The sequence below is a fragment of the Photorhabdus machadonis genome (genome assembly GCF_052657765.1).
Window position 1 is genome coordinate 3,690,978 of the sequence record NZ_CP199761.1, and the last position, 56,406, is coordinate 3,747,383.

At 43.7% G+C, this 56,406-nt stretch carries 66 protein-coding genes, 2 tRNA genes and 2 pseudogenes (2 of these 70 running past the window's edge); 14 read left to right on the forward strand and 56 right to left on the reverse strand.

The genetic code is table 11. From position 1 onward, the window contains the following. A protein-coding gene (locus ACUN2T_RS17490; protein ID WP_445494271.1) for a pyridoxal phosphatase crosses the window boundary here: on the forward strand, positions 1-307 show its end. The gene continues 512 nt to the left of window position 1, outside the view; the window shows 307 of its 819 coding nt (coding positions 513-819); the start codon falls outside the window, past its left edge; the stop codon is at positions 305-307. A 126-nt stretch (positions 308-433) separates the two neighbouring features. Here ACUN2T_RS17490 and modC read toward each other — a convergent pair whose 3' ends face one another. The 4 genes from modC to ACUN2T_RS17510 all read right to left on the reverse strand — a co-directional run bounded on the left by modC (position 434) and on the right by ACUN2T_RS17510 (position 3,356). Then, the gene (modC, locus tag ACUN2T_RS17495; RefSeq protein WP_445497909.1) at positions 434-1,498 is read right to left on the reverse strand and encodes a molybdenum ABC transporter ATP-binding protein ModC; all 1,065 of its coding nucleotides are present in this window, start codon (positions 1,496-1,498) and stop codon (positions 434-436) included. Further along, a complete protein-coding gene (gene modB, locus ACUN2T_RS17500) occupies positions 1,492-2,184 on the reverse strand; it encodes a molybdate ABC transporter permease subunit (protein WP_445497910.1) in 693 nt (230 codons plus the stop codon). Before modB ends, modC begins: the two co-directional genes overlap by 7 nt. 16 nt (positions 2,185-2,200) lie before the next feature. Then, complete coding sequence (gene modA / locus ACUN2T_RS17505) at positions 2,201-2,971, reverse strand: molybdate ABC transporter substrate-binding protein (RefSeq protein ID WP_445494273.1); 771 nt, start codon at positions 2,969-2,971, stop codon at positions 2,201-2,203. 250 nt (positions 2,972-3,221) lie between these two features. Continuing rightward, complete coding sequence (locus ACUN2T_RS17510; protein ID WP_071993025.1) at positions 3,222-3,356, reverse strand: AcrZ family multidrug efflux pump-associated protein; 135 nt, start codon at positions 3,354-3,356, stop codon at positions 3,222-3,224. A 183-nt stretch (positions 3,357-3,539) separates the two neighbouring features. Here ACUN2T_RS17510 and modE point away from each other — a divergent pair, with 183 nt between their 5' ends. From modE to gpmA, 4 genes are all read left to right on the forward strand, one after another. After that, positions 3,540-4,331 (forward strand): molybdenum-dependent transcriptional regulator, encoded by a 792-nt coding sequence (gene modE, locus ACUN2T_RS17515; protein ID WP_445494274.1) that lies wholly within the window; start codon positions 3,540-3,542, stop codon positions 4,329-4,331. A 176-nt stretch (positions 4,332-4,507) separates the two neighbouring features. Then, entirely contained in the window at positions 4,508-5,998 is a 1,491-nt protein-coding gene (gene modF / locus ACUN2T_RS17520; RefSeq protein ID WP_445494275.1) for a molybdate ABC transporter ATP-binding protein ModF, read from the forward strand. 251 nt (positions 5,999-6,249) lie between these two features. Continuing rightward, positions 6,250-7,074, forward strand: coding sequence for a lysostaphin resistance A-like protein (locus ACUN2T_RS17525; protein ID WP_445497911.1), 825 nt, complete (start codon positions 6,250-6,252; stop codon positions 7,072-7,074). A gap of 285 nt (positions 7,075-7,359) precedes the next feature. Beyond that, positions 7,360-8,112 (forward strand): 2,3-diphosphoglycerate-dependent phosphoglycerate mutase, encoded by a 753-nt coding sequence (gene gpmA, locus ACUN2T_RS17530; protein ID WP_445494277.1) that lies wholly within the window; start codon positions 7,360-7,362, stop codon positions 8,110-8,112. Between the two features lie 101 nt (positions 8,113-8,213). Here gpmA and aroG read toward each other — a convergent pair whose 3' ends face one another. The 6 genes and pseudogenes from aroG to ACUN2T_RS17560 form a co-directional block, all read right to left on the reverse strand. After that, the gene (gene aroG, locus ACUN2T_RS17535) at positions 8,214-9,266 is read right to left on the reverse strand and encodes a 3-deoxy-7-phosphoheptulonate synthase AroG (protein WP_445494279.1); all 1,053 of its coding nucleotides are present in this window, start codon (positions 9,264-9,266) and stop codon (positions 8,214-8,216) included. 259 nt (positions 9,267-9,525) lie between these two features. Then, entirely contained in the window at positions 9,526-10,251 is a 726-nt protein-coding gene (gene pnuC / locus ACUN2T_RS17540; RefSeq protein WP_445494281.1) for a nicotinamide riboside transporter PnuC, read from the reverse strand. A 54-nt stretch (positions 10,252-10,305) separates the two neighbouring features. After that, positions 10,306-11,346 carry a quinolinate synthase NadA gene (gene nadA, locus ACUN2T_RS17545; RefSeq protein ID WP_445494283.1) on the reverse strand — a complete coding sequence of 347 codons (1,041 nt, stop codon included), beginning with the start codon at positions 11,344-11,346 and terminating at the stop codon, positions 10,306-10,308. 272 nt (positions 11,347-11,618) lie between these two features. Then, positions 11,619-11,736 (reverse strand): annotated as a pseudogene (locus tag ACUN2T_RS17550) (IS630 family transposase); the annotation flags it as partial. Beyond that, positions 11,729-11,998 (reverse strand): hypothetical protein, encoded by a 270-nt coding sequence (locus ACUN2T_RS17555; RefSeq protein ID WP_445494284.1) that lies wholly within the window; start codon positions 11,996-11,998, stop codon positions 11,729-11,731. The gene ACUN2T_RS17555 and the pseudogene ACUN2T_RS17550, both read right to left, overlap by 8 nt. A gap of 146 nt (positions 11,999-12,144) precedes the next feature. Then, positions 12,145-12,798, reverse strand: coding sequence for an MFS transporter (locus tag ACUN2T_RS17560; RefSeq protein WP_445494286.1), 654 nt, complete (start codon positions 12,796-12,798; stop codon positions 12,145-12,147). A gap of 418 nt (positions 12,799-13,216) precedes the next feature. On the opposite strand from ACUN2T_RS17560, the gene ACUN2T_RS17565 reads away from it, so the two are divergent. After that, on the forward strand, positions 13,217-14,176 hold the full coding sequence (locus ACUN2T_RS17565) for a fucose-binding lectin II (RefSeq protein WP_445494287.1): 960 nt from the start codon (positions 13,217-13,219) through the stop codon (positions 14,174-14,176). Between the two features lie 618 nt (positions 14,177-14,794). Here ACUN2T_RS17565 and ACUN2T_RS17570 read toward each other — a convergent pair. Continuing rightward, entirely contained in the window at positions 14,795-14,914 is a 120-nt protein-coding gene (locus ACUN2T_RS17570; protein ID WP_445494289.1) for a tail fiber assembly protein, read from the reverse strand. 659 nt (positions 14,915-15,573) lie between these two features. On the opposite strand from ACUN2T_RS17570, the gene ACUN2T_RS17575 reads away from it, so the two are divergent. Then, positions 15,574-16,425, forward strand: coding sequence for an aminoglycoside 6-adenylyltransferase (locus tag ACUN2T_RS17575; protein ID WP_445494291.1), 852 nt, complete (start codon positions 15,574-15,576; stop codon positions 16,423-16,425). Between the two features lie 154 nt (positions 16,426-16,579). Here the strand turns inward: ACUN2T_RS17575 and ACUN2T_RS17580 are convergent. The 22 genes from ACUN2T_RS17580 to ACUN2T_RS17685 form a co-directional block, all read right to left on the reverse strand. After that, positions 16,580-16,655 (reverse strand) — tRNA-Lys (locus ACUN2T_RS17580). Between the two features lie 36 nt (positions 16,656-16,691). Continuing rightward, a tRNA-Lys gene (locus ACUN2T_RS17585) sits at positions 16,692-16,767 on the reverse strand. A 146-nt stretch (positions 16,768-16,913) separates the two neighbouring features. Continuing rightward, positions 16,914-17,681 (reverse strand): cell division protein CpoB, encoded by a 768-nt coding sequence (gene cpoB / locus ACUN2T_RS17590; protein ID WP_445494292.1) that lies wholly within the window; start codon positions 17,679-17,681, stop codon positions 16,914-16,916. A 9-nt stretch (positions 17,682-17,690) separates the two neighbouring features. After that, positions 17,691-18,191, reverse strand: coding sequence for a peptidoglycan-associated lipoprotein Pal (gene pal / locus ACUN2T_RS17595; protein ID WP_445494294.1), 501 nt, complete (start codon positions 18,189-18,191; stop codon positions 17,691-17,693). Positions 18,192-18,233: 42 nt separating this feature from the next. Next, the gene (tolB, locus tag ACUN2T_RS17600; RefSeq protein ID WP_445497912.1) at positions 18,234-19,526 is read right to left on the reverse strand and encodes a Tol-Pal system beta propeller repeat protein TolB; all 1,293 of its coding nucleotides are present in this window, start codon (positions 19,524-19,526) and stop codon (positions 18,234-18,236) included. A gap of 133 nt (positions 19,527-19,659) precedes the next feature. Continuing rightward, positions 19,660-20,727, reverse strand: coding sequence for a cell envelope integrity protein TolA (gene tolA, locus ACUN2T_RS17605; protein WP_445494295.1), 1,068 nt, complete (start codon positions 20,725-20,727; stop codon positions 19,660-19,662). Between the two features lie 45 nt (positions 20,728-20,772). Continuing rightward, positions 20,773-21,198: a colicin uptake protein TolR gene (tolR, locus tag ACUN2T_RS17610; protein ID WP_445494296.1), complete on the reverse strand. Its 426-nt coding sequence runs from the start codon at positions 21,196-21,198 to the stop codon at positions 20,773-20,775. A gap of 11 nt (positions 21,199-21,209) precedes the next feature. Next, a complete protein-coding gene (gene tolQ / locus ACUN2T_RS17615; protein ID WP_445494297.1) occupies positions 21,210-21,908 on the reverse strand; it encodes a Tol-Pal system protein TolQ in 699 nt (232 codons plus the stop codon). Next, positions 21,908-22,309 (reverse strand): tol-pal system-associated acyl-CoA thioesterase, encoded by a 402-nt coding sequence (gene ybgC, locus ACUN2T_RS17620; RefSeq protein ID WP_445494298.1) that lies wholly within the window; start codon positions 22,307-22,309, stop codon positions 21,908-21,910. The genes tolQ and ybgC overlap by 1 nt, the downstream gene beginning before the upstream one ends. A 116-nt stretch (positions 22,310-22,425) precedes the next feature. Continuing rightward, positions 22,426-22,713, reverse strand: coding sequence for a cyd operon protein YbgE (ybgE, locus tag ACUN2T_RS17625; protein ID WP_445494300.1), 288 nt, complete (start codon positions 22,711-22,713; stop codon positions 22,426-22,428). Then, positions 22,713-22,829, reverse strand: coding sequence for a cytochrome bd-I oxidase subunit CydX (cydX, locus tag ACUN2T_RS17630; RefSeq protein WP_021325053.1), 117 nt, complete (start codon positions 22,827-22,829; stop codon positions 22,713-22,715). The genes ybgE and cydX overlap by 1 nt, the downstream gene beginning before the upstream one ends. Positions 22,830-22,841: 12 nt before the next feature. Beyond that, positions 22,842-23,981 (reverse strand): cytochrome d ubiquinol oxidase subunit II, encoded by a 1,140-nt coding sequence (gene cydB, locus ACUN2T_RS17635; protein WP_445494301.1) that lies wholly within the window; start codon positions 23,979-23,981, stop codon positions 22,842-22,844. Between the two features lie 17 nt (positions 23,982-23,998). Next, positions 23,999-25,567, reverse strand: coding sequence for a cytochrome ubiquinol oxidase subunit I (gene cydA, locus ACUN2T_RS17640; RefSeq protein WP_445494302.1), 1,569 nt, complete (start codon positions 25,565-25,567; stop codon positions 23,999-24,001). A 657-nt stretch (positions 25,568-26,224) separates the two neighbouring features. Next, positions 26,225-27,100, reverse strand: a complete 876-nt coding sequence (gene sucD, locus ACUN2T_RS17645) for a succinate--CoA ligase subunit alpha (protein WP_445494303.1) — start codon at positions 27,098-27,100, stop codon at positions 26,225-26,227. Continuing rightward, complete coding sequence (gene sucC, locus ACUN2T_RS17650; protein ID WP_445494304.1) at positions 27,100-28,266, reverse strand: ADP-forming succinate--CoA ligase subunit beta; 1,167 nt, start codon at positions 28,264-28,266, stop codon at positions 27,100-27,102. The genes sucD and sucC overlap by 1 nt, the downstream gene beginning before the upstream one ends. Positions 28,267-28,418: 152 nt before the next feature. Further along, positions 28,419-29,636, reverse strand: coding sequence for a 2-oxoglutarate dehydrogenase complex dihydrolipoyllysine-residue succinyltransferase (odhB, locus tag ACUN2T_RS17655; RefSeq protein ID WP_445494305.1), 1,218 nt, complete (start codon positions 29,634-29,636; stop codon positions 28,419-28,421). A 13-nt stretch (positions 29,637-29,649) separates the two neighbouring features. Beyond that, positions 29,650-32,457 carry a 2-oxoglutarate dehydrogenase E1 component gene (gene sucA / locus ACUN2T_RS17660; protein ID WP_445494306.1) on the reverse strand — a complete coding sequence of 936 codons (2,808 nt, stop codon included), beginning with the start codon at positions 32,455-32,457 and terminating at the stop codon, positions 29,650-29,652. A gap of 266 nt (positions 32,458-32,723) precedes the next feature. Continuing rightward, positions 32,724-33,440, reverse strand: a complete 717-nt coding sequence (locus ACUN2T_RS17665) for a succinate dehydrogenase iron-sulfur subunit (protein WP_445494307.1) — start codon at positions 33,438-33,440, stop codon at positions 32,724-32,726. Positions 33,441-33,476: 36 nt separating this feature from the next. Beyond that, on the reverse strand, positions 33,477-35,243 hold the full coding sequence (gene sdhA, locus ACUN2T_RS17670) for a succinate dehydrogenase flavoprotein subunit (protein ID WP_445494308.1): 1,767 nt from the start codon (positions 35,241-35,243) through the stop codon (positions 33,477-33,479). Then, positions 35,244-35,591, reverse strand: coding sequence for a succinate dehydrogenase membrane anchor subunit (sdhD, locus tag ACUN2T_RS17675; protein WP_445494309.1), 348 nt, complete (start codon positions 35,589-35,591; stop codon positions 35,244-35,246). It lies immediately after the preceding gene. Beyond that, positions 35,585-35,974, reverse strand: coding sequence for a succinate dehydrogenase cytochrome b556 subunit (gene sdhC / locus ACUN2T_RS17680; protein ID WP_445494310.1), 390 nt, complete (start codon positions 35,972-35,974; stop codon positions 35,585-35,587). The genes sdhD and sdhC overlap by 7 nt, the downstream gene beginning before the upstream one ends. A gap of 677 nt (positions 35,975-36,651) precedes the next feature. Then, positions 36,652-36,792 (reverse strand): hypothetical protein, encoded by a 141-nt coding sequence (locus tag ACUN2T_RS17685; RefSeq protein WP_445494311.1) that lies wholly within the window; start codon positions 36,790-36,792, stop codon positions 36,652-36,654. Between the two features lie 62 nt (positions 36,793-36,854). On the opposite strand from ACUN2T_RS17685, the gene ACUN2T_RS17690 reads away from it, so the two are divergent. Further along, the gene (locus ACUN2T_RS17690; protein ID WP_166285734.1) at positions 36,855-38,138 is read left to right on the forward strand and encodes a citrate synthase; all 1,284 of its coding nucleotides are present in this window, start codon (positions 36,855-36,857) and stop codon (positions 38,136-38,138) included. 361 nt (positions 38,139-38,499) lie between these two features. Here the strand turns inward: ACUN2T_RS17690 and ACUN2T_RS17695 are convergent, their stop codons facing one another. Next, positions 38,500-39,243: a type 2 GTP cyclohydrolase I gene (locus ACUN2T_RS17695; protein ID WP_445497913.1), complete on the reverse strand. Its 744-nt coding sequence runs from the start codon at positions 39,241-39,243 to the stop codon at positions 38,500-38,502. A 182-nt stretch (positions 39,244-39,425) separates the two neighbouring features. Next, the gene (locus ACUN2T_RS17700; protein ID WP_445494312.1) at positions 39,426-39,635 is read right to left on the reverse strand and encodes a YbfA family protein; all 210 of its coding nucleotides are present in this window, start codon (positions 39,633-39,635) and stop codon (positions 39,426-39,428) included. Positions 39,636-39,884: 249 nt separating this feature from the next. Between ACUN2T_RS17700 and ACUN2T_RS17705 the strand changes: the two are divergent. Beyond that, positions 39,885-39,968: pseudogene (locus ACUN2T_RS17705) on the forward strand (hypothetical protein); the annotation flags it as partial. A gap of 69 nt (positions 39,969-40,037) precedes the next feature. Here the strand turns inward: ACUN2T_RS17705 and ACUN2T_RS17710 are convergent. Then, a complete protein-coding gene (locus ACUN2T_RS17710; RefSeq protein ID WP_445494313.1) occupies positions 40,038-40,190 on the reverse strand; it encodes a hypothetical protein in 153 nt (50 codons plus the stop codon). 15 nt (positions 40,191-40,205) lie between these two features. Continuing rightward, positions 40,206-40,565, reverse strand: a complete 360-nt coding sequence (locus tag ACUN2T_RS17715; protein WP_445494314.1) for a hypothetical protein — start codon at positions 40,563-40,565, stop codon at positions 40,206-40,208. Between the two features lie 672 nt (positions 40,566-41,237). On the opposite strand from ACUN2T_RS17715, the gene ACUN2T_RS17720 reads away from it, so the two are divergent. Next, a complete protein-coding gene (locus tag ACUN2T_RS17720) occupies positions 41,238-41,372 on the forward strand; it encodes a type II toxin-antitoxin system RelE/ParE family toxin (protein WP_445497914.1) in 135 nt (44 codons plus the stop codon). Positions 41,373-41,465: 93 nt separating this feature from the next. Continuing rightward, positions 41,466-41,804 (forward strand): helix-turn-helix domain-containing protein, encoded by a 339-nt coding sequence (locus tag ACUN2T_RS17725; protein ID WP_445494315.1) that lies wholly within the window; start codon positions 41,466-41,468, stop codon positions 41,802-41,804. Between the two features lie 68 nt (positions 41,805-41,872). On the opposite strand, the gene ACUN2T_RS17730 is transcribed toward ACUN2T_RS17725, so the two are convergent. Continuing rightward, positions 41,873-42,043 carry a hypothetical protein gene (locus ACUN2T_RS17730; protein WP_157297577.1) on the reverse strand — a complete coding sequence of 57 codons (171 nt, stop codon included), beginning with the start codon at positions 42,041-42,043 and terminating at the stop codon, positions 41,873-41,875. A gap of 271 nt (positions 42,044-42,314) precedes the next feature. Between ACUN2T_RS17730 and ACUN2T_RS17735 the strand changes: the two genes are divergently transcribed. Together ACUN2T_RS17735 and ACUN2T_RS17740 are read left to right on the forward strand one after the other, a co-directional pair. Continuing rightward, positions 42,315-42,674: a type II toxin-antitoxin system RelE/ParE family toxin gene (locus tag ACUN2T_RS17735; protein WP_445494316.1), complete on the forward strand. Its 360-nt coding sequence runs from the start codon at positions 42,315-42,317 to the stop codon at positions 42,672-42,674. Beyond that, on the forward strand, positions 42,671-43,009 hold the full coding sequence (locus ACUN2T_RS17740) for a helix-turn-helix domain-containing protein (protein WP_445494317.1): 339 nt from the start codon (positions 42,671-42,673) through the stop codon (positions 43,007-43,009). Before ACUN2T_RS17735 ends, ACUN2T_RS17740 begins: the two co-directional genes overlap by 4 nt. 79 nt (positions 43,010-43,088) lie before the next feature. On the opposite strand, the gene ACUN2T_RS17745 is transcribed toward ACUN2T_RS17740, so the two are convergent. Next, positions 43,089-43,412 (reverse strand): hypothetical protein, encoded by a 324-nt coding sequence (locus ACUN2T_RS17745; RefSeq protein WP_046975949.1) that lies wholly within the window; start codon positions 43,410-43,412, stop codon positions 43,089-43,091. A 176-nt stretch (positions 43,413-43,588) separates the two neighbouring features. On the opposite strand from ACUN2T_RS17745, the gene ACUN2T_RS17750 reads away from it, so the two are divergent. Beyond that, complete coding sequence (locus ACUN2T_RS17750; RefSeq protein WP_445494318.1) at positions 43,589-43,927, forward strand: hypothetical protein; 339 nt, start codon at positions 43,589-43,591, stop codon at positions 43,925-43,927. Between the two features lie 174 nt (positions 43,928-44,101). Here the strand turns inward: ACUN2T_RS17750 and ACUN2T_RS17755 are convergent, their stop codons facing one another. The 17 genes from ACUN2T_RS17755 to ACUN2T_RS17835 form a co-directional block, all read right to left on the reverse strand. Next, positions 44,102-44,554, reverse strand: coding sequence for a tail fiber assembly protein (locus tag ACUN2T_RS17755; protein WP_445494319.1), 453 nt, complete (start codon positions 44,552-44,554; stop codon positions 44,102-44,104). Further along, entirely contained in the window at positions 44,555-45,307 is a 753-nt protein-coding gene (locus ACUN2T_RS17760; RefSeq protein WP_445494320.1) for a hypothetical protein, read from the reverse strand. A gap of 1 nt (position 45,308) precedes the next feature. Then, complete coding sequence (locus tag ACUN2T_RS17765; RefSeq protein ID WP_445494321.1) at positions 45,309-45,884, reverse strand: phage tail protein I; 576 nt, start codon at positions 45,882-45,884, stop codon at positions 45,309-45,311. Further along, the gene (locus ACUN2T_RS17770) at positions 45,877-46,980 is read right to left on the reverse strand and encodes a baseplate assembly protein (protein WP_445494322.1); all 1,104 of its coding nucleotides are present in this window, start codon (positions 46,978-46,980) and stop codon (positions 45,877-45,879) included. The genes ACUN2T_RS17765 and ACUN2T_RS17770 overlap by 8 nt, the downstream gene beginning before the upstream one ends. Further along, a complete protein-coding gene (locus tag ACUN2T_RS17775) occupies positions 46,971-47,324 on the reverse strand; it encodes a GPW/gp25 family protein (RefSeq protein WP_445494323.1) in 354 nt (117 codons plus the stop codon). Before ACUN2T_RS17775 ends, ACUN2T_RS17770 begins: the two co-directional genes overlap by 10 nt. Positions 47,325-47,369: 45 nt before the next feature. Next, entirely contained in the window at positions 47,370-47,972 is a 603-nt protein-coding gene (locus ACUN2T_RS17780) for a phage baseplate assembly protein V (protein WP_445494324.1), read from the reverse strand. After that, positions 47,969-49,147: a phage late control D family protein gene (locus ACUN2T_RS17785; protein ID WP_445494325.1), complete on the reverse strand. Its 1,179-nt coding sequence runs from the start codon at positions 49,145-49,147 to the stop codon at positions 47,969-47,971. Before ACUN2T_RS17785 ends, ACUN2T_RS17780 begins: the two co-directional genes overlap by 4 nt. After that, a complete protein-coding gene (locus ACUN2T_RS17790; RefSeq protein ID WP_445494326.1) occupies positions 49,135-49,347 on the reverse strand; it encodes a tail protein X in 213 nt (70 codons plus the stop codon). Before ACUN2T_RS17790 ends, ACUN2T_RS17785 begins: the two co-directional genes overlap by 13 nt. Positions 49,348-49,349: 2 nt before the next feature. Further along, complete coding sequence (locus ACUN2T_RS17795) at positions 49,350-50,234, reverse strand: phage tail protein (protein WP_445494327.1); 885 nt, start codon at positions 50,232-50,234, stop codon at positions 49,350-49,352. After that, entirely contained in the window at positions 50,234-52,786 is a 2,553-nt protein-coding gene (locus ACUN2T_RS17800) for a phage tail tape measure protein (protein WP_445494328.1), read from the reverse strand. Before ACUN2T_RS17800 ends, ACUN2T_RS17795 begins: the two co-directional genes overlap by 1 nt. A gap of 3 nt (positions 52,787-52,789) precedes the next feature. Continuing rightward, on the reverse strand, positions 52,790-52,909 hold the full coding sequence (locus ACUN2T_RS17805) for a GpE family phage tail protein (protein ID WP_088776128.1): 120 nt from the start codon (positions 52,907-52,909) through the stop codon (positions 52,790-52,792). Beyond that, positions 52,869-53,195 carry a phage tail assembly protein gene (locus ACUN2T_RS17810; RefSeq protein ID WP_011147612.1) on the reverse strand — a complete coding sequence of 109 codons (327 nt, stop codon included), beginning with the start codon at positions 53,193-53,195 and terminating at the stop codon, positions 52,869-52,871. Before ACUN2T_RS17810 ends, ACUN2T_RS17805 begins: the two co-directional genes overlap by 41 nt. 257 nt (positions 53,196-53,452) lie before the next feature. Further along, entirely contained in the window at positions 53,453-53,977 is a 525-nt protein-coding gene (locus ACUN2T_RS17815) for a phage major tail tube protein (RefSeq protein WP_011147613.1), read from the reverse strand. After that, positions 53,977-55,404, reverse strand: coding sequence for a phage tail sheath subtilisin-like domain-containing protein (locus ACUN2T_RS17820; RefSeq protein ID WP_445494329.1), 1,428 nt, complete (start codon positions 55,402-55,404; stop codon positions 53,977-53,979). The genes ACUN2T_RS17815 and ACUN2T_RS17820 overlap by 1 nt, the downstream gene beginning before the upstream one ends. After that, positions 55,394-55,606 (reverse strand): hypothetical protein, encoded by a 213-nt coding sequence (locus ACUN2T_RS17825; protein ID WP_445494330.1) that lies wholly within the window; start codon positions 55,604-55,606, stop codon positions 55,394-55,396. Before ACUN2T_RS17825 ends, ACUN2T_RS17820 begins: the two co-directional genes overlap by 11 nt. After that, positions 55,603-56,070 carry a Gp37 family protein gene (locus tag ACUN2T_RS17830; RefSeq protein WP_445494331.1) on the reverse strand — a complete coding sequence of 156 codons (468 nt, stop codon included), beginning with the start codon at positions 56,068-56,070 and terminating at the stop codon, positions 55,603-55,605. Before ACUN2T_RS17830 ends, ACUN2T_RS17825 begins: the two co-directional genes overlap by 4 nt. Then, a protein-coding gene (locus ACUN2T_RS17835) for a gp436 family protein (RefSeq protein WP_041380252.1) crosses the window boundary here: on the reverse strand, positions 56,070-56,406 show its 3' portion. Its footprint extends 101 nt past the window's final position; only the last 337 of its 438 coding nucleotides appear in the window; the start codon falls outside the window, past its right edge; its stop codon occupies positions 56,070-56,072. The genes ACUN2T_RS17830 and ACUN2T_RS17835 overlap by 1 nt, the downstream gene beginning before the upstream one ends.

A 56,406-nucleotide genomic window follows, 5' to 3' on the forward strand; every position in this document is an offset into this window, starting at 1 on the left:
AACTGAACAGATCGAAAATGATATCGGTCTTACGTGTGAATGGTCATGGTTTGATCAAGTGGATATCACTAAGAAAGGCAATAGTAAAAGCATGCGTTTGAAACAATGGGTTGAATCACAGGGAATGAGTATGCAAAATGTTATCGCTTTTGGTGACAATTTTAATGACCTGAGCATGCTGGAAACCGCCGGACTCGGTGTTGCTATGGGTAACAGTGTCGATGCTGTCAAAGAACGGGCCGATTTAGTGACGTTGGATAATACTCAACCAGGTATTGCCGAAATTATTCGCCAGCATGTCCTTTAATTTCTTGTCTGATTAGCAATATCCATAAATCACACTCAGGGGCAACCCCACATGGGAACCCCTTGTTATCCCAAACAATCTTCTTTCCTCCAACTGACAACCCGTTTATTTATGAAAAACCAGACTCTACAGTTGACGATTAAGAGAAACGCTCTTTATCTGGGCATAAAGCCATTGCCCTTGCCGCAAATTAAGTTCATCCCTTGCCCACGGAGTAATTCTTGCCCATAAATAATGACCACTCAGTGCCAATTTGACATCGACCTGGTCATTATCGTCAAAAAATTCAACCACTTTTGCGGCTAAAATATTACGAATACTACTACCGCGAGGCGGTTCCAGTACTAATGAAACATCCGAAGCATCTATCCTGACACGCAAATCAGTTCCCGGTTGAGCATCAATTTTAGGCAGCCATAAGGCCTTGTCAGCAAAGGCTACCGCCGTCATTTCATAACGATTATGATGTTCGACCATTGAAACGTTCAGGATGCTGCTAAGCGTCTCTTTTTGTAACCAGGGACGCAGTACGCTGCTAGCCCAAACCTCTGCCAATTTCCCTGTCGCCCTGACTTTCCCGTTATCCATTACGATCACATTTTCAGCCAGGCGAAGAATTTCATCCAAATTATGGCTAACATACAAAATCGGGGTTTTGACATTTTGAGCAAGCCTTTCAAGATAAGGCAAGAGTTCTCGTTTACGCGGGAGATCCAACGATGCCAATGGCTCATCCATCAACAGCAATTCAGGTGCAGTCAACAAAGCGCGACCAATAGCAACCCGCTGTTTTTCACCACCGGACAGGGTAAGAGGAAAACGGGATAGCAGATGCTCAATCCCCAGTAAATTAATAATGCTGTCAAACTCCGGTTTCATTACCGGAGACATTCCATATTGAAGATTGCCTTTTACCCGGTAATGAGGAAACAGCCGGGCATCCTGAAAGACATAACCTATCCGGCGCTGCTCCGGTGGCAAGCAAATCCCTTTTTCAATATCCACCAATACACCATCATTGAGAACAACCCGCCCTTTCTGTGGGCGCAGCAAACCCGCAATCACATTTATCAGTGAAGTCTTTCCAGCACCTGAAAGGCCAAAAACAGCCGTAATTCCCTCAGAGGGTAACTGCGTGTCAACCTGTAAATGAAGATCACCAATTTGTTGTTCAAAATCCAGCTCTAACATGTTACTCCCAGACGTTTCCTTCCCCAACGGGTTAGCCATTCAGAAATCATCAATGACATCAACGCAAGAATAATGGCAATAATACATAAACGAGCGGCGGCAGTTTCTGCGCCAGGTGTCTCAATCAGGGTATACATTGCCAACGGTATTGTCCGCGTTTCACCCGGAATATTAGATACAAAGGTGATGGTTGCGCCAAATTCCCCCAATGATCGGGCAAATGCCAGAATAGTACCAACAATAATCCCGGGCAAAGAGAGCGGCAATGTAATAGTAAAAAAGACCCTGAACGGATTCGCCCCCAAGGTACGGGCAGCCTGTTCCAACCGCCGATCAACACTTTCCAGTGCCAAACGTATCGCCCTGACCATCAGCGGAAAAGCAACAACAGCAGAAGCCAATGCAGCACCACGCCAGCTGAATGCAACGCTGATCCCAAACCAGTCATATAGCCATTCACCAATGTATCCACGTCGTCCCATACTGATCAGCAGCAGATACCCCACTACCACTGGGGGTAACACCAATGGCAGATGAATAATACTGTCAAGTAATGATTTACCCGGGAACCGAAAACGAACCAGAATCCATGCCATCAAGATCCCAAATGGCAGACTGATTAACACCGCCATACCTGAAACTTTCAAACTCAGGATGATAGCTTGCCATTCGTATTCACTTAACATCTCCAAAAATCTATTCCTAAAGTGGGCGAAAACCGTAACGTTTAAAAATTGCAGCGGCTTCTGGGGTTTTCAGATAGTCATAAAAACTGAGAACTGCGGAATTATTATGATCTTTGATGATCGCCATAGGGTATTCAACAGGCTTGTGGCTCTCTGCCGGGAAAATCCCCACAACTTTGACTTTATCACTGGCAACAGCATCTGAAGCATAAACAATACCCAATGGAGCTTCAGCACGTTCCACCAGCGCCATACCACTGCGCACATTACTGGTTCGGGCCAGCAGAGGATTAATCGTCTCCCATGCCCCTAAATATTGCAGCGATTGTTTAGCGTAAATACCTACCGGAACATGATCTGGATCACCGACAGCAAGGCGACCATCAGCCAATAAAGATTTCCATTGGGTTTCTTTATTGATGTTAATTTTATTAAGTTTACTCTCTTTCGGTGCAATCAGAACCAGTTGATTTCCCAGAATGGTAAAACGTGTTTTATCAATAATCAGTTTCTTCCCGGCAACGTAATCCATCCACTGTTGGTCAGCGGAAATAAAAATATCTGCCGGTGCGCCTTGTTCAATCTGGCGAGCCAAAGTAGAGGATGATGCATAGGAAGCCACCACACTACCTTTCTTCTCTTGCTTATATTGTATCGAAATATCGTCAAGTGCATTGGTCAGTGAGGCAGCAGCGAATACGGTGACTTTCTCCGTCGCCCACGCTTGCCACGTCAAAGTAAAAGAGACGATAACTCCCGCTAACAGTTTGGTAAAACTCTTCTTCATTTGTTTTCCACCTGCTTAATTATCAATTGTATTCGCTGTATATAACAAGATATAGCGCTGAATGGAAGACTATCCCAGTATTAATCGGCAAATTGTGAGCAACTTTTACTATCTGATTTAATTTGAAGCAAAATGCTGTAATAGAAAAACAGGATAAATAAAAGAAACAGATTATGATTAATTAAGACAAATTACCCGGTGAATCACCGGGTAATCAGAATAGCATCTGGTGTACAAAGAAATATTAGTTCTACTTTTCAGAATGACCAATACGGGAAATGATATTAAACAATTCCCCAAGGCCATAAATTAAACCTAAAATTCCGACCATCACTACCGGTACCATGACCAGGGCGAAGGCCATACTTTTAATCAACTCAAACATGGTAGCCTCACATAGTGGCTCATTAAATGAGCCGGCAACATAACACATTTTCAACCATAGCGGGTAATAGCGCTATAATTAGTACCATTCTAGACAAAGACAAACAACTGTAACCGGCTAAACGTGCGTTTTTCCGGGTTAGCCAACAAAAATTCACGATTTTATTTTCTGAAAAAAACAATTATGCAAGCCGAAATTCTATTGACACTAAAATTACAGCAACGGTTATTCGCAGACCCACGGCGAATCTTATTACTGAAACAGATTAAAGCAACGGGTTCTATCAGCCAGGGGGCAAAGCTGGCTGGCATCAGTTATAAAAGCGCCTGGGATGCCATCAATGAAATGAACCAGTTAGCAGATGAAACCGTGGTGGATCGTGCTACTGGTGGTAAGGGCGGCGGCGGAACGAATCTTACCCATTATGGTGAACGTCTGTTACAACTTTATGATTTACTCGCACAAATTCAACAAAAAGCCTTTGATGTGCTGAAAGATGATCCCCTTCCCCTTGATAGCTTGCTGGCGGCGATTTCCCGTTTTTCTCTGCAAACCAGCGCCCGTAATCAATTCTTTGGCACAATTACTGACCGTGACCATCATCAGGTGCAGCAACATGTCCACATATTGCTGGCAGATGGTCAAACATCACTGAATGCAGCATTGACAGAACAGAGTGCTGACCGTCTTGGCCTGATAAAAGGTAAGGAGGTATTGGCTCTGATTAAAGCGCCTTGGATAAGATTGACTAAAGAGCAACCTCTCACCAGCCATTTCGACAATGCCCTGACAGGCCAGGTGAGTAAAATCGAAACTGGCGAAGAGAGCACAGAAGTTCTTATCGTTCTTGATGGTGGTGAAACCCTCTGTTCTACTCTGGCCAATCAAGACGCTGATAAACTGAAACTGTATCCTAAAGATAAAATCACTGCGCTTTTTAATGCTGATCAGGTGATTATTGCAACTCTTTGTTAAAAACTGGCACTATTATCACTGAATAATTCGGAATATCCGGGGATATTATGAAGTTGTGTACCTCACATATCCCCGGGTATCTGATATTAAATGTTAATTAAAAGTTAATATTGACATTCAGCATCATTCCGCTTATTTGTGAGAGGATATTTGCGTTGCTTAAAAAGGAATAAAAAATGTCTGAATTGCAAATAACGCAAGGCTGTTTCCGTTTAAGTGCTACTCAAACCTTGCAGTTACCGTCAGTAAAAATTACCTCCGGTGAAAACTGGGCTTTCGTTGGTGCTAACGGCAGTGGAAAATCATCATTGGCCCGTGCGCTATCAAATGAATTAGTGTCACTTTCCGGCGAGCGAAATTGCTCATTTCGCACATGTGCCCGCGTCTCTTTAGAACAATTACAAAAACTGACTGAGGAAGAGTGGCAACGCAATAACACTGATATGCTGAGTGACGATGAGGATGACACCGGCCGCACTGCGGCAGACATTATTCAGCTTGATCATAAAGATAATGAGCTTTGTCTGGAACTGGCAAAACAGTTCGGTATTATGGATTTACTTTCCCGTCGTTTTAAATATCTTTCTACCGGCGAAACCCGAAAAACATTGCTTTGCCAGGCATTGATGGCTGCACCTGATTTACTGATCCTTGATGAACCTTTTGATGGCCTTGATCCATTTGCCCGTGATCAACTCGCTGAACTACTGGAAACATTGTCAACAAAAGGTATCGTTTTGGTGCTTATCCTTAACCGGTTTAGTGAAATCCCAAGTTTTGTTGATCAAATTGGTGTACTGGCAGATTGCCATCTGACATTCGCTGGTATAAAAGAAAAAGTAATGGCGGATCCACTGGTTGCTCAACTGGCGCACAGTGAAAAACTTGACGGTATCCATTTACCAGAAGCGGATGAATTTCGTATTGATGATCAGCTACCTCCTGATCAACCTTTGATTCTCTTGCGTAATGGTGTGGTTCAGTATAACGAACAACCCATTTTGCACGGGCTGGATTGGCAGGTAAATCCGGGTGAACACTGGCAGATTATGGGTCAAAACGGTGCCGGAAAATCAACCCTCCTGAATCTGATTACCGGAGATCATCCCCAAGGCTACAGTAATGATTTGGTTCTGTTTGGTCGCCAACGCGGTAGCGGTGAAACGATTTGGGATATCAAACGTCATATTGGCTATATCAGTCACAGTATTCATCTGCAATACCGTGTCAGTACCCGTGTTCGTCATGTGATTCTGTCCGGCTTTTTCGATTCAATAGGTCTTTATCAGGCCGTATCAGATCGCCAGCAACAACTTGCCGATGAATGGCTGGCTTTGCTGGGATTATCTGATCAGGTTGCCAACGGCCCGTTTCACAGCCTTTCATGGGGACAACAACGGCTGGTTCTGATAGCTCGTGCTCTGGTTAAACATCCGGCTTTATTGATTCTTGATGAACCTCTGCAAGGGCTTGATCCACTTAACCGTCAGTTAATATTACGTTTTATTGATATCATGATTGCTGACGGAGATACTCAGCTCCTGTTTGTTTCTCATCATCAGGAAGATGCGCCGCAATGCATTACTCACCGGCTGATATTTATTCCTGATGGTGACATATATCGTTATAAAACAGAGCAAATGACCGAAATTAATCCAGATAGTTGAAGATGAATTCCAATCTCTATCTGAAACTGTGCTCAGATCTATGATGCATGTGAGTGATTAAGCCCGCCAATAATGCAACCTCTTCCACACAAATTTTGGTTGAAGGATAATTGTCACCAACAAGATCACTTCTCCGACCATTAAAAAAAACATCGCAATTTAATCATCTTGCGTTACTATTTTTTGACCATTTATAATAGCTATCATCAATTATTACCTTTTAACTTATTGAAAACAGCAGGATATATATGATTTGGGGTTTACTTGCCACATCGCTGGCATTACTAGCTATACACCGCACTACTGCACTTATTGTTCTCCTGGCCGCCGTTGTTACCGGATTTATAACGCAAGTTATGACCTACCCGGCAATTGCCACTATTGCAATTATTTTCGTGTTAGGTGCACTACGTATCTATTTTCAACAAAATAACATCGTCAAAATAACAACCGAGCTGTTATTGCTCGCTTTTGGCATCGCGTTATTCCTGCATCTGACCCCAGGTTTTCATAACCTGAAATATCTCGATAAAGTTCAAGTTGGTCCTCATAGTGCGCAATTCTCAATGTATTTCAACTTCGATAAGGCACTTATTCCTTTCCTTCTGCTATGTTGCATGCCTGGATTATTTACAACAAAACCACGGGTAAAGGTTCGCCCTTATGCATGGATAATCTTGACTGTCGCCATTCCGGTACTACTCGGTATTGCAACAGCCTTGGGGGGACTTGCCATTGAACTGCATATGCCACAATGGATGCCGATGTTTATTTTGGCAAATATTTTCTTTGTTTCTCTGGCAGAAGAAGCGCTGTTTCGTGGCTATATCCAACAAAGGTTGAGTCAGTGGATTAATCCCTATTTTTCCTTGATCATCACTGCCTTGATTTTTGGTGGCGCACACTTCGCTGGAGGTCTATTACTGGTGATTTTCGCTACACTCGCAGGATTAATATATGGTCTGGCATGGATGTGGAGTGGCCGGCTGTGGGTCGCTGTCGGGTTCCATTTTGTCCTTAATTTGGTTCATTTGCTGTGCTTTACTTATCCAATCAAGTTGGTAACAGCACTATAACGTGTCAAACTTGCCCAGCATCTATTCAGTAATCTGCAAACAATTAAGGTTTTCAGGCAAATAACGTTATATACCCTATAGATTTCAAGTTGCAACGCGGCGGTAAGTGAACGCATCCCCAGGAGCATAGCTAACGATGTGACTGGGGTAAGTGAAAGCCGCCAACCAAGCAGCAACTTGAAAGATGAAGGGTATAGAACCAGACTATTGATTGCCGTTCTGGTGTATAGGGCAATATAATGCGCACAGATATCATTAAGTTTGTTTTTTTAAGGAGTTTAAGCTATGGCTGTAACTAAACTGGTTCTGGTAAGACATGGTGAAAGCGAGTGGAACAAAGAAAACCGTTTCACTGGCTGGACTGACGTCGCTCTCTCTGAAAAAGGTCGCGCCGAAGCTCAACAAGCAGGCCAGCTTCTGAAAGAAAAAGGCTTTGTTTTTGATTTCGCATACACCTCTGTTCTGAAACGCGCTATTCACACGCTGTGGAACATTCTGGATCAGGTTGATCAGCAATGGTTACCTGTTGAGAAAAGCTGGAAACTGAATGAACGCCATTATGGTGCTCTGCAAGGTCTGGACAAATCAGAAACCGCAGCTAAATACGGTGATGATCAAGTTAAACTGTGGCGTCGTGGATTTGCTATCACCCCACCAGATTTAACTCAAGATGATGAGCGTTTTCCAGGTCATGATCCACGTTACGCAAATCTGAAACCAGAAGAGCTACCAGTAACTGAAAGCCTGGCAACAACTATTGAGCGCGTGATCCCTTACTGGGAAGACGTTATCAAACCTCGTGTTGCTAAAGGAGAAAAAGTGATTATCGCGGCTCACGGTAACTCTTTGCGCGCTCTGGTTAAATATCTGGACAACATGAGCGAAGAAGCCATCCTTGAACTAAACATTCCAACAGCAGTACCTTTGGTTTATGAATTCGACGAAAACATGAAACCAATTAAGCATTACTATCTGGGTAACGCTGATGAAATCGCAGCAAAAGCCGCCGCTGTAGCAAACCAAGGTAAAGCGAAATAATTCATTACCGATACATTGCTGATATCGTACTTTATTCAGCATTCAGCAAATATAAAAAACCGGAATCATTAATTCCGGTTTTTTTACACCCAAACATGTTATCAGCCACGACGTGCTTTCACCGCCAACGATAATTGACGTAACAAGATTTCAGTGTCAGCCCAACCAATGCAAGCATCAGTAATACTTTTACCATATACCAATGGTTGATCACTTTCCGGGTCCTGGTTCCCTTCTTCCAAGTGACTTTCCACCATAACACCAATAATCGCCGTCTCTCCGGCCGCAATTTGCCCACTGACATCTGAGCACACATCCATCTGTTTTTTAAATTGCTTGGCACTATTGGCATGACTGAAATCAATCATAATTCTTGCCGGCAAACTGACTTTTTCCAAGCTTTGCTTCACGGCAATAACATGTTCAGAGCTATAGTTTGGTTCTCTACCACCACGCAAGATAATATGGCAATCAGAATTTCCACTGGTATTCACAATCGCAGAATATCCCCACTTAGTGACAGAAAGGAAACTGTGTGGTGAACCTGCGGCATTAATAGCATCAATTGCAACTTTTATCCCGCCATCGGTGCCATTTTTAAAACCAACCGGACAAGAGAGACCAGAAGCCAGCTCACGATGGACCTGCGATTCCGTTGTACGAGCGCCGATTGCCCCCCAACTCATCAAATCTGCCAAATACTGTGGAGAAATCATATCCAGATATTCACCCGCAGCTGGTAGCCCCATGTCATTAATATCCCGCAACAATTCACGAGCCAGACGTAAACCATCATTAATATCAAAGCTGTGATTCATATGAGGATCATTAATTAGCCCTTTCCAACCAATAGTTGTACGCGGTTTTTCAAAATAAACCCGCATGACAATTTCCAGATCATCTTTAAGTTCTTCACGCAACTTATTCAACCGTCCAGCATATTCCATTGCTGCTTTAGGATCGTGAATAGAACAGGGACCAATCACAACCAACAGGCGATCATCTTCACCAGTCAGAATCTGATGAATAGTTTTGCGAGCCTTACGTACTGTAAATGCAGCCTTTTCAGTTGCTGGAAATTTTTCAAGTAGTGCTACAGGAGGTAATAATTCTTTTATCTCTTTAATTCTTATATCGTCATTCTGATAATTCATAACCCTCTCTCATCCACATCTTTGTATATTTGTTTAAAACAATCTTGTGATTTCAATTTAACTGTTAGAAGACAAACTGTAAATATTCTTTGTAGATAATAAATAAATCAGTGTTTAACTAAAGGCATAGAAAAATATAGTCAAACGTGATCTGAGCTGTTTTTTATAATTGAAATATCTTCAGAAATGAGAATTATCAGAGGAAATCCCTAAAAATATGCCAGAAACCGACAAATCAATTCTCTGGCATCATTAAAAATTATTCGATGCGGGATAATGGCTGCGAATGATTTTTCTTAGCTACCTGGATCCACAAACGAGAACCATTAAGTGCAATGCCAAAGAGAATCACATACTGCAATGACATCGCCAAAACGCCTTGATGGAAATAGATAACAACACTTATCACATTGATAACCATCCATACCAGCCAGTTTTCAACATATTTGCGCGTCATCAGAATCATTGCCACAATAGAGAGCACCGTCATTGTCGAATCCCAGAATGGGAATGCATCAGGCGCCAATACCGGCATTTGAATATTAAAATCAAACTTTTGCATAATCGTAACGGCAATCTGAGTCAAAAAGCCAAAGATCCGATCGATATTAAAAGTCATAATAACAATCAATAGCACAGAAATCAGACTAATTATTAACACCTTATTCAGGCTTAACCAGCGTATTTTAAGTTCAATCTGCTGCTGATCATTAACCCTGCTCCAGGCATACCAGCCATAAATATTTGCAGCAAAAAAGAATAATTGCAGCAATAAACTGGCATAAAGTTGAATTTGGAAGAAAATCACAGCAAATAATGTGACATTAATCAGTCCAAACAAATAGTTAATTATTTTTTCCTGACTTGCAAACCAAATACATAACAAACCAGAAATCGTCCCTATTGCTTCAATCCACGATAAATCATAACCACCTTTTCCCAATGGGATATTTACTAATATATTGTTAATACTGAAAAAATCCATCTGTTCTATCCTATTATTATCAACACCAAAGAATTATACCCATTATTTGTTTTCCTATTTTAACCGAGTTGCAAAATCAAGCATCCTGTTTAAAGGAATAAGCGCCTTTTCACGTAACTCTTCTTTAACAAATATTTCATGCTGAACCCCGCCCCGCACCAATCCCTGAACGATAGCTTGTAAGCCATTCATTGCCATCCACGGACAATGGGCACAACTACGGCAACTCGCACCTTCTCCAGCCGTAGGCGCTTCAAATAACTGCTTCCCAGGGCATGCTTGCTGCATTTTATAAAAGATACCTTTATCTGTTGCGACAATCAGCTTCTGATGCGGCAAAGACTGCGCTGCTTTGATCAACTGACTGGTTGAGCCAACCGCATCAGCCAGATCAATCACTGCTTCTGGTGATTCAGGATGAACCAATACCGCAGCATCGGGATGCAGACCTTGCATTCTCATCAAAGCTTGAATTTTAAATTCATCATGGACAATACAAGCACCTTGCCAACAAAGAATATCGGCTCCTGTCTGTCTACGGACATAATTTCCCAAATGGCGATCCGGCGCCCAAATTATCTTTTGCCCCTGGCTATCCAGATAATCGATCAGTTCAACAGCAATACTTGAAGTCACAACCCAATCAGCCCGTGCTTTAACCGCTGCTGATGTATTTGCATAAACCACTACGGTACGATCCGGATTATTATCACAAAACTCAGTAAATTCTTTTTCAGGACACCCCAGATCCAGCGAACACTCAGCTTCCAACGTTGGCATTAAAACACGCTTTTCCGGATTGAGAATTTTGGCGGTTTCCCCCATAAATCGCACTCCAGCTACTAATAGAGTAGAAGCTGGATGATTACTGCCAAAACGGGCCATTTCCAATGAATCTGCCACACACCCCCCGGTCTCCTCAGCCAAAGCCTGGATCTCTGGATCGGTGTAATAATGTGCAACCATAACGGCATCCTGCTGTTTCAGGAGGTGCTTGATTTTTTCACGGCAATGTTTCTTTTCATCCTTACTGAGAAAAGCAGGTTTCGGTGGGAAGGGGTAAATGGTTGAATTAAAATCAATATACTCGCTCATTATGCTGATTCTCTGTTTAGTATATGGTTTTAAAAAGCGATAATTTTGGTTTTTAGTCCGAAAATTTGCGCACATTTGTTTAATATACTAAACAAAATAATCAATTTATAGCAATTTATTACGAGATATTTTATCTGTGAGGGCTATACAGGATACATTATTATATTGATAAAAGCTGTTCTATTAAAGTCCTTTATTAAATTATTTTCTAATTAAAAAATAAGAAAATTCTCAGAATGAAAGTCGTTTTACGGGTTTATACCCAAGAAACTTCAAGATGCAGTTTTTAGCGCCTGAAAATGGTCGTTAATTCTAGACATCAGCGATGTCCGCTATATCAGGTAGCGAATGATATATCATTTCCAAATTAATATTATTGTCATTAAATTCTAGCCTTAGGATTTTTATTTCCACTGCCTCGATTATTACCAGGAATCTCTAACGCATCATCGTAAGTAAACTCCCTATTTATGGCATATTTAACCCCATTTTCATTTGGTGGATCCCAATAATCCTGAAATATCCAAATATTAAATCTGAATTCAGATCTCAATCCCCTTTCAGTATAGATATGAATTGCTTTATTAGGCTCATATTTATCACCTATCCAAGGTGCCCATAAATCACCATGCCATTCAGATATTTTATCCACAGAAAAATTTTTCCTGGCAATATATCCATGTTCAATGACAACTTTACAAGGCGTTACCGTCTAAGAAAATAGAGGAGAAGAAGAACACTACGCCAGCGCCCAAATTGGAAAATGCCATCTGAAGGGCACCAAAGCCCGCACGATTTTCAGGCGTTGAGGCATAAGAAGCGAAATAGCGGAACAAGTATCGGAATAAGCACGAAGAGACTAAAATTACTGACGCCACTTGCCATCCCGGCTAATGTTATTTTTTTGGTTAGTACAATTTTTTTCTGACTATTTTTTACTTTCTCTGCACTAGGAATAAAGAAGAGGATCAGAGGCACACTCACGATGCATAAAATAACGATGAGTACTTCCAAGTTAAAACTCTCCGCCAAATATAAGCACAATGGTATACCTAAAATGCTAACGAATGAAAAAGATGAAAACGCAATGCCTACTCCCAATGTCACACCACCAAACAGACCGGCAATGATACGTAGCAGAATAAGTTGGTATGGTTCCGAAGAGAAAATCGTCAGGAAAGTAATCAAACCGAGAAACAGTGTGTTTAAAATGAGAACCTTTCTTTTATTAAAGCGATCAATAAAGAAAAAGGATGTCAAGCCAGAAAATACGGAGGAGAAAATATAAACACCCGCAATAACTCCCGCCATCGTAACCGGCATGTGAAAATCTTTCGACATATAAACAAAAAGCAGAGTTACCATCATGTACTCTAATGCATTAATAAATTGAACTAATGCAGCAACCATAGCAATAACAACTATCTGATTATTTCCAATTAACTTCGACATTATGAATCCCAATTCATGTTGGCTTAAATTTCATCGACGTGGTAAGCAATTTACATCACATGCCAAGCAAAAAAAGCACCATGTATCATCCAGTGACTGCACGGCGTAATCAGGCTTGAGATGAAGCTGATGGCGGTAAAGTAGAATAGTCAAGCAACAACAATTTCAGCAGCCCAATTCATTGTTAGAAGTAAGTAACAAAAGCATTGCCTTTACCGAATAATCATTAGGATTGATACTCAATCGGTAGACGTTTATCGCTACTGCTATCCCGACTAAGAATCACAAAAAGTTCAGCCCTCGATTTATCACAATGGCTCAATTTAAAAGATTATTGAACGGTAATAGATGAGTTCAGAACAATTTCAAGGGATATATCAACGATCAAAAACACATAACAAACTTTCTGGAGAAATTAATGGATAATATAATTAGGTATGGCGATACCGTAAAAATATTGAATAGCTACAAAAACTGGGAGGGGGGATATCTCAGTGTATATGGAGAAGACAAAAGAGCTGGCGCAAAATATGGCGTACTCACTATCGAACCCGCTTTTTCTAATCTAGGAGGAATATGGAGAATAGAATCAGGCACAGGAAAATCTGTAGGCAGTGAGATAATTAATAATGATATTATCTTGCTTCATAACCTTTATAAATGTGATGGTGGTTATTTAACTTGCTATGGTGAAGCGGGTGATAAAGCACCACCTGAACTTTATCAGGTTAATACATCAGATATCAATCTCTATTCCAAAACAACGATGTTATGGTATATTAATCAACAAAACATTTCTCGCGATGGAAGAATCACCGAAGAAGGTATTTTCGCTCTCTTTAATCGGTATAATCAAAGGGGATTCCTTGATACCTACGGTGATGCTACCTTTCCAAATACGAAATACCAGGTATTTGCCTCTAGAACGACTACACGTCTGCCCGGCACGGGCTTGTGGCGAATAGAAAAAGTTAATGATCCTTGCGAACCAAATAAACCCTCAAATTGTGGTGGAGAATGTGGTACCAATGACACCGGTAAATACTGCTTCCAGTTACCTCAAAGTATCCGATTCGGCCTGACAGCTTACGTGAATACGAATATTCACCAGCAAATAATCAAAGTGTATATCGACGACCTTCTGGTAGATACATTAACCCAAACAGGAACAGATAATGTCGTTGGGGTTAAAACCTATACATCAGGTACAGGCAAAGTCTGTATCGATATTATAGGAGATGGCAAACCCTGCAAACTCCGTTACTCTTATAATACCCTTGACGGAAAACCGGGAACAGTCACTATTGGTGCCGAAAATGACGCTAATAATAATTACAACGACAGTGTGGTGGTATTGAATTGGCCACTGGTGAATTAGTTAAAAATACCCATTTAATTTCACCACAAAAAATGACTAATAAATTAAAGCGGTATTATGCCGCTTTTTATGTGAATCTACCTAATTAATTTAATATATTTTTAATATGTTATTATCAAAACACAAAAATAAATTAAATAAAAACACAAAATCGTGCTTTTTACTTTAACCATACAATATAAATCTTATCTCCTAGTATATATTTTTATTTTTGCGAAAAACAACACCATTAAATCAATAAATAATCTATTAATATATAACATTGCCATAATCTATATTTTCTATTAATTTTCACAACGTAAATTTTTCTGTTTAGCCAAATAATCTTAATATCATTATTTGCTATATTTTATCTATGAACAGTAAATTTAACAAATTAGAAGTCAATCACAAACCAAAAAACCATGAAGGACATATATTAATGAGCATACATATCTATGTATTCCTTAATGAAAACAACGCCATATTTAATGACTCAATACATAAAGCAGATACAAACTACCCTCAACCTATCAGTAATGATTGGCCTAATCTCCCTATCAAGTTTCAAAGACATATTGATGATGTAATTAATATGTGAATCCAAAAGAATAAAAAAGTAAAGCCGGTGCCCCGGCTTCAATGACTTGGCTGCTCCGGCCACTTAATATCAAGAGCTTGCAGAATATCGACACGGCTCAATAATACAAAATACTTTTTCCAAACCATTAATGCTATTTTCTCTGCTTCTGTTGCCATTTCAACATCTACGGTATGTTGCAATAACGTAACTAACTTATAGGGTTAACCGTTTTTGTATCATTGGCAAAAATAAACAGTTAAACATTTTGGAATCTAAAATATATCCCCAATTTATATTTAATATCTGGAAATTATTTTTCTCCTATTCTTTCTACCTCATCCTGTGACTTTTTTTGTTTTAAATTCCAAACTGAATCTTCTGGTATTTGGACAAGAACATCTAAACAGCAATGTTCAGGAATATCATAGGATTCCCTGTCTTTGTAGAAAACACGCGCATTGTTATTATCGATACCCTTAAGTTGCCAGTTCTAAAAACGTGTCGTAAATGAAAGTGCTGGGATACCATCATACACACCTCACTCCATATCTACTCTATAGCTTGCAATGTTATAGTTGATATATTTCACCCATAAAACAACCAGATGCAAAATAACCACCAAGGGCTTGGTTTGATAAGGTAAAAAATGCCTCATGGAACCGGCTGCTTATCAAAAAATTCACGCAATTTTGTTTTATATACTAAACAAAGCAACCAATTTACATCAATTTGTCGCGGAGTATTTTACCTGTTATAAGTTATTACATTACCTGCTAATTTATGAAATTAAGCTGATTCATCAATCATCACTAAAGTTAAATAGGAACTTCATATAATGGAAGACCCGGTAATCCTTCTGGAAAAAATCCTGACTTTTGCCCATAACGATCCCCGTATTGATACAGTTATCCAAACAGGTTCCCGTGCCAGAAACACACGTGTAGATAAATTCTCAGATCTGGATATAGAACTGATTGGTTCGGGAACAGATGAATTAATAGGCAACGATTTATGGTTTAAGCAGTTGGGTGACGTTATGGTTGCATTACATCTGGCTAATGAAAAAGAGGGTGAACCGGATTGGCCAACTTGCCTGGTCGTTTTTAGTGACGGCCGTAAGGTGGATTTCACACTGGCAAGTGTTGAACGCCTGGAAGATATGAAACAGAGAGGTTTGGATAAACTCTATCAACGCGGTTATAAGATCCTCCTTGATAAGACGAACCTTACGAACGGGCTTCCTGAAATCACTCACCAATTGACTAAATCTCATATTCCATCATCAGCAGAATTTAATGAAAACCTGCGCGAGTTCTGGTTTGAGGCAACACAAGTGCCTGTTTATATCGCTCGTGGTGATTTATGGCCTGCAAGAATGAGGGATAATGAGATGAAAGATTTACTGCTGGCAATGATGGAGTGGTACGTCTCGATAAAAAGTGATGGAAAGACGGATGTCTGGTACAACGGCCATCATTTGCATGAATGGCTACCTGAGAAGTTCAGCAAGCGTATTCAAGGGATTTTTGGCAGTTATGGCAAAGAAGAAGCGATACGAGCATTGCTGGAAACCACAGAGCTTTATACGGAGATTTCTGCTGAAGTAGCTGAAATGAAGAAATTTGAGTTCGATAGTGAGTTACCCGGTAAGGTTAGGAAGCATATTATGCAAGTTATTGGGAGGTAAGTTTTAAAGTAGTCAGAAATATAGAACTATTGAGCGCATTGTTGTCTCGCTTCGCGAGGCTCGGACCTGCGACCCATTGATTAAAAGTCAACTGCTCTACCGACTGAGCTAACGACACATCTGTGGAAATTGGTTTTTGAGTGAAGCCTCAAGATGGTGGGTCGTGCAGGATTCGAACCTGCGACCAATTGATTAAAAGTCAACTGCTCTACCGACTGAGCTAACGACCCATCTGTGGGAATTGGTTTTTGAGTGAGGCTTCAAGATGGTGGGTCGTGCAGGATTCGAACCTGCGACCAATTGATTAAAAGTCAACTGCTCTACCGACTGAGCTAACGACCCATCTTGTGACTTCTCTCGGCAACGGCGGCATATATTACTGATTTTTCCGCGCAGCGCAATGATTATTTTTTAAAATTACGTTTAAATGCTTATTAAACACTCAAAAACCCCGAAAACATATTAATACTGCCTTCCGGGGCCGATAATTACAGCGCAGAAAGCTTTTTCTCAGCCAGTTTAGCCGCATTCGAACCAGGATATTGTTTCATAACCTGCTGATAAACAGATTTGGCTTTATCCTTCTGGCCTTTGTCCTGCATGATTAAACCAACTTTATACAACGATTCACCACTTTTTTGAGACTTAGGATAATCTTTCACCACCGTAGCAAAGTAGTAAGCAGCTTCATCTTTCTTACCCTTGTTGTAATGAAGCTGACCTAACCAATAATTCGCATTAGGCATATAACTCGACTTTGGATAAGACTTCACAAAACTCTGAAAGGCAGTAATCGCTTTATCATATTCTTTGGTATTCACCGCCAAAGAAACGGCAGCGTCATAATCACCCTTCTCGCTACCCGTATTTGCAGCTGAGGACGCCTGATTACCACTCTTACTTGCTACTGAAGATGCTGTATTGGTAGCAGATTGACTATCCGCAGAACGGGTAGCGCCTTCCAGTTGCTGATAAATATCCTTCTGCCGCTCTATAACCTGATTAAGCTGATACTGATTCTCTTGAATCTGCCCACGGAGCATGTCGATATCACGTTGAGAATCGGCGAGTTGTTGCTGGAGCTGGGTCAACAGCTGACTGTGAGCGTTGGAAATACGCTCTAATTGGGTAAGGCGCTCATCAGGAGAACCCGAGCCGACATTACTGATTGGCGCTTGGGCAATAGCGGCCCAGGGAGCCGCTACGCCAACCAATAACGACAGACCCAAAAAATGACGTCTGAAGTTACTGTTCATGAATTACTCTTAGTATGCCAATACTGCGCGACGGTTTTTAGCATATGCTGCTTCTTCGTGGCCCAGTACAGCTGGTTTTTCTTTACCGTAAGAGACGATAGAGATCTGCTCACCGGAAACACCTTTACCTTGCAGGTACATTTTCACTGCGTTAGCACGGCGTTCACCTAATGCGATGTTGTACTCAGGTGTACCACGTTCGTCAGCATGACCTTCTACAACAACTTTATAAGATGGGTTGCTACGCAGGAATGCTGCATGAACGTCTAACAGCTGAGAAAAATCTGAGCTGATATCGAATTTATCGAAACCAAAATATACGATGTTGTTGTTTTGCAGCTCTTGCATTTGCTGACGAGCTAATTCTTCCGCTGACAGACCCGCATTAGTTTCGTTAACAGTGCCTACACCAGACTGATCGTTATCAGCATTTTTATTAGAACTACACGCTGCTACAGCCATAACTGGTAAAGCTAACATCAGCCCTTTTAGCACTTTGTTCAGTTGCATCTCTTTGATCCTTTTAAAATTTGCCATACATATTATTATGCATCACAGATACGGCGACCAAGCAGGGAATTTTACCTGTCCATCGGTCGCCGGAAGACGCGCTTTGAAACGCCCGTCAGTCGAAACTAGCTGCAATACAGTCCCCAACCCTTGAGTGGAGCTATAAATCACCATAGTACCGTTAGGTGCGATACTTGGCGTTTCATCCAAGAACGTATCCGTCAAAGTTTGAACGGCTCCCGTTGCCAGATCTTGTTTAGCAATGTGCTGCTTACCACTCTCTGAGCTGACCATTACCACAAAACTACCATCGGAGCTAACATCAGCATCCTGGTTTTGTGTGCCTTCCCAAGTGAGGCGTTGCGGAGCACCGCCATTAATATTGACGTTGTATAACTGCGGACGACCACCCTGATCGGAGGTATAGACCAAAGTCTGGTTATCCGGCATCCAACTTGGCTCAGTATTGTTACTGCGGCCATCTGTAACCTGACGGATCTGAGCTGAATCCAAGTCCATCACGTAAAGATTCAAACTACCCGATTTGGACAGGGCAAATGCCAACTTACTGCCATCAGGGGAAAATGCAGGTGCTCCGTTATGACGCGGAAAAGAAGCAACCTGACGTACTTCACCGCTGGCCAAGGTCTGAATAACCAAGGCGGAACGGCCACTCTCAAAGGTCACATAAGCCAGCTTAGCGCCATCAGGAGACCATGCCGGTGACATCAATGGTTCTGGCGAACGGTGAACAGTAAACTGGTTGTAACCATCGTAATCGGATACACGCAGCTCATATGGATATTTGCCGCCATTCGTTTTCACAACATAAGCCAGGCGAGTGCGGAATGCGCCTTTAATGCCAGTCAGTTTTTCAAACGCTTCATCACTGACTGTATGCGCCGCATAACGCAGCCACTGCTTAGTCACTTTAAGCTGATTCTGAGCAAGAACGGTTCCCGGAGCGCCAGCGGTATCAACCAACTGATAAGAGATCAGGAAACTACCATCCGCACTGGGTTGAATCTGCCCGACAATAACTGCATCAATCCCCAATGCCGACCACGCAGCAGGCGTCACCTCTGATGCCGTCGTCGGTTGCTGTGGCATACGGCTGGTGTCAATAGGATTAAATTTACCGCTGTTGCGAAGATCCGCCCCAACGATCGCACCTATCTCTTCAGGCGCATTACCCGCCCCAGTCCATTTAAATGGCACAACACCAATAGGACGTGCAGAATCAACACCTTGTGTGATTTCAATACGAACTTCTGCGTGAGCAACAGCAGCCCACAACATCAAAATGCCCAGCACTACTTTAAAAGCCTGCTTCATCATCTCTCCCTTATCGCAGATGGAATGCCGCAATAATTCGCAGAATATTAACAAACGTCAACAAACAAAACCAGATAGCTTAATAACATTGAATGGTTTTGTTTGTTATTAGTAATCTCTATAAATAACCATCTTATTGAGGTTTGAAATCAATCGGCGCATTCTTAAACACTGCGTAAACCTCTTTACTTGGTGGTTTCGGAATTTTCGCTTGTTTAGCTGCGGCTACCGCTGCCTGACACAGTGCCTGATCCCCCCCTTCTGGTTTTATATCTATTAGCAAACCATCAGGAGCAAGCTTAATCCGTAATGTACACATACGCCCACGATACATACTTGGATCATAAAACTTATTCTGTATTGCTATCTGAATCTGCCCAAGATAGTTATTAATATCAGAATTTGAAGCACCACTTTTCTTACCACCACCTTTACCCGCAGCAGAAGCCCCCCCCTGCTTTGGCGCATTAGACGTTAAACCACCCAGTAAATCATCAACTTCACTTGCCTGCTTGGCGGCTTGTGCCGCCGCTTTTTTCTTAGCGTCAGCTTCATCTTTTGCCTTAGCTTTTACATCTGCCTCAGCTTTGGCTTTAGCATCCGCTTCAGCCTTGGCTTTTGCTTTAGCCTCCGCTTCTGCCTTGGCTTTCGCTTCTTCCGCAGCTTTTTGTTTAGCAGCAGCGGCTTCAGCTTCTTTTTTAGCTTCGGCTTCTGCTTTTTTCTGCGCCTCAGCCTGATCTTTAATCAGTTTTTCTTTTTCAGCTTTAGCCTTTGCCGCCGCTTCTTCTGCCTGTTTTTGCTCTTCACGGGCTTTTGCTGCTGCTTCTACAGCTTGCTTTTTCTGTTCTTCCGCAACCTGTTGCGCTTTAATCCGCTCTTCTGCTACCGCTTTCAGGCGCTCCTGCTCCTCAGCCTGTTTTTCTCTCAATTCGGCTGTCTGCTGCTCCGCTTTCTTGTTACGTAACTGTTCGGCTCGTTTAGCGTCGGCTTGCTGCTGCTGTTGTTGATTGTACTGCTGTACTACCGCGTCCGGATCGACCATAACAGCGTCAATAACAGAACCATCCTGTCCGCCACCACCCATTTCAGTTTTTTGCGTCAGGGAACCCCAAATAAGTAACCCTATCAAAATAATATGCAACACAACCGAAACGATAACGGCGCGATTTAGCTTATTGTCTTGCCCGTTTATCTTTCCCACGCTTGATATCCAAAATCTTTAAATAACAGCAATTGCCGGCCAGACTCAGATAGGCTGAGTCATTAAACCAACGGATTTCACACCGGCCTGATGTAACATGTTCAGTGCTTTAATAATCTCATCATAAGGCACTTCTCTCGAACCACCGATCAAAAAAACGGTTTTCGGATTCTCTTTTATTCGGGCCTGCGCTTCTGCAATAATCTGCGGCTCAGGTAATAATTCCAGCCGTTCATGGTTGATTACCATGGTGTATTGACCAACACCAGAAACTTCCACGATTACCGGTGGATTATCGGAGCTGGAAACCGTTTTGGAATCTACTGCATCCGGCAAATCAACTTCTACGCTCTGAGTGATAATCGGTGCTGTTGCCATAAAGATAAGCAACAAAACCAGCAACACGTCCAGTAAGGGAACGATATTGATTTCGGATTTCAGCTCACGCTTGCGACTACGAGTGCGTGCCATAGCCTCTCCCCTTACTCTTTGTTTTCAGCTTTATTTTCAGCAGAGAAAGCCTGACGATGCAAAATAGCCAAAAATTCTTCCATAAAGTTATCGTAATTTTGCTCCAGCTTATTAACGCGCTGATTCAGACGGTTGTATGCCATAACCGCTGGAATAGCAGCAAATAGGCCAATCGCCGTTGCAATTAACGCTTCTGCAATACCCGGTGCTACCATCTGAAGAGTTGCCTGTTTTACCGCACCTAACGCGATAAATGCATGCATGATCCCCCAAACCGTACCAAATAGGCCGATATACGGGCTGATTGAACCCACAGTCCCCAGGAATGGAATATGGCTTTCCAGTGTTTCCAATTCACGGTTCATAGATATGCGCATTGCACGTGAAGCGCCTGTTACCACCGCTTCCGGCACATGGTTGTTTACATGGTGCAAACGGGCAAATTCTTTGAACCCAGAATAAAAAATTTGTTCCGTTCCCCCCAAGGAATCACGGCGAGACTGACTTTCCTTATACAAGCGCGATAATTCAATACCTGACCAGAATTTGTCCTCAAACGCTTCCGCTTCACGGGTCGCCGCATTGAGAATTTTGGTCCTTTGAATAATGATTGCCCATGAAGCAATGGAAAAGCAGATCAAAATAAGCATGATCAGCTGTACCAAAAGGCCCGCTTTCAGGAATAAATCAAGAATGTTCATGTCAGTCACTACTTAAACTCCGCGACAATAGACTGAGGAAGCGCAATCGGCTTCATTTGAGATATATTCACGCAGGCGATTAAAAATTCTGCGCTGTTAAGAATTGTTCCGTTAACATCAACAATGCGTTGAATAAATGTCAAAGATGCTCTACGAATATCCGTAATTTCGCTCTCCACCTCCAACATATCATCAAGCCGGGCTGGAGCTCGGTAATCAACCACCATACGCCGAACAACAAATGCAATCTGTTCATCAAGTAAACACTGTTGATGAATGCCATGCTGACGCAACATCTCTGTACGGGCTCTTTCATAAAAGACGACATAACGGGCGTTATAAACTACCCCGCTAACATCTGTATCTTCGTAATAAACACGGACGGGCCAACGAAACAACGGATTACTCACTTTCAATCCTGCATAAGGCGAATTAACGCTGCCACTATACTCAAGACCATGCAGCTTTGGAATAATGTGCAAATAAAAAATTTATTGGCTAAAAATCCCACAACACACAGAATTAACTAATGGAAGAAGTGATACAAGCCCCAAATCAAAATTAAAAACGCCGGCAGAGGAAAGAAAAAGATACGCCAGACGATATTTCTTGGGTGAAAACCCGTTCCGAAAGTTACACCTGTGCACACAGCCCATATGAGTAAAATGCCTTGCCATAGGTGCAATGAACTGGTGTTTGCCGCAAAACGGGCGGGATCCCAGAAGACACAAAAAGCAAGCACCAACGCCATAATAAGGATAAGGCCCCTTACAGGACCTTTATCCATCAGTTGATAGCATTTATCTATCAACATTATTTCTCACTATTTTCAGCGGTTTTTTCCGCTTCATTATGCTCAAGTGCTAAGGCAGCGATGATAGCGAAACTACAAGCCAAGAGCGTTCCGAGAATCCAAGCAAAATACCACATGCTCTGTGCTCCTTAGTACAGTGAATGTTTATTATTTTCAATAAAGCTTTTGTCCAAACGCCCGAACATTTTGTAGTAACACCAAATGGTGTATCCCAAAACGATTGGGACAAAAATCAGTGCAACTACAAACATGACACGCAGTGTCAACAGACTTGAAGTCGCATCCCACATTGTCAGGCTGACATTTGGATGAGTGATTGATGGCATAACAAATGGGAACATCGTCACACCACAGGTCAGAATGATACAAACAATGGTCAGTGAAGAGAACAGGAATGCCCATCCTGCCCGATTCATACCAGTCATCAATATCGTCAGCAGAGGAGAAACAACACCCAGTGCTGGTAACGCCCATAACCACGAATAGTGATTAAAATTGGTCATCCAGGCCCCCGCCTGATGAGCAACTTCTTTATGCAATGGGTTAGACTGAGCCATTGTATCCAAGCCGCCAGTCACAATATAACCATCAATACCATAAATCAGCCATACACCTGCCAGCAGGAAAGCAACCATTGTTACCAGCGCACAAATATAAGTTGCGGCACGGGAACGCAGACGCAGTTCACCGGTAGTACGCATTTGTAGATAAGTTGCCCCCTGAGTCACAATCATCATCAGACTGATCACACCGGCCAGCAAACCGTATGGATTTAGCAATCCGAAGAATGAACCGCTATAGAACAGGCGTAGTTGGGAATCAACGTTGAACGGCACCCCTTGTAACAGATTGCCAAATGCCACACCGATAACTAATGGCGGAACGAAACTACCGACAAATATTCCCCAATCCCACATGTTGCGCCACTTGCGATTTTCCAGTTTGGAACGGTAGTCAAAACCAACCGGACGGAAAAACAGCGCGGATAACACCAGGATCATGGCGACATAGAAACCAGAGAATGCGGCGGCATAAACCGTCGGCCATGCTGCGAACAATGCCCCACCAGCAGTGATCAACCAAACCTGGTTACCATCCCAGTGTGGTGCCACTGAGTTAATCATGATGCGGCGTTCAGTATCGTTTTTACCAATGATGCGTAACAGGACACCCACGCCCATGTCAAAACCATCAGTTACCGCAAAACCGATTAGCAACACACCAATCAGCAGCCACCATATAAACCGTAGTACTTCATAATCAAACATAAGTGGACTCCCGTTTATTACTGAGCATCGTACGCTGAAGTTGTTTTCTGTTCAAAGTGGTAACGGCCAGTATTCAGACTGCTTGGACCACGACGGGCGAATTTGAACATCAAAAACATTTCTGCGATCAGGAACAAGGTGTAAAGGCCACAAATCAGCGCCATTGAGAACAGGATATCGCTGGCTGCCAAATTGGAACTCGCCACCGCCGTTGGCAAAACTTCACCAATCGCCCACGGCTGACGACCATATTCGGCCACAAACCAGCCTGATTCTATAGCAATCCACGGCAATGGGATGCTGTACAATGCTGTGCGCAGTAACCATTTTTGCTCACCAATACGACCACGGATAACACTCCAAAACGCCAGACCAATCAACAGTAACATCAGGAAGCCAGCTGCAACCATGATACGGAATGCAAAATAGAGTGGAGCAACGCGAGGAATGGAATCTTTCGCGGCGGCTTTGATTTGTTCTTCACTGGCATCAGTCACTTTGCTGGTATAACGTTTCAGCAACATGCCATAGCCAAGGTCTTGCTTACTTTCATTGAATGCGGTACGAACCATCGGATCCGTGTTACCTGCCCGCAGCTCTTCTAACAGTTGATAAGCTTTCATACCATTACGGATACGCAGCTCATGTTGGTCCATCAGATCACGCAGACCAATAACTGGGGTATCGACAGAACGGGTGGCAATCAGGCCCATGAGATAAGGGATCTGAATGGCATATTTGTTTTCCATTTTATCCTGATCCGGGATACTTATCAGTGTAAAGGCTGCCGGAGGTGGCTGAGTTTCCCATTCAGCCTCAATTGCGGCCAGTTTAGTCTTCTGTACGTCACCCATTTCGTAACCGGATTCATCACCCAGAACAATAACGGATAGCACAGCGGCGATACCAAAACTTGAAGCAATCGCAAATGAGCGTTTAGCAAATGGAATATCTCGGCCTTTAAGCAGGTAGTAAGAGCTGATACCAAGAACAAAAACCGCCCCTGTCACATAACCCGCCGCAACGGTATGAACAAATTTCACCTGAGCAACCGGATTCAGTACCAATTCGGCAAAACTCACCATTTCCATACGCATGGTTTCAAAGTTGAAGTCAGAAGCAATTGGGTTTTGCATCCAACCATTAGCAACCAGAATCCAAAGTGCGGAGAAGTTAGAACCTAACGCAACCAGCCAGGTTACCGCCAAGTGCTGTTTTTTACTAAGACGATCCCAACCGAAGAAGAACAAACCGACGAATGTGGACTCCAGGAAGAACGCCATCAGACCTTCGATCGCCAGAGGCGCGCCGAAAATGTCACCGACGTAGTGAGAAAAGTATGACCAGTTAGTTCCGAACTGGAACTCCATGGTCAACCCTGTTGCGACACCCAGAGCAAAGTTAATACCAAACAATTTGCCCCAGAATTTTGTCATATCTTTGTAAATTTGTTTACCGGAGAGCACATATACCGTTTCCATAATCGCCAACAAAAACGCCATACCAAGCGTTAGCGGAACGAACAGGAAATGATACATTGCCGTTAAGGCAAACTGTAATCGTGACAGTTCGACAATATCAAACATCTTGACTCCTTGCTCCTAGCAGGAAAGCACCGGCTTGCGGCAACCTGACTTCGTATAAGAACCTGTTCAGGGCACTAAAACGAAAACCTTATAACTACCAGCAATAAGTGCCTCTAAAATAACAACTCATTACCAAGTGAATTAAAAACCTAATTAAACTAATAGCATAGTACGCTTATATTCCCACACAATAAATACGTTTTACGTGATTTAGATTAGAATTCTGAATATGGGTCAATAATTGCGGTTATTGCTTAATGGGGACTCATTGATCAGGATCAATTTAAGCAAATTAGAAAAATAATGCCATAGTAATAACTTGATTTTAATGATTTTTTTCTGGTTAGTGTTAACTACTCTGTCTATTATTTCATTTTGGTTGGCATATTGTTAATCATTTGTTTATTTAAATAATTATTGATTTCTATATTGCTGTGAAATGACTTTTAAAATTAACTTTTTATTTTCATTCTTAAGAAAATATTATTATTAGCGTCGTCTTTATTAAATTTAAATAAAGAGTACTAATGTAATTCAGTTTAAATTAATTGGAGAATACCAAACTGAAAATAAAGATTTAATCGCAGGCGATACTGTCCACACAAAGAGAAAGGCCACTTATCAGCGGCCCAATATATAAATATTTTTTATCAGAAGTCACTTGCCAGCGAGTAACTCTTTCACTGCATCACCGATGTCTGCCAGGCTACGAACCGTCTTCACGCCAGCGGCTTCCAGAGCAGCAAATTTTTCATCTGCGGTTCCTTTACCGCCCGCGATAATGGCGCCAGCATGACCCATGCGCTTACCTTTTGGTGCAGTCACACCTGCGATGTAGCCAACAACAGGCTTAGTTACGTGCTGTTTGATATAAGCCGCCGCTTCTTCTTCCGCATTACCACCAATTTCACCAATCATTACGATAGCTTCTGTTTGCGGATCTTCCTGGAACAATTTCAGGATATCAATGAAGTTAGAACCTGGAATTGGGTCACCACCGATACCAACACAAGTAGATTGCCCTAAACCAGCATCAGTGGTCTGTTTTACTGCTTCATAAGTCAGCGTACCTGAACGGGAAACGATACCGACTTTACCTGCCAGATGAATGTGGCCCGGCATAATGCCGATCTTACATTCACCCGGTGTAATAACGCCCGGGCAGTTAGGGCCGATCATACGAACACCCGCTTCATCCAGTTTCACTTTAACAGCCAACATATCCAGAGTCGGGATACCTTCAGTAATCGTGATGATCAGTTTGATGCCAGCATCAATAGCTTCCAGAATGGAATCTTTACAGAATGGAGCCGGAACATAGATAACGGAGGCCGTTGCGCCGGTCACTTCTACCGCTTCACGAACCGTATTGAAAACAGGTAATCCCAAGTGCTCAGTACCGCCCTTGCCTGGCGTGACACCACCCACCATCTGGGTGCCATAGGCAATCGCTTGTTCTGAATGGAAAGTCCCCTGACTACCGGTAAAACCCTGACAGATAACTTTGGTGTTTTTATCGATTAAAATAGACATTATTTTGCCCCCACGGCTGCTACTGCTTGTTTAGCTGCGTCTGTCAGGCTGGTTGCCGCAATGATATTCAAACCACTGTCAGCCAGTTTTTTCGCTCCCAACTCAGCATTGTTTCCTTCCAAACGAACAACAACCGGTACGTGAACACCCACTTCTTCCACCGCACCAATAATACCATCAGCAATCAGGTCACAACGGACAATACCACCAAAGATGTTAACCAATACTGCTTTCACGTTTTCATCTGACAGGATGATTTTAAACGCTTCTGTCACACGTTCTTTGGTTGCGCCACCACCTACATCAAGGAAGTTCGCAGGTGCACCACCATGCAATTTAACAATATCCATCGTACCCATTGCCAAACCTGCGCCATTTACCATGCAACCAATGTTGCCATCCAGCGCGACATAGTTCAGTTCCCACTGTGCCGCCTGCGCTTCACGCGGATCTTCCTGAGATGGGTCATGCATTTCACGCAGTTCAGCCTGACGGAACAGTGCGTTACCATCAGCGCCCAGTTTGCCATCCAGACAAATCAGATCACCCTGAGTCGTGATAACCAACGGATTAATTTCAACCAGAACCAGATCGCGCTCCAAGAATAGATTTGCCAATCCTAAGAAAATTTTAGTGAACTGGCTGATTTGTTTACCGGTTAATCCCAGTTTAAATGCCAGTTCACGCCCCTGATAAGGCATAGGGCCAACCAGTGGGTCGATAATCGCTTTATGAATGAGTTCCGGCGTTTCTTCCGCAACTTTTTCAATTTCAACACCACCTTCAGTAGAGGCCATGAACACTACACGACGCGTACCACGATCAACCACAGCACCGAGATACAGCTCCTTCGCAATATCAGTTGCCCCTTCGACCAAAATCTGGTGAACAGGCTGCCCTTGCGCATCTGTTTGGTAAGTGACCAGACGTTTGCCCAGCCATTGTTCAGCGAAAGCGCGAATTTCTTCTTTACTGTTAACCAATTTCACGCCGCCCGCTTTACCGCGGCCACCAGCGTGAACCTGGCACTTAACCACCCAAGGGCCAGCACCAATTTTAGATGCCGCTTCTTCTGCTTCACGCGGTGTAGTGCAGGCATAACCAGCCGGAGCGGGTAAACCATACCGTGCAAAAAGCTGTTTTGCCTGATACTCATGTAAATTCATGATGTTCTATCCATAATCTAGTCTGAGAAGAGCAATTGCTCTCTTAATTTTTTGTTGCTCTGGATATAGCCAGTCCAAAGACTGGCTGTGCATGTACATTTGTTTACTTCAGACCGGGCAGATATTAGCGCGTATCTGCCCTTATTATGTTGCTATACGTCCAGCAGCAAACGTGCAGGATCTTCTAACATTTCTTTGATGGTCACTAGGAAGCCTACAGACTCGCGTCCATCGATCAGACGGTGGTCATAAGACAACGCCAGATACATCATCGGAAGGATCTCTACCTGACCATTGACCGCCATCGGACGATCTTTAATGGCATGCATACCAAGAATCGCGCTCTGTGGCGGGTTAATGATCGGCGTAGACATTAAAGAACCGAATACACCACCATTGGTAATCGTGAAATTACCACCGGTCAGCTCTTCGACGGTCAATTTACCGTCACGGCCTTTGATAGCCAGCTCTTTAATCCGTTTTTCGAGTTCAGCCATGCTCAATGCATCCGCATCACGCAGTACCGGCGTTACCAGACCACGCGGTGTAGATACCGCAATACTGATATCGAAATAGTTGTGGTAAACCACATCAGTGCCATCAATAGAAGCATTCACTTCCGGATAGCGTTTCAGTGCTTCAACCACGGCTTTCACATAGAAAGACATAAAGCCCAGACGCACACCGTGGCGTTTTTCAAACGCTTCACCGTACAGCTTACGCATTTCCTGAATCGGCTTCATGTTAACTTCGTTAAACGTCGTCAACATCGCAGTGTTGTTTTTCGCTTCCAGTAGACGTTCAGCCACACGCTTACGCAGGCGAGTCATTGGAACACGCTTTTCGCTACGGTGCGGCAACAGAGAATCCTGAACAGACACCGAGGCTTCTACTGGCTTGTTACCCGCTTTTTCGTTATCAGCCATGTATTTTTCCACGTCTTCTCGGACAATACGCCCACCAACACCACTGCCTTTAATCGCTTTGGCATCAAGATCATGCTCTGCAATCAAACGGCGAACCGCCGGGCTGAGTGCGTCGTTGCTCTCGTCTTCCAAACCCGCAGTCTGGCGTTTAGCCAAAGTTGCTTCCGTTTTTTCTTTTACTTCTGTCAGCTTACCCGTGCTATCGCCCAAACGGATACGACCAAGAAGCTGACTGGACAGAACGGTTGCATCTTTCACTTCCAAAATGGCTTCTAAAATACCGGCTTCACTGGCAGGCACTTCCAGTACCACTTTATCCGTTTCGATTTCAACCAGCACTTCATCACGTTCAACACGGTCACCCTCTTTTTTGTGCCAGACTGCAACAGTGGCATCAGCAACAGACTCGGGCAAAACAGGAACCAGAATATCTACGCTACTCATTTTCTATCCTTATTTATTCAACGTTCAGTGCGTCATTAACCAGCTCTTGCTGCTGCTGCTGGTGAACTGACGTATATCCAACTGCCGGGGAAGCAGACGCAGGACGACCTGCATAACGTAAAGAAGCCCCGAACGGGATCACTTCACGGAAGTTATGCTGACTGCAATACCAGGCCCCTTGGTTTAACGGCTCTTCCTGGCACCAGACAAAATCGTGTACATGAGCATACTGCTCCAATGCTGATTGAACATCCTGATGAGGGAACGGATACAGTTGTTCAACACGCACGATAGCAACATTAGTTTGTTCTTTCTTACGGCGTTGCTCCAACAGGTCGTAGTAAACTTTACCTGAACAGAGTACAACCCGTTTAACACCTTTAGGATCCAGCGCATCAGCTTCACCGATAACTGTCTGGAATTTACCGTTAGCCAGTTCATCCAGGCTGGAAATCGCTAATGGATGACGCAACAGTGACTTCGGTGACATAACAATCAATGGACGACGCATACCACGCAGAGCCTGACGGCGAAGCATGTGGTAAACCTGAGCCGGCGTTGATGGTACGCAAACCTGCATGTTCTGTTCTGCACAGAGTTGCAGATAACGTTCCAAGCGGGCCGAAGAGTGTTCAGGCCCCTGACCTTCATAACCATGCGGTAACAGCATAACCAGGCCACACATACGGCCCCATTTCTGCTCACCGGAGCTGATGAATTGGTCAATAACAACCTGTGCTCCGTTAGCGAAATCACCAAACTGCGCTTCCCAGATTGTTAAAGCGCGGGGCTCCGTTGTCGCATAGCCATACTCAAACGCCAGAACAGCTTCTTCAGACAGAACCGAATCCCATACATTGAACACTCCCTGACCGTTATGAACGTTCGCCAGAGGCACATAAACAGAACCATTAGCCTGATTATGTATAACAGCATGACGATGGAAGAAAGTACCACGGCCCGCATCCTCACCAGACAAACGCACCGGAACACCTTCATCAACTAAAGTCGCATAGGCTAAAGTTTCTGCCCCACCCCAATCGAACAATTTATCACCGTTAGCCATCTCTGCACGGTCATTATAAATTTTCGCTACGCGGGAGTGCATTTCCACTTCTTCCGGGACAAAGCTGATACGTCTACCCAGCTCCTGCAAACGCTTAATATCGACTTTATATGGATATTCTTCATCCCAATCGTGATTAAGATAAGGTTCCCATGTAAATGAGTGCAGCCCCATTGAGCGCCACTCTTCAACGACACAGTCACCACGGTCAAGAGCATCACGATACAGATTAACCATTTCAGTCACATCATCGACTGATATCAACTTCTCAGCAACCAGCTTGTCAGCGTAGATTTTGCGTGGCGTTGGGTGTTTCTTAATTTTCTGATACATCATTGGCTGAGTCGCACTTGGCTCATCAGCTTCGTTATGACCATGACGGCGGTAACATACCAGATCGAGCATCACGTCACGTTTAAAGGCATTACGGAAATCCAGAGCCAGACGGGTAACGAATGCCACCGCTTCTGGATCGTCTGCATTAACGTGAAAAATCGGCGTCTGTACCATTTTGATGATATCGGTACAGTATTGTGTTGAACGAGCATCCTTCGGATTAGACGTTGTGAAACCAATCTGGTTGTTGATAACAATACGAATCGTACCACCCACTTCATAACCACGGGCCTGAGACATGTTCAGGGTTTCCTGCACAACGCCCTGACCGGTGACGGCAGCATCCCCGTGGATAGTGATTGGCAATACCATATTACTGCGACCTTCATCCAGACGATCACGGCGGGCGCGTACTGAACCAATAACCACAGGGCTGACAATCTCAAGGTGAGATGGGTTAAATGCCAATGCCAAATGAACCTTAGCGCCCTCGGTGGCAAAATCAGACGAGAAACCCTGATGGTATTTCACGTCGCCGGTACCAAGGTGCTCTTTATGCTTCCCGGCAAACTCATCGAACAGATCAGCCGGTTTTTTACCTAATATATTAACCAGAACGTTGAGGCGACCACGATGAGCCATCCCCATCACAACTTCCCGTGTATCGTGCTTACCCGCATGACGAATAAGATCTTTCAACATGGGGATCAGTGCATCACCACCTTCAAGAGAAAAACGTTTCGCTCCCGGAAACTTCGCACCCAAATAACGTTCCAAACCCTCAGCCGCCGTCAGTTCCGCCAGAAAACGCTGTTTTTCTTCTGCGCTGAACTGAGAGCTGACGGTAACAGATTCCAGACGCTGCTGGATCCAACGTTTTTCTTCCGTATTCGTGATGTGCATGTATTCAGCGCCAATAGAACCGCAATAAGTGCGTTTCAGTGCTTCATACAAATCCGCCAATTTCATCGTTTCTTTGCCGAGAGCAAAAGAACCGACATTAAATGTCTCTGCAAAATCAGCTTCCGTCAGATTATGGAATGCAGGATCTAAATCAGGAACACTATCCTGTTTCCATAATCCCAACGGATCAAGATTCGCATTTTGATGGCCGCGGAAACGGAATGCGTTGATGAGTTGCAAAACCTTAACTTGTTTTGCATCCATTGCCGGATCACTGACAGAAGAGTGATAACGCGTAGTATCTTTCGCAAGGCGGCGGAAGTAATCACGCGTCTGCGAGTGGAGTTGTTCACCGCTTAATCCCGCATTCGGCAATTGTTGGAAAATTTCTTTCCAACTTGCATCAACGGAGTTTGGATCGGTTATATAGTCTTCATAGACTTGCTCTATGTAAGACTGGTTTGAACCAGCCAGGAAGCTCGAATCCAGCCAGTCTTTCATTGCGCCGTTCTGCATTGTGATCCCTTAAGCTTTAAAAGCTTTAGTTTTCGCCGTGGTTAACTATCACCGCTTAAATGCGGTGTCGATAAAAGGTTCATTTGGACGTGCTTTATGCATGTTCTCTTTTGGGTTTCGGAACCCTTCAAGGAACCTTTAAAAACCATTTAATGGTTTTTAAAGGTTCCTTGCCTCAAAGCTTTTGTCATCATTAGCAGTTGGCAACTCATCATTCTCAATTCTTTGTGCCCTCCGCAGATAAAACTACGCGGAGGGCAAGCCAATTACGCGCTATGTTTTAACAACATAGACTTAATATGACCAATGGCTTTTGTTGGATTCAACCCTTTAGGGCACACACTGACACAATTCATGATGCTATGGCAGCGGAAAACACTGAAAGCATCATTCAGCTTATCTAACCGTGAATCGGTTTCAGTATCACGACTGTCGATCAGGAAGCGATATGCTGCCAGCAACCCCGCAGGTCCGATAAATTTATCTGGATTCCACCAAAATGACGGGCAAGAAGTTGAACAACATGCACACAGAATACATTCGTACAAGCCATCCAGTTTTTCCCTTTGTGCCGGTGACTGTAAATGCTCACGCGCCGGCGGGTTTTTACCGTCATTCAGCAAATATGGGCGAATCTTCTCATATTGCGCATAGAATTGCCCCATATCTACAACCAGATCACGGATAACCGGCAAACCCGGCAACGGACGGATCACAATCTTCTTGCTGCCACGCTGTAAAGCCGAAACCGGTGTAATACAGGCCAGACCATTTTTACCATTCATGTTGAGGCCGTCAGAACCACAAACCCCTTCACGGCAAGAACGACGGAAAGAGAGTGTTGGATCCTGCTCTTTAAGCTGGATTAGCGCATCCAGCAACATCATGTCACGCCCATCCTTTACTGCCAGCGTGTAATCCTGCATACGAGGCGCGCTGTCAACATCCGGGTTGTAACGATAAATCGAAAATTCAAGTTTCATAATCTATTCCTTCGCAACTGGATCATCAGCAACTCATTAGTAAGTACGCGCTTTCGGCGGAAATGCTTCACGCAGTTTTGGCTGCATGTTGACATCACGACGCGTCATGGTCTCAGTTTGCGGCAGATAGAGGGTATGGCATAACCAGTTCGCATCATCACGATCAGGATAGTCGAAACGGCTATGAGCACCACGGCTTTCAGTACGGAAGTTAGCGGCAACCGCCGTAGAAAACGCCGTCTCCATCAGGTTATCAAGCTCCAGACACTCAATTCTCTGGGTGTTGAACTCTGAGGAAGTATCATCCAAACGCGCACTTTTCAGCCGTTCACGGATAACTTTCAGCTCTTCCAAGCCCTTCGCCATTGCATCACCTTCACGGAATACCGAGAAGTTATTCTGCATACACGCCTGCAAATCTTTACGAATTTCCACCGGATCTTCGCCAGTACGGGTGCTGTTCCAACGGTTCAGACGTTGCAGTGATTGCTCAATATCAGATTCACTGGCTTCGCGGCAGGTACCCTGCTCCATCAGTGACTCTTTCAGATGTAAACCGGCAGAACGGCCAAACACCACCAAATCCAGCAGAGAGTTACCCCCCAGACGGTTTGCACCGTGAACCGATACGCAGGCAATTTCACCAACCGCGAACAGGCCCGGAATAACCACATCTTCACCTTTCTCGTTCACAGCCAGTGCCTGACCGGTCACTTTCGTTGGGATACCGCCCATCATATAGTGGCAGGTTGGAATCACCGGAATCGGTTCTTTTACCGGGTCAACGTGGGCAAAAGTACGGGACAGCTCAAGAATGCCCGGCAGACGGGATTCCAGCACCTCTTTACCCAAATGATCCAGTTTCAGTTTAGCATGAGGCCCCCAAGGACCATCACAGCCACGGCCTTCGCGGATTTCGATCATGATGGAACGAGCCACCACATCACGACCAGCCAGATCTTTGGCATTTGGCGCATAACGCTCCATAAAGCGCTCACCATCTTTATTCAGCAAATAACCGCCTTCACCACGGCAACCTTCGGTTACCAGAACACCCGCACCCGCAATACCAGTTGGGTGGAATTGCCACATTTCCATATCCTGCACAGGTACACCGGCACGCAGTGCCATACCGACGCCATCACCGGTATTAATGTGAGCATTGGTTGTCGATTGATAAATACGGCCTGCACCACCGGTTGCCAGAATTGTCGCTTTCGCTTTGAAATAAACAACTTCACCGCTTTCAATCGAGACAGCCGTACAACCCACAATGCTACCATCCTGGTTTTTAACCAGGTCCAACGAATACCATTCAGAAAAAATAGTGGTGTGATTTTTTAAGTTCTGCTGATACAGGGTGTGCAACAATGCATGACCGGTACGGTCTGCCGCAGCGGCTGTACGTGCAGCCTGTTCACCACCAAAGTTTTTTGACTGACCACCGAATGGGCGCTGATAAACACGGCCGTCATCCAAGCGAGAGAATGGCAACCCCATGTGTTCCAGCTCCAGAATGGCTTCCGGGCCAGTCTTACACATGTACTCAATCGCATCCTGGTCACCGATATAGTCGGAACCTTTTACCGTGTCATACATATGCCACTCCCAGTTATCTTCATGGGAGTTGCCCAGTGCAACGGTGATCCCCCCCTGCGCGGATACAGTATGAGAACGGGTTGGGAATACTTTGGAAATCAAAGCACAGGATAATCCCATCTGTGAAATTTGCAGCGCGGCGCGCATACCTGCACCACCCGCGCCAATAACGACCGCGTCAAACTCTCTTACTGGCAGTTTCATCTATACACCCCACACCACAATTGTTCCGTAAATCAAGTAAGCCATCAGTGCAACGATAATCGCCAATTGCAACACCAAGCGCAATGCCAGCGGCTTTACATAGTCAGTCAGTACTTGCCACATACCAATCCAGGCGTGAACCAAGATGGAAAACAGTGCCAACACGGTGAAGACTTTAGTGATGGATGAGGCGAAGAAACCCCGCCAAACTTCATAAGTAATGTCCGACGTTATCGCAACAAAACCCAACATATAGAGAACATATAAAACGATAATGATTGCGGACGCGCGCAATAATAACCAATCATGGATCCCCGTGCGACCCAATGCAGAAGCGTTACTCACCATACCAATACTCCAGCCAGAATCGACAGAATCACAGCAATCCCGATTGCCACTTTGGCAGAGAGACTACCGACCGCTAAGCTTTCTTCCAAGTAGCCGAAATCCATCAGCATATGACGGATACCACCACAGATATGGTAAGCCAGTGCGGTCAGAATGCCCCACACGATAAACTTAGCGAAAAATCCCGTCATAATATCGGCAGCTTGCTGAAACCCTTCTTGCGAGGAGAGAGACATCCCTAACAACCAGAGGAGAATTCCTACTGCGATGAAAGTAATGACGCCAGAAACACGGTGCAAGATCGAGACTATTGCAGAGACTGGAAAGTGTATCGTCTGCAAATCAAGGTTGACAGGTCTTTGTTTTTTCACAATTTTGCCCACACAGCTCTTTTATTATTTTCCTTCCTCCGGACCTGGGCGGAAATCAAACAGCGATAAGGGGATACAAAGACACAACATTTAATCAAGATGAGAGATCCTTCATGTTAAAAAATGTTGTGGTTTAGTTACGCTGGGTGCTCCTACAGCAGGGTAATCCGGAGACCTGGCGGCAGTATATGTGCTTCACATTATTATTACAATTCCAACACAATATGATTAGCTACATTTCCACTGAACAGTGATTAAGATCACGATTCAAACATATTGCACAAAATTAATTATCTTGTTTGACAAACTTTAAACATTTATCTTACATATATGGTTGAAAATGCTTTTGAGATTGATTTCCGATAAGAGGAAAGACTTCACTAAAAGCTAAAGTTATGTAACTGTGTAGTCCACACAAATCATAATCTTTTTTGTAGTCATGCATAAAACATAACACTCAAAAACTCGCTAACAATCTGAAAACCATTGTCGTCCGGGGGGAGATTTCAGCCTTAAATGTGATATTGGCCTGATTTCAAATTTTCTCCGGTAGTACAGTGCCAGGAAGCACAGTATAAGAACCTATTCCACTGGGCATTATGGGTGTAGGCTATTCTTGTCAATAAATTGAGGGCACAGATCGCGCGCAGAAACCGGAATATGCACGCAGTCTGTAAAAAGCGATTCACTCACAAATCGCTCACTGGCGCGGGCCATACCAAAGTGCGTTCAAAAGTGATCGCTTTTGTCAGAACACTCTCCAGTGCCCGTTTTTGACCACCAAGAATGGTCAATAAAATAGCCTCATGCCTGATGAGATAGAGACTCAATACTGTATCTTTCCGCCGTGGTTGTTAAGAGTTATAAAAATGAAAGCGCTAAGGAGACTGTAATGGCAGATAACAAAGCAACTCTAACCCCAAATGGTACAGTTGCTATTGAATTGGACGTGCTGACACCGACCCTTGGGTCTCAAGTCATCGACGTTCGAACTCTTGGCTCCAAAGGTTTTTATACCTACGACCCTGGTTTTACTTCCACAGCATCTTGCGAATCCAAGATCACTTACATTGATGGTAATGAAGGCGTATTGCTTCACCGTGGTTTCCCTATCGACCAACTGGCGACAAAATCCACGTATCTGGAAGTTTGCTATATCCTGCTTTATGGCGAAACACCAACACAAGAACAGTTTGAGAAATTCAAAAAAACCGTTACCCGCCATACCATGATCCATGAACAGATCCATCGTCTGTTCAACGGCTTCCGCCGTGATTCTCATCCAATGGCAGTACTGTGTGGTGTCACCGGTGCTCTGGCGGCCTTCTATCACGATGCCTTGGATGTGAATAACCCACGTCATCGTGACATTACTGCGTACCGCCTGCTGTCCAAAATGCCGACAGTGGCTGCAATGTGCTACAAATATTCTATTGGTCAACCGTTCGTTTATCCACGCAATGATCTCTCTTATGCCGGTAACTTCCTGCATATGATGTTCTCCACACCATGCGAAGAATATAAAGTGAACCCAGTGCTGGAACGTGCCATGGATCGCATCCTGATCCTGCATGCCGACCACGAACAGAACGCCTCTACCTCAACAGTGCGTACCGCAGGTTCTTCCGGAGCTAACCCATTTGCCTGCATTGCGGCGGGTATCGCTTCTCTCTGGGGACCTGCGCATGGCGGCGCAAACGAAGCTTGTCTGCGTATGCTGGAAGAAATTCAGTCGGTTGAACATATTCCTGAATTTATTGAACGGGCCAAAGACAAGAACGACGCTTTCCGTCTGATGGGATTTGGTCATCGTGTTTACAAAAACTATGATCCTCGCGCAACAGTCATGCGTGAAACCTGCCATGAAGTGCTGGATGAACTCGGCTTGAATGACAGTCTGCTGGAAGTTGCGATGGAGCTTGAACGTATTGCTCTGCACGACCCGTATTTTATTGAGAAGAAACTGTATCCAAACGTGGATTTTTACTCAGGCATTATTCTGAAAGCCATGGGTATTCCATCCACCATGTTCACTGTTATTTTTGCCATTGCCCGTACCATCGGCTGGATAGCTCACTGGAACGAAATGCATGATGACGGTGTGAAAATCGCCCGCCCTCGTCAACTCTACACTGGCTACACTCAACGTGATTTCCAAAGCCAGTTGAAAAAATAATAACAAAATCCGATTACGATTAAGGGCAAAGCTCTAACTTAATGGTTAGGGCTTTCATTTAATTGAGGAAATAATCTGGTGCAAATTAAGGTTATACCCGCACAACTGAAATCACCGTAAAAATTGATCTCGCCATCTTCCTTGTGTATGCTCGTTTTTCAAGAGCAGATAAACGCTATCTTGCTCTCTAAATTATCAAACGTAGCCACCGCTTGCGTGTGTAGCCGGATCATCAGGATCAAAATTCACAATTCTATAAAGCGGATAGAACAACGTTAATTATGAAAATATGAAAAGTTTGTCAAAAGCTTTGAAGCCCACTCTGGTGGGCTTCGTTTATTACCGTGTCAAAAAAATTTGCTCAAGCCGGATTGGGGATATCAATAAAAGTCACATCCAACCCATAATTATCAGCCAACCACTCACCCAGCGCCTTAACACCATAACGCTCAGTGGCATGATGACCCGCCGCATAAAAATGCAGCCCCATTTCGCGGGCGATATGAACAGTCTGCTCTGAAACTTCACCGGTAATAAACGCATCAACACCAGATTCAGCCGCCAGTTGAATAAAGTTCTGCCCACCGCCGGTGCACCAGGCAAGAGTGCCAATCTCTGCGGGTGCATTATCACCCACATGCAATGCCTTACGGCCCAGCGCCTGTTCAATGCGTGAAGCTAACTCAACCGGCGTTATTGGTTGATCAAATTCCCCATACGGCACGAATGGCTCAATCAGCCCGACAACTTTCGCCCCAATCTTCTGGGCCAGTTGCGCGTTATTTCCCAGTGATGAATGGGCATCCAGCGGCAAATGGTAGCCATATAAATTAATATCATTGCAGAGCAACGTCTTCAGACGACGATGTTTCATGCCACGAATCACCGCCGGTTCATTTTTCCAAAAATAACCATGATGAACGATAATCGCATCAGCCTGATGGCGAACCGCTTCATCCAATAACGCCTGACAAGCGGTAACACCAGTAACGACCCGCTGAATCTGAATACGCCCTTCAACTTGTAAACCATTGGGCGCATAATCCTGGAACTCGCCAACATTCAGCTCTTGGTTAATCACATTTTCCAGCTCAATATTAAGCATCATATTCGTCCTGTATTTGGTTGTGTGGGAGTAACATACCCATCTACACCGGCCATAGCAATTGAGCTTCATGATTTTTCCGATTCTAGATAAAGCAAAACGCCTTGCCAGAATAAACAGGCAAGGCGTTTAACTATTTAACTATCTATCAACAGAGGAAAACCAGATCCCCCGCCCAAATATCAGTTATTTCTGACTTGAGCAACCAGCTCGGATTGCGCTAACCATACAGGCTTATCGCTGGTTTTTACCCATACACGGTACAAATAACTGTAAAAACGGGCACGATCACAACGAAACAACATAACAGGTAGCGCCAACACACCTACAGTTACAGCCCCAATACGACGTAAAAGAATCTGGTGCCGAGGATATTTACGATATGCAGACATATTAGACCCTCCTAAAAAAGATCCCGCCGTTCCGCAGAATCCCCAAAATAATCCATCTGTAAATTGTTTAAAATTTTACCGCAAAAAATGAAAATTTACTACTTATCCGACCACTTATAAGCGGTTATCATCACTCTATTTTTCCATGCCATGTAATTTTATTACATTAAATATGATAAAAATGTAATATTACAAGCAAACAATAAATATCTTATTAACACAAAATAAGAATGGAATTAACAATAGAGCAATAAAAAGCGACTTACATTACTGATTCAGGGCGCCAGAGTTTTTATACAACAGTTGGAACATCAGTCAGACTGGATCAGAGAGTGACTTTGTCGAAAAAGCAACTTTGTGGTTATGAAAACCCGCGATAACCATCGCGGGTCTTGTGACCGATCAGTGCCAGTTGGCAGCCAGCACAGGTTGCAGCCGCTGTTGCTCGACATCGCCGAACATTGTGGTCGCAGGCGCTGGCGGCGCGAATGCAGCCATAGCCTGGACAAGGTGTTCGACATCACTATCTATTAACCGATGACCGTCACCGGCCATGATGTCACCTGGTCGTTAGGAGGGACTGGCATACCAATTATGCAGTGTTACCTCCTGCTTGCTGCCAATGACCGAAATTTGCAGATCCTGTCCTTCATGCTGGAACCACAGACGATCAGGGCTGATATCCTTTCCGAACACCAAGTTCCCCAGCTCGCCACTAAATTCCAAGTCGTTGACCCCATGCCCGACTTCTACCGTCGGCATATCACCGCTGACCATGATATGGTTATTACCATCCCCTACTTTCACTTTCGTGAAGGTTCCCGACTCTTTAATGATGTTGTTGCCATGCCCGACTGTTAGGCTTTCGACCTTGCCAACAATGACGTTGTTACCATTACCTAACGTGATATCGGACGACCGTCCCGTCACATTAACCTTATTATCACCGTTGCCGGCAACTACGTTGCCACCTATAGTGATGCCGCGCGCAATAAATTTTCCTCATTCGCGCAATAAATGAAACGGTAATTGCGTTTCATCTATTGAAAAGTTATTACATAACTAACCGTCATAGATATGATTGTAGTTTACCTAGTTTACCCATTTTTCCTTTGAATCTGTAGTACAAGCCTGTAGGGCAACTCGATATCGAGACATAACTTACTACCCGTTGCCTCAACATAATGTTTTAGGGAGGACAGTCTCAAATCGCGCCCAAGCTTCTCCATGTCAGAAACTGTGGATTAGTAATAACTTTGAGCTCTTCATTCGCCAGTATTTGGTTGAGCACTCTTGCAATGCTTGGATTGGATCGCCTTTGCTTTGGACACGCGGTTTTTGCTTGTCAGTGGCCTAAAACATACTTATCGTACATTTTCTCCTCGTTATGCTTCAAATTCCTTTAATTCTTCATTTGCAATTTTGCGCGCAGTGGTATAAAATTTTATACAATCAAATGAGGAAGGAAGCTATAATAAAAATCAGGAGCGGTACTAGAGAAAGAAATTGTCTGTATTGGCCCTTTTTGTGGAGATTTGTTAGCCTTTCCTTACGATCGCACGTAAAGACGCAGGCTATCAGTTTCATAGAATACAGCATGGAATAGATCCTGAAGACTGGAAACCCTTTTTTGGTATCGGTTCTGGTGCAAAAGAAATGCGGCTAAGAGACAATACAGGTATTTATCGCATTATGTATGTTGTTAAATTTGATGAAGCTATTTTACGTATTACATAGTTTTTAGAAGAAAACTTAACAAACGAATAAACAGGACAAGGATATCGCTAAAGTGCGATACAACGCAGTTATCCAGCATCGGGGAAATATCAAATGACCACTAAAATTGACACTGAAATTCGTAGGGTAACTCCAGCCGGACGTAATATATTTTCTGAATTAGGTTTTACTGAGCAAGAAGCTCAGCAACTTCATACAACCTCTTTACAAGAAATAGAAAATACACTGCAAATTAAAGAACGGTTAATGGAAGAAATTACTTTATGGATTGTGGATGAAAAAATGAAACAAGCTGAAGTAGCAGAGGTATTACACATTTCTCGTCCAAGAGTATCTGATGTTGTGAATAAAAAAGTAAATAAATTCACCATTGACGCATTGGTTAATATGTTAATCTGTATAGGGAAACCGGTTAAGATTACGGTAGGTTAAGGCACATATATTAACAATTTAAAATAGGAGGCACTTAGAATAGGTGCCTCTTGGTATTTCAAAACGATTCAACCTTTCGGTTCAATACCACGTGCCAGCAGCTCTTTGCGCAAAATTCGTTTTATCCATGTTGCTAAAGATGTATCACCATCTTTCTTCATTTCTGCTTCAAGCTGGAGACGAAATTCCTCTGTTAACCTCATAGGAAATTGAGGAGATCTTTTATTTTGTATTGACAAGGTATATACCCTATGATTTAATGCTATTGTATATACCAGTGTATATTCAAAGAGTTTCAAAAACAACGGAGCTTGGTAGTGTCTCACCACTAATCGGGTTTCTAACCACAACATTATTGGAGCTAATGCTATGACTAACGCTAATAGTAACATACGCACGCATTCAAAACGCTATACATTTATAACGTACCTTTCTTATCGATTGATAATCGAACTTCGCCTATTACACATGATTTCAGCATTGCATACAATTAAATAAGGAAGGAAAACTATGACGAAAATTAGGAGCGGTACAGAGAAAGAAATTGCCTGGATTGGTTCTTCTTATGAAGACTTGTTAGCCTTTCCTATAGACACACGTAAAGACGCAAGCTATCAGCTTCACAGAATACAGCATGGAATAGATCCTGAAGACTGGAAACCCTTTGCTGACATCGGTTCTGGCGTAAAAGAAATACGGCTAAGAGACAGTACAGGTATTTATCGCATTATGTATGTTGCTAAATTTGATGAAGCTATTTACGTATTACATAGTTTTCAGAAGAAAACTCAACAAACGAATAAGCAGGACAAGGATATCGCTAAAGTGCGATACAACGCAGTTATCCAGCAACGGAGAAATATCAAATGACCACTAAAATTGACACTGAAATTCGTAGGGCAACTCCAGCCGGACATAATATATTTTCTGAATCAGGTTTTACTGAGCAAGAGGCTCAGCAACTTCATGCAATCTCTTTACGAGAAATAGAAAACACACTGCAAATCAAAGAACGATTAATAGGAGAAATTACCTTATGGATTGTAGATAAAAAAATAAAACAAACTGAGGTAGCAATAGTGTTGCACATTTCTAGTCCAAGAGTATCTGATGTTGTGAATCAAAAAGTAAATAAATTCACCATTGACGCATTGGTTAATATGTTAACCCATATAGGGAAACCTGTTCAGATTACGATAGGTTAAGACACGTATATTAAAGTCATTAGGACAATTTAAAATAAGAGGCACTTAGAATGGGTGCCTCTTGGTATTTCAAAATGATTCAACCTTTCGGTTCAATACCACGTGCCAGCAGCTCTTTACGCAAAATTCGTTTTATCCATGTTGCTAAAGACGTATCACCATCTTTCTTCATTTCCGCTTCAAGCTGGAGACGAAATTCCTCTGTTAATCTCATCGGAAATTGAGGAGATCTTTTATTTGGCATTGACAAGGTATATACCCCATGATTTAATGTTACTGTATACACCAGTGTATATTCAAAGGGTTTCAAAAACAACGGAGCCCGGTAGTGTCTCACCACTAACCGGGCTTCTGACCACAACATTATTGGAGCTAATGCTATGGCTAACGCTAATAGTAACATACGCGCGCATTCAAAGCCCTATATATTTATTAACGTCTGTTCTAACCGACTGATAATCAAACTTCTCCCATTACGCATGATTTCAATGTTAGCTACCACGGAAATAGAAGCTTGTACTCTGCTCGCAGGCTTTCCTTTGGTATTTGCCTCATGCAAACCACTGGAGGAACTGAACCATGCTTAATACTAAGAATACTGCGGACATTGAGAATTACTGTGATATCTTCTATTCCGACATGGCGAATGTTGTTTCAGTACTGGATACGGCGGATATGAGTGAACAAGATATTGAACTACTGGAAGAAGCCTGCGAAGCTAGCAGTGCTGGGCTCTGTCATGGGTTACATTTTCTGGGAGATACTCTTGTTACTTTTGCCGCTAATGACGTGGTAGAATTCACCCCAGAAAGTCTTTGTCAGTTAGGCCATTGTCTAGCTGCTATCAGCTCACTATTGCCGATGTTGTTTACTCTGTATCAGAAAGCCAATAAAGAAACTCAGTTACGCAACCTTTAACTCTGAAATAGCCTAAACGCTCATTATGCTAATCACATCCACTTATAATCTCATGATCTACAAGTGGATGCCATCCACGTACATCTTATACTGCTTTGGAATCATCCCCGATATAGTCTGTAACTGTACGGAATTGGTTACCGTATCAGAAATAAGAATAGGACCATTGATCCCTTATTCCGTAATTCTGGGTTTTTCGGGCCAATAAATATCTGGTGCTAAGCTAGCATCAACACGGCTTAGCAATACCCTATATTTTTTCAAAGCGGTCAACCGAGAATTTTCCTCATCACTCGCCATCCCCAAATCTACAGCATCTTGTAACGGAGCTATCTGTTTACTTACAGTGAACATAATTTGCTGTTTCTTATGTTCTGCTTGTTGCTGCTGTTCCTGCCTAAGTTTTATCACACCGCTTTCTGATATTATCCACTTTTCATTATCCCATTTGTGATAAACAGTCGGTGCTTGTTTTGTAAGAATTGGATAACCCTCTTTATCACTGACGATAGCAAAGCCGCGTGATTGACCGTCAAGTAATTCATTGTGTTTTTCTGCTGTTATTTCAATACATTCTTCATGAGCTTCACTATAAAAAGCGCCTTCTTTTCTGGAGAAATAAACCATTTATACCCCCCAAAATAATATATCTCCACATTGCCACCAGCCATTTTCGGATTTTATGGCTACATTTTGTAATGCAAGAATACCACTTCTCTCAGGCGTTAATATATTGTAACGCCGCTGACTCTTGGGATCGTCAGAATAGATGTGCAATAATTTCCCTTCAGAACCGTTAATTCCCAATATATATCCATCTTTCGATTTGAAACGCAATTTAGGAAAAGAAGTTTTACTATCAATCAATAAACTACCAACGGTTGCAGTTTTATCGCTAGAAATACGCAAGAAAGTATTATCGCTCTCAGATTTAGCATAACTTCCCACATCCCCGGCATTCAATGAAATATCAGATGACAACGCTTTTCCATTCACTTTACGAATGGATGGTACTCGGCTATTAGCGTTGTTATTTGCAGCTACAGCACTTTGATTCGCCGTATTCGTCAGTGATTGCACAAATGCTGTTGTTGCAATCTGAGTATTATTAGCGTTTTTAGCCGGTGTGGGGGCGGTTGGTGTTCCTGTGAAAATGGGACTGTCTTTCGGTGCATACTGAGTATGCGGATCTTTCGCTTCGGTGTGCTCTTTCAGCTCATTCCCATTTTGTTCTAGCTTCTGTTTAAGATAACTTGTGCGGTTGACCAACTGTTTAGCCTGCCGATTGGAAATACCATCAGGCCCGCCTAATACGGGATCTGAGGTTTCTATCTGATACACTCCCTCTGACCACTGTGGGGTTTCCGGCAAATTAGCCATTCTAACTGCTCCCATAATTGTAACTACCGTCATAACTGACAGTATTGTTGTAACGAATTGATACAAACTGATATTCCAAGCTGGTAAGGTGGCAGCGTGCAGGCGCAAACGCTGCCAGTGTGGTACGCAGTAACGAGGCTTGATCATTAGTGACAGGTTGCTGAAGTATGACGCGATAAACTGCCCAGGATGTTGAATCTCCATGAACATAATTACCGTTATGGTTGGCATGTCCGTCATAATTGATTTGACCAGTGCCTTCAATTAAATCAACTTCACCAAACCCAAAGCGCCGAATAATTTCACGAATTGACCAAGGTGTACCTTTATACCGATGCAATTCTATGGCTGATTTGATTAACGTGCGGCGAGCATTGTCTGATTCGACAAGCTCCCAGCCATCACCAAATAGGGAGAATTGATTTGCAAGCCAATGCAGCGTGCTGCTATCGACAGTATCAATGAGATAAACCATTAATTGGGTTAAATCGATATCATCAAAACGGGAGGCTAACTGACCTAATGCACGCATACTGATATCAGCTTCCAGTGGAGGTGGTAGATGTAACTTAACCATCAGCGACTCCAGTGACCACAACAGTGATACCGATACAGTTCGCCCATTCATTTTCATCTACAATCTGAAACGTGGGAGACTCCAGAACGACTTGATAGACGCCAGAAACAGACAATGTTGAGATGATTTGACTGGGAACAATATCTTTTCCTAACGTTGTTGCTCGTTCAGCTACCCATGTTTGTATGGCTTGTTCTGCTGCCGATTGAATACCAGGTGTATTAACGCCACTGTACAAGGTCAGTTTCGCCTTGATGGTATAATCAACCTTCACGGGAGGTTTTGCATATACAGTGTCAGTCAACGGGCGGATTTTTTCATCAGAGCAAAAGCTTTTCACCAGCGTTAAAATGCTTTCATCAGGCAATCCCGTAGCTAATAGTGGAAACAGTTCAACAACGCCCGGAATGGGAGACATGACTGCGACATCAACAATATTGGGATGGGCACGCATGGCATGAAAACGATAAGCCTGACGACTGCCCGCATTAGTAAACGATTCAGGGGCCATTTTGATTCGTACACGTAGCCTCTCGTCACTTTCCTCTGCCGAACCACCACTGCTCACTATTGTGTTGGTCACTTGCAGGTCAATGTCGTCGATTTCATCCAACAATGTACTAATTTGTGCTGGTTGCCAGCTATTCCCTGATAATCCAGTATCTGTACAAGTAGCTGTGACATTAACGAACCGTGTGCCGGCTTTCAGAACAGCATCTGTATTAGTAGCAAAAATAATACTGTCCGATGCATTAACACGAGTTCCAACTGGAATGAGTACATCTTGCTCTAATGCTTCATCAACACTAAATTGCAATATTGTATGCGCTGGTTGGGCGGGTAGCCGATATACTCCGACCAATTCCCCTAAGTAGTCCAAAATGGGCGCACGGGCAAACTCGACCAAATTCTGCTTGGCGGCTTCCTGAACTTGCATTCTGGTTAGTGCTTCACGATATGCAAATAAATTGATCAGCAGGCGTTCTACCTGTGCTGGGTACAAAGTCTTACCTACATCAGCTTCATATTTTGCGATCATTTCGGTTGTGATTTTCTCTACATCACGCTCGATAAAATCAGGTTCTGTCAGCGCCATAGCAACTCCGTAGATTGTGTAATGCCATCAACTGCTGTCCAATTCACACGCAGAGTTAGATGCTCTCCATTGACAGTTGGTTTCACGGAGAGCAACTGGCAACGAGGTTCCCAACGTGTAATAGCATCAACAGATTCCCTGACAACGTGGGGAATCGCGCGGTCTATTGGGTAATCCATATAAAGGTGCAAGTTACTGCCGAATTCTGGTCGATGTGGATCACTGCCACGTGGTGTACGTAGAATAATGAGTATTGCTTGGGCGATATCATCCAGCCCACAGGCAATTTTGCCTGAGTTCTGGAGAGCAGGTTGCCAAAAAACAGAGTGTGAGTTCGTATTCATGGGGACAGTATCGTCCTCGGCAGGAATATCTAATATTAAAGACGTTTAAAGAAACCCATGAGAATGATGATTCGAGTTACCGCCTTCATCCATGATGCTACCTGTTGCATGGATGTTGCCATCGACGCTGACATTACCCTGAATGTTCGTAGTACCATTACCACCAGAACCCGACAGCCCATTTTGATAGGTTAATTGGCCTTTCACTAACATATTTCCGGTTATGATTGTTTCCGGCGCATCAATAGTTGCCTGCTGTGTCTGAATAACAACATTGGCTCCCGCTGCGATCTTAATGTGCTGAATGCCGCCATTAATAGTCAGGGTGTGTGAGGTACGATCATAGTAAAAAGCTGCATCATCTGCATAAGTTACACCACGGATATTTTTATTATTAGCAGGCGGTTGATCAACACTGGAATAGATAGCACCTAAAATAACACCATCTTCACCATTCGCATCCAATAGCACTTCAACCTGTTCCCCAACATCGGGCAACCAATATTCTTTGTTATTCTGGGTATTGCGCTGCAACACATTCAGCCAGTTAGTACGCATATTATCGCATTCAGGCAATCGCACGCGGGCACGAACAGTAGCAGGATCTACGGCGCTAATCGTACCAACTTGACGAGTTACACTGCTCATTTGGATTCCTCCTCGATGATCGTGTCGGAAGAACCATCGGGCTTATATACAACCAATTTCTGAGTCTTATCTTTTTTATCTTTCTTGGATTTGCTTGATGTAACAGGGCCACGAGCAACTTCAAGTTCGGTTATATATCCGCTATTACGATCAAAAGAGTGGTGAGCTGAAGTAATTAACCATTGTCCAGATAACTTGCCAAATTCAATCAACTCAATTTTATTTCCGGCGGTTAACTGAGGGGCTCCCATCAATGAAAGTGAGCCGTTCTGCTGGTACTCATTATATGAATCCAATGCTGACGTGGCCTTTATTTCAGCGCTATCCTTGTTAGCAGCCCGGCTGTTTACTTTTAAGGTATCTGCACTGGTTTCTTTACCGCTACTTTTGCTTCTTGAATTAGACTGACTACTTGTACTGGTCGCACCATCAGCTTCATAGACAATCAACTTTTTATCATCAGCCTTTTGGTGCTTCACTTTGGCTTTTTTATAGACTTTATTAATCGTGTCCCGTAGTGAAAATTGGGCAACATCACGAGGGTGTAATTTTTTTATGGGTTCTTGGCAGCGCAAAGTGGCTAAGTGGGAGAAAATTAGCTGTTCACTGACAACCTTAACGGCATAACCATATTCACCGGCCAGCCGTTTCAAGAACGCCACATCGGTTTCAGAATATTGTGTCACCCTGTCAATCTTGATGATTTCGATACTGCCGATCAGCTTTAACTGATGTTTCTTAGCGATGCGGTTAGCAATAGCTGCCAGAGTTGTATTCTCAAATCCACGGTTATATTTTGTACGCAATGCCGTATTGATAGACGTTGCTACACCTCGAACAGATACAATAGAAGGAGGGATACTGATTTCAATTTCATCAATATAGAATAAGCCACAATTCAGTAACCGTTCGCCGAAATAGCCCAACTTCAATGTCAACGTATCACCTTTGCCCGGATACCATTTATCTAGCCAGCGACCATCAGTATCATCCAACTCTACCTCTATTTCATCGGATTCGTTTTTGATGTTGTCGGTATAGCTGACACGAGTGACATAAGGAGTGATGTCATTTGTGATATCTTTTTGCAAATATCGTAACGTGAATGTCGGACTTAAAACCTCTGAGACACCCGTTATAGATGGTGTTTGCTTGATATCAATTATCTTAGCCACGGTGGTGTATCCTCTGCAATTACTACATCGTCAGCGTTAATGATGGGGATCAACAATACGATCCCAGATGGCAATACAGGTGTAACTGCAACGTGCGGATTAGCAGCGATTATGCGAGCGTAACCTAAAGGGTCACCATAATAATGGTGAGCCAATAAATCCCACCTATCGCCATCTTTTGTAATGTATTCAAGAAACATGATCAAAGCGCCCTTGTGGTAATTTGCGCGGCCATCTTACTGAGCGCGGGTGATATTGATGTAAATGTTGAACTTGCCGATTCAAGTTGAGCTGATACAGAATCTAATGCAGCTGAGATATTACGGTTATCTGCACGGCTTAATGACGATTGAGCATTGTTAACAAATGTTACTGTTTGCCCCGTTGCTCTGGTCAATTGAATTGCATCTGGCAATGAGTCACCGAGTGATTGAAAAGCCGGATAGCTTTTCCCTAATGGCCCAACAATATTGTTAAGTCCGGTAAGAAGACCTGGTACGCGGGTTAACGCTACGGCCGGGTTGTCTTTCATCTTCTGTGCAATACGTACCGCACTGATCGTCGTTTGCAGTGCTGATTGTGCTTGTTTGGCATAATTCACTCCATCCCTGACTTTTTTAGCCATACCTGATGGTTTCGGTATTGCATTAGACAACGCCTTTGTATTCGGGACATGAGATTTAATGGCAGGCGGTTTCAGTGGTTTTTTAGGATCACCGATATATTCACGTAATGTCACCGAGGCATTGAGGGCAAATATATTACCTACTGAATCCGTTTGTTCACTGGAGGCTGTCACATCAGTAATAACAAACCAGCCACGGTAATCACCATTTCCGAATATTAGCGCGAGTGCTTGATGTTTCCGCATTGCTTCACGCAGCCGATTCAATTCAATATCCGGTGCACAATAATGTTGATGAAAGACCAAGCTAATTTGAATTTCATCCAGTTTCTCACCTACGAACTGCAAGCCGGGCTTACCTTGAATTCGGGCATGTTCGGCATAATCAACACCAAACGTTACATCAAAACCATCCCAATATGTGATTAGCTCAAATTCAATATCACCTAATACAGCAAACATTATCCGTACCTCCGGCGTTCTCTCTGAATAACAATACGCTCCAGCAGTTTTTCTAATTCACGCATACTCAGGTTTAAGGCTTGACTAATATCGGGTATAGCCGTTTGTTGTTTATCACCAATGTATATTTGCGGGGCGAAAGAGATAGAAAAACCATTATTGCTGTTGCTGGCATCTTTATAACCTGTTCGTTTAATTGGATTGCCCAACATTATCTCAGGAGGTGAGATTTGTGGGACATCGGGGGTCATTCCCTCAGTCAGACGCTGAGTGGCACGAGCAGCCAACGGCATAGTGCGATCAATACCAACAACCGCACCTTGCACAATATTATCGCCAAATCCCATAAATACTCGACTGGGGGATTGAATACCCAACGCTTCTTTAAACCAGCTAGAAACTTTGCCACCAAAGTTTTTAATGGTGCCCTTAGCCGTGGTCAGCATATTAGAAATACCATTAACCAATCCATTAACGATATTTTTACCAAAGTCAGTAAAATTATCGGGCATATCCATGCCAAACCATTTCATAACGTCAGCGAATGTTTTATAGAACAATCCCAATGGCGACCAATTTAAAATTAATTTACTGACCTCAAATATTCCGCCATCAAACGCATTAGTAATGTCATTCCATCGAGCTGTAAACCAACCTTTGACGTTAGACCAAATATTTTTGATTCCCTGCCATCCCATTTGGAAAGCGAATTTTACTAAGACCCAAAGCCGTTTAAAGAAATTACTGATGGGCTTCCAATAGCGATAGATAAGATAAGCGGCCACTGCAATACCAGTGATGATCAATCCGATAGGATTCATTAATAATGCGCGTCCAATCCACAAAATAGCTCTGCCAGCTAACATTAAGCCCTTATAGAGAGCACTACCGAGGATTCTACCCAACCAGAGAGCTGCTCCGGCTATTTTTCCCAAGATGTTTGCAACGACGCTGAATCTGCCAACACTACCGATAGCCATTCGAAACAGTAACCACCGTGTGCGCATTAACATTGCGCCTTTCCAGATATCAGTTATAGGGGAAAGTAAAAGATTAAGACCTAATCTGACACCGATTGAAGCTGCTTTGAATGCCAAGAACCCACCGACCAGCGTGACAACATTGCTGATGAGTTCAGGATTAGCGGCCAGCCATTTTCCGGTCTTGTCCATCAATGGAATAAAGGTTTCGGCTAACTGTATTAATGCTGGACGCAGCGACTGACCAATGCTAATAGCCGAATCATTAAATTCAATTTGAGTACGCCGCCACTGTGCTTCTAAGGTATCGTTCTGTTTATCAAAGTCGGTATCAACAGATTTTTGTGCCGAATCAGTCCCCATGCCTGTTTTGATACGCTGATAATCTCCCCAACGTTGCCGCATGGCCAAGAGATGGTTGACTGTCTGTACGTCGGTGAAAATAGAGGATAGCCCGAAGGATTCCATGAGCATACGCTGTGTATCTTCATCACCTCTGGCTCCCGCTTTTTTCCACTCTTTCATGAGATCAGCGCCTTTACTCTTGATAAAGCGGTCTGCGATCATGATTGAGGCTTCATATTGTGAGTACCCCGAAGAAACATATCTGCTCATTGAGGTTTGATAATCGACGTCAGCTTCAGCGTATCTTTTGGCAATATCACCACGTCCCATTGAAGCTAGCCAGTTCCTCATATTGGTAGCTGCTTCACCTTCCGTTCCTGCGCCTTCACGGCCAACTTCCAAGCTGGCAATAATCTGTGAAACTGCCTCCTGACCATATATTCCCTTACCAGCAAATTGCTGCGCCATTTCTGGAAAGTATTGGGCGAGATCTTTTAATTCAAAACGACCCGATTTAGCACCGAAAACGGCTCGGTTAAAGGCTTCCTTGAGCGCTTGATCACCTTCAATTTTCAGGGACTCAAAGGATAGAGCCATTTTGGCTAAGTCATTAATATTAGCTTTGGACGCCGTGGCGACGCGGCCCAATAATCCACTCATATCGGTCGATTTCATGGGAGATTTTCCGGCGGCAACCAATGTGCCAACACCTTCCAGCAGGGTTTCTTGTAATTGGTTTGTTTGCTTGGCGTTCTGGCGCAAGATGATTCCGATTTTTTGCTCTTCTTTCGGAGACAGATTGCCAGTGACAGCTATGTCCCTTAATCCTGATTCAAAAGAGGCATACTTTATTACGGACTGAACAACGGGAGAGGATATCGTGTGAGTTAATGCATAGGTTTCGGCTCCCTGTGCATATAGCGCCATACGATTCGCTTTGGCTGCATCACTCATGCTAGCCGCAGACTGTAAGCGCTGTTGCTGGCGGTTCAACTGTTCCAGCGTTCGACTGATGCGTTGTAGATCCGCATTCAAACGCTGGGCACTACGGGAACCAAGTTGACCGTAACGTTCAACAGCACGGTTCAGTGCCTGCTGTCGGTTCTCCAGTTGGCGAGTCGTTTCTCCCAGTGTTCCTAGAGTACGGCGTGTACCAGACATGGCAGAACTGAACGCACTACTAATGGCTCCACCAATAATGACACCAATGGAAAATTCTGTTGACACGAATTAACCGCCTCCATTCTCGCGTTTGATTTGGGTGTTGGCCTCATTCAACCAACATTCAAATTCATCCAGCGCCAGATTATCAATCTCGCTCGGCTGGAACCGGAACCATCGTGCCAACATCGCCGATGCTTGCCACACTGTTTTTATTTCCCTGATCCAATCCGATAACTTGCTGAAATCGTTTCTGTAATGCCAGATAATCAGCAACATCCATCTGTTCGATATCTTCTGGTAACAATCCTGTCGAACGTGCTATCAAAATATCATCCCAGTCAGTAGGATTTTCGCTGGCTCGCCGGGCAGCCTTGATATCTTTAACTTTCAAACGTGATAACTGAAGCTCTTCAATGCGAACGCCAGCAGCCGTGGTATAGGGAAATTGAAGATGGTAAGTCGTGGTTGACATGATGATACTCCTCTGTAAGTTTCATTCAGTATCATCCATGTATGGAAACGGAAATATTAAAGGGGATTAAAGAAGAAAGGGGCTGATGCCCCCGTCATTAGTGAGTACGAAAGCCTTTACAGTTACGGAAAAAGTCTATCAGATATTCTTTCCCTTTCTCTGCACCGATATCGGAAAACCAACCTTCCGGAGGAGTCCACTTATCAATCAAGTCGGCAAGCTTTCTGGCTTTGGAGCGAGTGCAGTCATTATTTAGTTTAACCTCCAATATTGATGCGATAATCGGTCAGTTGATCAATGCCGCCAACACGGAAGATATTGGCCAGATAATCCAGTTCTAACAGCTCCTCACCATCCAGTACCTGCTTAATATAGGTACTGGTAAAGCTACTGGAAAAATCAGCATTTTCATGTTGCTTAAATGTGCCCAGCGGATTCTTCTTAAATAAAATGGTCAGATATGTCACCAATGGCACTTCATCAATGCGCCCCTGTGAACTGAATTTCTGGACGCTGGAACGGCACTGCAATGCCAGAGACTTATAGGGATTGGCAGCAGATAACATGGCGTCACGGTAGAAACTGTTCCACTTGATCTCGCCTTCCAGTTTATCGAAGCCTGCCGGTAGCTCCACTTTGCCGACCATCCCCAGCGCCTTATGCTCCTGCATGGTCATGGAAACGTCTGGCAGTTTCACTTCTTCAGCCCGTCCCAACAGGTTATTGCCGTCAATATAAATATTGGCGTTGGTGATGCGGTTAATCTCTATTTTTCCGGCCATTAATTATTTCCCTTTAAATTCAGCAAATACTCAGAGGTAATTTCGGTCTCAAATGTCAGCCGTTCCAGTGGTGGTGGCGGTGTGTACTTATAACTGAGTAACAGATGACCTGATGCCAGCTCCGTTTCTTCGTTATGGGTCGGATCAAACCAGCATTTGAATCCCAACAAAGCACCATCAGCAATCAATTTACGACCATAGGCATTCACAGATTCTGTCAGGGCATCTATCAGCGCTGGCGTGATCGGCATATCGATATATTGCTGACTAAAGTAACGCAGGGATTCATTAATCACGTCGCCCGTTCTGCGCACGTTCTCGAAGTTACGCATGTGTGTCACAGTTGGCCACGCGGCGGTACGGTTGCCCCATAAGCGCAAACCAGAACCATAATTATTGAACACTGTAGTAATCCCTTGTTCATTGAGCTGGTTCACTTCACTTTGTGGATCGTCAATTATGGCGGATAGCTGGCGCTCAATACCTGTGATCCCCATAATTTCTTGATTGGAGGATGACCACCAAAAACCTTTGTCTGCATCAATCTTGGCACGCAGCCCTGCTGCACGAGATGACAAGGGTTCCAAGCGCTCGCTATTGCTTTCTGCATCATAGACTTTGACGTGTGGGTAACACAGCCGGACACGATCAGAACTGGTATTAAAATTGATTGTACCAGACGGGCCGCGGCCACTGATAGCCTGAACAAAAGTGGTACCTATCGGGGCATCAATATAAGTCATAGCACCCAATTTAGTTGCAAAGGCAATCAGTTCTGTTGTCACACTTAGCTGGGTACAGTAGACAGGAGCCAGCAAAATCTTGGCAAAGAACCCATACAGGTTATAAGTATCATTCAGTAACTTCATACCTGTACGGTTACCCGCTGCACTGATGCTGCCAATAATGTCAGCAGGCGTCACTAATGTAGGATCGGCAAAGTCATAGCTGGCAATTACGGTTGCACCCGCAGCAATGTTTTTACCGATATTCTTGAGGCTGCCTGTTTGAGCATCCAGAGAATAGTCTTGCCCTTCTACATAAGGTGCACTACCAGAGGTGGCTTTTAGTAAGACATTACTGACCACGGGATTAGCCAGTTTCGCTGTTCCTGTGGTTTTATCAAAGATAATGCTTTCACTGGCAACATTAGCTTTATGCACCTCAGGATCAAGAACGTTAATGACCAGCACAGTTCCCGCACCATGATCATAAATAGCATCCAGTGCTTGTGGGATGGTAAAACCATTCATTTGAGTACCAAATTGAGCTGCATCTTTTTCTGACAGACAAAGTGTCACTGCATTTACAGGCCCTATCGGTGCAGTACCAATTAAGCCAATTACGGCGGATTTCACTGTCTTGACAGGACGTGAACTTTTTTCGATTTCGATAGTTTCGACGCCATGCAAATAATTAGCGGCCATCAGTGGCCTCCTCAGGCTTTTCTTTTTTCTTCAGGAGATTTTTTTGCTGTTCTGACAGTGGATGAAGATATCGCAGCGCGATCAATGTCTTCACATAATCATACTGCTGCGGTAAATCAACAGTTTTTCCTGACCAGAGCAAGACTTCAGTGCCATCAGCTAAAGTGACGCCGCTTGCTGGGCCTGTATAGAGGTATTTCATTGTTCAGTTCCCTCATAATTGATTTGGGCTAACGGCGAACCATTCGGTAACTCACAGTCTTCGATAAATACACTTTCAGTCGCAAAATCCAGCGTGTATTGCCACAAACCAGCTATCTCACCGAGAAATGTATCCCGTACCAGCCAACATTTTCGTTGGCAGTTCGGTGGTTGGAATCCGCCGAGAACCCGGCGTACATCATCTAATGTGGCAACGGCACCGTGACGTCCATTAAGCTGACGAAAAACAATGGTGGCATTGAGCATGACAGTTTGTGTCTGCAATACCGCCCCAACATCTTCAGGCTTGTCGAAGCGAGAACCGGGATAGCTGATTAAAATGGCTCCCACCGGATGGTTCAGCCTGAATTCAGTTGGCCTTTCAGGGAAATACTCCACCTGTAAGCCAGGTAGTTTTTCTCTTAGCCTCGTGACAATGGCATCAATGATCGGCGAAACATCCATCAGTATTTCTCCAACATTCCTTTACTCCCTCCAAAGGTGGGACGACGCGCCCGAACACGAAACTCCCCCGGTTCAGGGGCATCTTTTCCTGTGGAAAGCAGGCCCAGTGTTAGTTTGGCATCTCGGATGTCAGCCAGTTGGCGCAAAACAATTTTGTAATCATCTATCACGGCTTCAGGAATAGAACCTTCTGGACGGCGGGCATACAGCCGATAGCGTGTTAACGTAATGGCGGCATCACGTAATACCGTGGGAACTTCCGCCAGAGGCAGGATATAACGTCCACGTAAATGGGCATCGATGAGTTCATCGGCATAGCGAATGGCACTGTTAACC

Excerpts from the sequence above, each read along its gene's own strand:
- modC (WP_445497909.1), bottom strand. The coding sequence starts at position 1,498 with ATGTTAGAGCTGGATTTTGAACAACAAATTGGTGATCTTCATTTACAG.
- modB (WP_445497910.1), bottom strand. The coding sequence starts at position 2,184 with ATGTTAAGTGAATACGAATGGCAAGCTATCATCCTGAGTTTGAAAGTT.
- modA (WP_445494273.1), bottom strand. The coding sequence starts at position 2,971 with ATGAAGAAGAGTTTTACCAAACTGTTAGCGGGAGTTATCGTCTCTTTT.
- ACUN2T_RS17510 (WP_071993025.1), bottom strand. The coding sequence starts at position 3,356 with ATGTTTGAGTTGATTAAAAGTATGGCCTTCGCCCTGGTCATGGTACCG.
- modE (WP_445494274.1), top strand. The coding sequence starts at position 3,540 with ATGCAAGCCGAAATTCTATTGACACTAAAATTACAGCAACGGTTATTC.
- modF (WP_445494275.1), top strand. The coding sequence starts at position 4,508 with ATGTCTGAATTGCAAATAACGCAAGGCTGTTTCCGTTTAAGTGCTACT.
- gpmA (WP_445494277.1), top strand. The coding sequence starts at position 7,360 with ATGGCTGTAACTAAACTGGTTCTGGTAAGACATGGTGAAAGCGAGTGG.
- aroG (WP_445494279.1), bottom strand. The coding sequence starts at position 9,266 with ATGAATTATCAGAATGACGATATAAGAATTAAAGAGATAAAAGAATTA.
- pnuC (WP_445494281.1), bottom strand. The coding sequence starts at position 10,251 with ATGGATTTTTTCAGTATTAACAATATATTAGTAAATATCCCATTGGGA.
- nadA (WP_445494283.1), bottom strand. The coding sequence starts at position 11,346 with ATGAGCGAGTATATTGATTTTAATTCAACCATTTACCCCTTCCCACCG.
- ACUN2T_RS17560 (WP_445494286.1), bottom strand. The coding sequence starts at position 12,798 with ATGTCGAAGTTAATTGGAAATAATCAGATAGTTGTTATTGCTATGGTT.
- ACUN2T_RS17565 (WP_445494287.1), top strand. The coding sequence starts at position 13,217 with ATGGATAATATAATTAGGTATGGCGATACCGTAAAAATATTGAATAGC.
- ACUN2T_RS17570 (WP_445494289.1), bottom strand. The coding sequence starts at position 14,914 with ATGGCAACAGAAGCAGAGAAAATAGCATTAATGGTTTGGAAAAAGTAT.
- ACUN2T_RS17575 (WP_445494291.1), top strand. The coding sequence starts at position 15,574 with ATGGAAGACCCGGTAATCCTTCTGGAAAAAATCCTGACTTTTGCCCAT.
- cpoB (WP_445494292.1), bottom strand. The coding sequence starts at position 17,681 with ATGAACAGTAACTTCAGACGTCATTTTTTGGGTCTGTCGTTATTGGTT.
- pal (WP_445494294.1), bottom strand. The coding sequence starts at position 18,191 with ATGCAACTGAACAAAGTGCTAAAAGGGCTGATGTTAGCTTTACCAGTT.
- tolB (WP_445497912.1), bottom strand. The coding sequence starts at position 19,526 with ATGAAGCAGGCTTTTAAAGTAGTGCTGGGCATTTTGATGTTGTGGGCT.
- tolR (WP_445494296.1), bottom strand. The coding sequence starts at position 21,198 with ATGGCACGCACTCGTAGTCGCAAGCGTGAGCTGAAATCCGAAATCAAT.
- ybgE (WP_445494300.1), bottom strand. The coding sequence starts at position 22,713 with ATGTTGATAGATAAATGCTATCAACTGATGGATAAAGGTCCTGTAAGG.
- cydX (WP_021325053.1), bottom strand. The coding sequence starts at position 22,829 with ATGTGGTATTTTGCTTGGATTCTCGGAACGCTCTTGGCTTGTAGTTTC.
- cydB (WP_445494301.1), bottom strand. The coding sequence starts at position 23,981 with ATGTTTGATTATGAAGTACTACGGTTTATATGGTGGCTGCTGATTGGT.
- cydA (WP_445494302.1), bottom strand. The coding sequence starts at position 25,567 with ATGTTTGATATTGTCGAACTGTCACGATTACAGTTTGCCTTAACGGCA.
- sucD (WP_445494303.1), bottom strand. The coding sequence starts at position 27,100 with ATGTCTATTTTAATCGATAAAAACACCAAAGTTATCTGTCAGGGTTTT.
- sucC (WP_445494304.1), bottom strand. The coding sequence starts at position 28,266 with ATGAATTTACATGAGTATCAGGCAAAACAGCTTTTTGCACGGTATGGT.
- odhB (WP_445494305.1), bottom strand. The coding sequence starts at position 29,636 with ATGAGTAGCGTAGATATTCTGGTTCCTGTTTTGCCCGAGTCTGTTGCT.
- sucA (WP_445494306.1), bottom strand. The coding sequence starts at position 32,457 with ATGCAGAACGGCGCAATGAAAGACTGGCTGGATTCGAGCTTCCTGGCT.
- ACUN2T_RS17665 (WP_445494307.1), bottom strand. The coding sequence starts at position 33,440 with ATGAAACTTGAATTTTCGATTTATCGTTACAACCCGGATGTTGACAGC.
- sdhA (WP_445494308.1), bottom strand. The coding sequence starts at position 35,243 with ATGAAACTGCCAGTAAGAGAGTTTGACGCGGTCGTTATTGGCGCGGGT.
- sdhD (WP_445494309.1), bottom strand. The coding sequence starts at position 35,591 with ATGGTGAGTAACGCTTCTGCATTGGGTCGCACGGGGATCCATGATTGG.
- ACUN2T_RS17690 (WP_166285734.1), top strand. The coding sequence starts at position 36,855 with ATGGCAGATAACAAAGCAACTCTAACCCCAAATGGTACAGTTGCTATT.
- ACUN2T_RS17695 (WP_445497913.1), bottom strand. The coding sequence starts at position 39,243 with ATGCTTAATATTGAGCTGGAAAATGTGATTAACCAAGAGCTGAATGTT.
- ACUN2T_RS17700 (WP_445494312.1), bottom strand. The coding sequence starts at position 39,635 with ATGTCTGCATATCGTAAATATCCTCGGCACCAGATTCTTTTACGTCGT.
- ACUN2T_RS17710 (WP_445494313.1), bottom strand. The coding sequence starts at position 40,190 with ATGGCCGGTGACGGTCATCGGTTAATAGATAGTGATGTCGAACACCTT.
- ACUN2T_RS17725 (WP_445494315.1), top strand. The coding sequence starts at position 41,466 with ATGACCACTAAAATTGACACTGAAATTCGTAGGGTAACTCCAGCCGGA.
- ACUN2T_RS17735 (WP_445494316.1), top strand. The coding sequence starts at position 42,315 with ATGACGAAAATTAGGAGCGGTACAGAGAAAGAAATTGCCTGGATTGGT.
- ACUN2T_RS17740 (WP_445494317.1), top strand. The coding sequence starts at position 42,671 with ATGACCACTAAAATTGACACTGAAATTCGTAGGGCAACTCCAGCCGGA.
- ACUN2T_RS17745 (WP_046975949.1), bottom strand. The coding sequence starts at position 43,412 with ATGTTACTATTAGCGTTAGCCATAGCATTAGCTCCAATAATGTTGTGG.
- ACUN2T_RS17750 (WP_445494318.1), top strand. The coding sequence starts at position 43,589 with ATGCTTAATACTAAGAATACTGCGGACATTGAGAATTACTGTGATATC.
- ACUN2T_RS17755 (WP_445494319.1), bottom strand. The coding sequence starts at position 44,554 with ATGGTTTATTTCTCCAGAAAAGAAGGCGCTTTTTATAGTGAAGCTCAT.
- ACUN2T_RS17760 (WP_445494320.1), bottom strand. The coding sequence starts at position 45,307 with ATGGCTAATTTGCCGGAAACCCCACAGTGGTCAGAGGGAGTGTATCAG.
- ACUN2T_RS17765 (WP_445494321.1), bottom strand. The coding sequence starts at position 45,884 with ATGGTTAAGTTACATCTACCACCTCCACTGGAAGCTGATATCAGTATG.
- ACUN2T_RS17770 (WP_445494322.1), bottom strand. The coding sequence starts at position 46,980 with ATGGCGCTGACAGAACCTGATTTTATCGAGCGTGATGTAGAGAAAATC.
- ACUN2T_RS17775 (WP_445494323.1), bottom strand. The coding sequence starts at position 47,324 with ATGAATACGAACTCACACTCTGTTTTTTGGCAACCTGCTCTCCAGAAC.
- ACUN2T_RS17780 (WP_445494324.1), bottom strand. The coding sequence starts at position 47,972 with ATGAGCAGTGTAACTCGTCAAGTTGGTACGATTAGCGCCGTAGATCCT.
- ACUN2T_RS17790 (WP_445494326.1), bottom strand. The coding sequence starts at position 49,347 with ATGTTTCTTGAATACATTACAAAAGATGGCGATAGGTGGGATTTATTG.
- ACUN2T_RS17795 (WP_445494327.1), bottom strand. The coding sequence starts at position 50,234 with ATGTTTGCTGTATTAGGTGATATTGAATTTGAGCTAATCACATATTGG.
- ACUN2T_RS17805 (WP_088776128.1), bottom strand. The coding sequence starts at position 52,909 with ATGTTGGCACGATGGTTCCGGTTCCAGCCGAGCGAGATTGATAATCTG.
- ACUN2T_RS17810 (WP_011147612.1), bottom strand. The coding sequence starts at position 53,195 with ATGTCAACCACGACTTACCATCTTCAATTTCCCTATACCACGGCTGCT.
- ACUN2T_RS17815 (WP_011147613.1), bottom strand. The coding sequence starts at position 53,977 with ATGGCCGGAAAAATAGAGATTAACCGCATCACCAACGCCAATATTTAT.
- ACUN2T_RS17820 (WP_445494329.1), bottom strand. The coding sequence starts at position 55,404 with ATGGCCGCTAATTATTTGCATGGCGTCGAAACTATCGAAATCGAAAAA.
- ACUN2T_RS17825 (WP_445494330.1), bottom strand. The coding sequence starts at position 55,606 with ATGAAATACCTCTATACAGGCCCAGCAAGCGGCGTCACTTTAGCTGAT.
- ACUN2T_RS17830 (WP_445494331.1), bottom strand. The coding sequence starts at position 56,070 with ATGGATGTTTCGCCGATCATTGATGCCATTGTCACGAGGCTAAGAGAA.